Origin of the sequence: Streptomyces sp. NPDC056527 (genome assembly GCF_042794475.1) — a bacterium.
GTDB lineage: Bacteria > Actinomycetota > Actinomycetes > Streptomycetales > Streptomycetaceae > Streptomyces.
Genome location: NZ_JBHTTQ010000051.1, coordinates 1 through 49,100, shown reverse-complemented (window position 1 = coordinate 49,100; position 49,100 = coordinate 1). Strand labels below are relative to the sequence as shown.

The 49,100-nt window shown below is 72.2% G+C and carries 41 protein-coding genes; 22 read left to right on the top strand and 19 right to left on the bottom strand.

Features of this window, described 5'->3' with window-relative positions; all coding sequences use genetic code 11:
• Positions 1–23: 23 nt before the first annotated feature.
• From ACFQ7Q_RS23335 to ACFQ7Q_RS23315, 5 genes are read right to left on the bottom strand one after another with little or no spacing between them, the layout of a single operon-like run.
• On the bottom strand, positions 24–1,259 hold the full coding sequence (locus ACFQ7Q_RS23335; protein ID WP_383558413.1) for a styrene monooxygenase/indole monooxygenase family protein: 1,236 nt from the start codon (positions 1,257–1,259) through the stop codon (positions 24–26).
• An 18-nt stretch (positions 1,260–1,277) separates the two neighbouring features.
• On the bottom strand, positions 1,278–1,943 hold the full coding sequence (locus ACFQ7Q_RS23330; protein ID WP_383558411.1) for an ATP/GTP-binding protein: 666 nt from the start codon (positions 1,941–1,943) through the stop codon (positions 1,278–1,280).
• The gene (locus ACFQ7Q_RS23325; RefSeq protein ID WP_383558418.1) at positions 1,924–2,301 is read right to left on the bottom strand and encodes a DUF742 domain-containing protein; all 378 of its coding nucleotides are present in this window, start codon (positions 2,299–2,301) and stop codon (positions 1,924–1,926) included. The genes ACFQ7Q_RS23330 and ACFQ7Q_RS23325 overlap by 20 nt, the downstream gene beginning before the upstream one ends.
• A gap of 29 nt (positions 2,302–2,330) precedes the next feature.
• Positions 2,331–2,813, bottom strand: a complete 483-nt coding sequence (locus tag ACFQ7Q_RS23320; RefSeq protein WP_383558410.1) for a roadblock/LC7 domain-containing protein — start codon at positions 2,811–2,813, stop codon at positions 2,331–2,333.
• Positions 2,810–5,683: a nitrate- and nitrite sensing domain-containing protein gene (locus ACFQ7Q_RS23315; protein ID WP_383558416.1), complete on the bottom strand. Its 2,874-nt coding sequence runs from the start codon at positions 5,681–5,683 to the stop codon at positions 2,810–2,812. Before ACFQ7Q_RS23315 ends, ACFQ7Q_RS23320 begins: the two co-directional genes overlap by 4 nt.
• A 385-nt stretch (positions 5,684–6,068) precedes the next feature.
• Here ACFQ7Q_RS23315 and ACFQ7Q_RS23310 point away from each other — a divergent pair, with 385 nt between their 5' ends.
• A complete protein-coding gene (locus ACFQ7Q_RS23310; RefSeq protein WP_383558408.1) occupies positions 6,069–6,851 on the top strand; it encodes a hypothetical protein in 783 nt (260 codons plus the stop codon).
• Positions 6,852–6,867: 16 nt separating this feature from the next.
• Here ACFQ7Q_RS23310 and ACFQ7Q_RS23305 read toward each other — a convergent pair whose 3' ends face one another.
• Positions 6,868–7,359, bottom strand: coding sequence for a MarR family winged helix-turn-helix transcriptional regulator (locus ACFQ7Q_RS23305; protein ID WP_383558406.1), 492 nt, complete (start codon positions 7,357–7,359; stop codon positions 6,868–6,870).
• 215 nt (positions 7,360–7,574) lie between these two features.
• Here ACFQ7Q_RS23305 and ACFQ7Q_RS23300 point away from each other — a divergent pair, with 215 nt between their 5' ends.
• Together ACFQ7Q_RS23300 and ACFQ7Q_RS23295 are read left to right on the top strand one after the other, a co-directional pair.
• Complete coding sequence (locus ACFQ7Q_RS23300) at positions 7,575–8,396, top strand: lysozyme (RefSeq protein ID WP_383558405.1); 822 nt, start codon at positions 7,575–7,577, stop codon at positions 8,394–8,396.
• 281 nt (positions 8,397–8,677) lie between these two features.
• On the top strand, positions 8,678–9,529 hold the full coding sequence (locus tag ACFQ7Q_RS23295; protein WP_383558403.1) for a lytic polysaccharide monooxygenase: 852 nt from the start codon (positions 8,678–8,680) through the stop codon (positions 9,527–9,529).
• 86 nt (positions 9,530–9,615) lie between these two features.
• Here the strand turns inward: ACFQ7Q_RS23295 and lon are convergent, their stop codons facing one another.
• Positions 9,616–12,018 carry an endopeptidase La gene (gene lon / locus ACFQ7Q_RS23290; protein WP_383558402.1) on the bottom strand — a complete coding sequence of 801 codons (2,403 nt, stop codon included), beginning with the start codon at positions 12,016–12,018 and terminating at the stop codon, positions 9,616–9,618.
• A 160-nt stretch (positions 12,019–12,178) separates the two neighbouring features.
• Between lon and ACFQ7Q_RS23285 the strand changes: the two genes are divergently transcribed.
• The 7 genes from ACFQ7Q_RS23285 (at position 12,179) to ACFQ7Q_RS23255 (ending at position 17,823) form a co-directional block, all read left to right on the top strand.
• Positions 12,179–12,784 (top strand): GNAT family N-acetyltransferase, encoded by a 606-nt coding sequence (locus tag ACFQ7Q_RS23285; protein ID WP_383558400.1) that lies wholly within the window; start codon positions 12,179–12,181, stop codon positions 12,782–12,784.
• A gap of 79 nt (positions 12,785–12,863) precedes the next feature.
• Positions 12,864–13,457, top strand: coding sequence for a hypothetical protein (locus ACFQ7Q_RS23280; protein ID WP_383558398.1), 594 nt, complete (start codon positions 12,864–12,866; stop codon positions 13,455–13,457).
• Between the two features lie 65 nt (positions 13,458–13,522).
• A complete protein-coding gene (locus ACFQ7Q_RS23275) occupies positions 13,523–14,095 on the top strand; it encodes an RNA polymerase sigma factor (protein WP_383558397.1) in 573 nt (190 codons plus the stop codon).
• Positions 14,092–14,994 (top strand): zf-HC2 domain-containing protein, encoded by a 903-nt coding sequence (locus ACFQ7Q_RS23270; RefSeq protein ID WP_383558396.1) that lies wholly within the window; start codon positions 14,092–14,094, stop codon positions 14,992–14,994. Before ACFQ7Q_RS23275 ends, ACFQ7Q_RS23270 begins: the two co-directional genes overlap by 4 nt.
• A gap of 68 nt (positions 14,995–15,062) precedes the next feature.
• Positions 15,063–15,899 (top strand): ABC transporter ATP-binding protein, encoded by an 837-nt coding sequence (locus ACFQ7Q_RS23265; RefSeq protein WP_383558414.1) that lies wholly within the window; start codon positions 15,063–15,065, stop codon positions 15,897–15,899.
• Positions 15,896–17,212, top strand: a complete 1,317-nt coding sequence (locus tag ACFQ7Q_RS23260; RefSeq protein WP_383558395.1) for a hypothetical protein — start codon at positions 15,896–15,898, stop codon at positions 17,210–17,212. The genes ACFQ7Q_RS23265 and ACFQ7Q_RS23260 overlap by 4 nt, the downstream gene beginning before the upstream one ends.
• On the top strand, positions 17,209–17,823 hold the full coding sequence (locus tag ACFQ7Q_RS23255; RefSeq protein ID WP_383558393.1) for a hypothetical protein: 615 nt from the start codon (positions 17,209–17,211) through the stop codon (positions 17,821–17,823). The genes ACFQ7Q_RS23260 and ACFQ7Q_RS23255 overlap by 4 nt, the downstream gene beginning before the upstream one ends.
• A 57-nt stretch (positions 17,824–17,880) precedes the next feature.
• On the opposite strand, the gene ACFQ7Q_RS23250 is transcribed toward ACFQ7Q_RS23255, so the two are convergent.
• Entirely contained in the window at positions 17,881–18,543 is a 663-nt protein-coding gene (locus ACFQ7Q_RS23250; protein ID WP_383558392.1) for a TetR/AcrR family transcriptional regulator, read from the bottom strand.
• 204 nt (positions 18,544–18,747) lie between these two features.
• Here ACFQ7Q_RS23250 and ACFQ7Q_RS23245 point away from each other — a divergent pair, with 204 nt between their 5' ends.
• The 6 genes from ACFQ7Q_RS23245 (at position 18,748) to ACFQ7Q_RS23220 (ending at position 27,231) form a co-directional block, all read left to right on the top strand.
• Entirely contained in the window at positions 18,748–19,716 is a 969-nt protein-coding gene (locus tag ACFQ7Q_RS23245; protein ID WP_383558391.1) for a glycoside hydrolase family 3 protein, read from the top strand.
• Positions 19,704–20,486 (top strand): glycoside hydrolase family 3 C-terminal domain-containing protein, encoded by a 783-nt coding sequence (locus tag ACFQ7Q_RS23240; protein WP_383558389.1) that lies wholly within the window; start codon positions 19,704–19,706, stop codon positions 20,484–20,486. The genes ACFQ7Q_RS23245 and ACFQ7Q_RS23240 overlap by 13 nt, the downstream gene beginning before the upstream one ends.
• 107 nt (positions 20,487–20,593) lie before the next feature.
• Positions 20,594–21,259 (top strand): spermidine synthase, encoded by a 666-nt coding sequence (locus ACFQ7Q_RS23235; protein WP_383558387.1) that lies wholly within the window; start codon positions 20,594–20,596, stop codon positions 21,257–21,259.
• A gap of 59 nt (positions 21,260–21,318) precedes the next feature.
• Positions 21,319–22,056, top strand: coding sequence for a response regulator transcription factor (locus ACFQ7Q_RS23230; RefSeq protein WP_137993380.1), 738 nt, complete (start codon positions 21,319–21,321; stop codon positions 22,054–22,056).
• Entirely contained in the window at positions 22,053–23,150 is a 1,098-nt protein-coding gene (locus ACFQ7Q_RS23225) for an ATP-binding protein (protein WP_383558386.1), read from the top strand. The genes ACFQ7Q_RS23230 and ACFQ7Q_RS23225 overlap by 4 nt, the downstream gene beginning before the upstream one ends.
• A gap of 301 nt (positions 23,151–23,451) precedes the next feature.
• Entirely contained in the window at positions 23,452–27,231 is a 3,780-nt protein-coding gene (locus tag ACFQ7Q_RS23220; protein ID WP_383558384.1) for a multifunctional oxoglutarate decarboxylase/oxoglutarate dehydrogenase thiamine pyrophosphate-binding subunit/dihydrolipoyllysine-residue succinyltransferase subunit, read from the top strand.
• Positions 27,232–27,300: 69 nt separating this feature from the next.
• Here ACFQ7Q_RS23220 and fxsT read toward each other — a convergent pair whose 3' ends face one another.
• From fxsT to ACFQ7Q_RS23185, 7 genes are all read right to left on the bottom strand, one after another.
• Entirely contained in the window at positions 27,301–30,327 is a 3,027-nt protein-coding gene (fxsT, locus tag ACFQ7Q_RS23215) for an FxSxx-COOH system tetratricopeptide repeat protein (RefSeq protein ID WP_383558382.1), read from the bottom strand.
• Between the two features lie 58 nt (positions 30,328–30,385).
• The gene (locus tag ACFQ7Q_RS23210; protein ID WP_383558379.1) at positions 30,386–31,666 is read right to left on the bottom strand and encodes an HEXXH motif domain-containing protein; all 1,281 of its coding nucleotides are present in this window, start codon (positions 31,664–31,666) and stop codon (positions 30,386–30,388) included.
• Positions 31,667–31,741: 75 nt separating this feature from the next.
• Positions 31,742–31,963, bottom strand: a complete 222-nt coding sequence (locus ACFQ7Q_RS23205) for a hypothetical protein (protein ID WP_383558376.1) — start codon at positions 31,961–31,963, stop codon at positions 31,742–31,744.
• A gap of 150 nt (positions 31,964–32,113) precedes the next feature.
• A complete protein-coding gene (locus tag ACFQ7Q_RS23200) occupies positions 32,114–35,278 on the bottom strand; it encodes an SAV_2336 N-terminal domain-related protein (RefSeq protein ID WP_383558374.1) in 3,165 nt (1,054 codons plus the stop codon).
• Positions 35,279–35,285: 7 nt separating this feature from the next.
• Positions 35,286–36,293 carry an AAA family ATPase gene (locus tag ACFQ7Q_RS23195; protein ID WP_383558371.1) on the bottom strand — a complete coding sequence of 336 codons (1,008 nt, stop codon included), beginning with the start codon at positions 36,291–36,293 and terminating at the stop codon, positions 35,286–35,288.
• A 109-nt stretch (positions 36,294–36,402) separates the two neighbouring features.
• Entirely contained in the window at positions 36,403–38,643 is a 2,241-nt protein-coding gene (locus ACFQ7Q_RS23190) for a trypsin-like peptidase domain-containing protein (protein ID WP_383558368.1), read from the bottom strand.
• Positions 38,640–39,050 carry a CU044_2847 family protein gene (locus tag ACFQ7Q_RS23185; protein WP_383558365.1) on the bottom strand — a complete coding sequence of 137 codons (411 nt, stop codon included), beginning with the start codon at positions 39,048–39,050 and terminating at the stop codon, positions 38,640–38,642. The genes ACFQ7Q_RS23190 and ACFQ7Q_RS23185 overlap by 4 nt, the downstream gene beginning before the upstream one ends.
• Before the next feature lie 141 nt (positions 39,051–39,191).
• On the opposite strand from ACFQ7Q_RS23185, the gene ACFQ7Q_RS23180 reads away from it, so the two are divergent.
• Positions 39,192–39,374, top strand: coding sequence for a DUF6104 family protein (locus ACFQ7Q_RS23180; RefSeq protein ID WP_161252429.1), 183 nt, complete (start codon positions 39,192–39,194; stop codon positions 39,372–39,374).
• 53 nt (positions 39,375–39,427) lie between these two features.
• Here ACFQ7Q_RS23180 and ACFQ7Q_RS23175 read toward each other — a convergent pair whose 3' ends face one another.
• Complete coding sequence (locus ACFQ7Q_RS23175) at positions 39,428–40,243, bottom strand: hypothetical protein (protein WP_383558363.1); 816 nt, start codon at positions 40,241–40,243, stop codon at positions 39,428–39,430.
• Positions 40,244–40,390: 147 nt separating this feature from the next.
• On the opposite strand from ACFQ7Q_RS23175, the gene ACFQ7Q_RS23170 reads away from it, so the two are divergent.
• Together ACFQ7Q_RS23170 and ACFQ7Q_RS23165 are read left to right on the top strand one after the other, a co-directional pair.
• Positions 40,391–41,251 (top strand): DUF4097 domain-containing protein, encoded by an 861-nt coding sequence (locus ACFQ7Q_RS23170; RefSeq protein WP_383558360.1) that lies wholly within the window; start codon positions 40,391–40,393, stop codon positions 41,249–41,251.
• A gap of 1 nt (position 41,252) precedes the next feature.
• Positions 41,253–42,212: a helix-turn-helix transcriptional regulator gene (locus tag ACFQ7Q_RS23165; RefSeq protein ID WP_383558357.1), complete on the top strand. Its 960-nt coding sequence runs from the start codon at positions 41,253–41,255 to the stop codon at positions 42,210–42,212.
• A 94-nt stretch (positions 42,213–42,306) separates the two neighbouring features.
• Here the strand turns inward: ACFQ7Q_RS23165 and ACFQ7Q_RS23160 are convergent, their stop codons facing one another.
• The 3 genes from ACFQ7Q_RS23160 to ACFQ7Q_RS23150 form a co-directional block, all read right to left on the bottom strand.
• Positions 42,307–43,683: a cellulase family glycosylhydrolase gene (locus tag ACFQ7Q_RS23160; protein ID WP_383558354.1), complete on the bottom strand. Its 1,377-nt coding sequence runs from the start codon at positions 43,681–43,683 to the stop codon at positions 42,307–42,309.
• A 65-nt stretch (positions 43,684–43,748) separates the two neighbouring features.
• Entirely contained in the window at positions 43,749–44,714 is a 966-nt protein-coding gene (locus ACFQ7Q_RS23155; protein WP_383558351.1) for a zinc-binding dehydrogenase, read from the bottom strand.
• 213 nt (positions 44,715–44,927) lie between these two features.
• Complete coding sequence (locus tag ACFQ7Q_RS23150) at positions 44,928–46,136, bottom strand: NADP-dependent malic enzyme (protein WP_383558349.1); 1,209 nt, start codon at positions 46,134–46,136, stop codon at positions 44,928–44,930.
• Between the two features lie 536 nt (positions 46,137–46,672).
• On the opposite strand from ACFQ7Q_RS23150, the gene ACFQ7Q_RS23145 reads away from it, so the two are divergent.
• The 3 genes from ACFQ7Q_RS23145 to ACFQ7Q_RS23135 all read left to right on the top strand — a co-directional run.
• Positions 46,673–47,644, top strand: coding sequence for an ABC transporter substrate-binding protein (locus ACFQ7Q_RS23145; protein ID WP_383558347.1), 972 nt, complete (start codon positions 46,673–46,675; stop codon positions 47,642–47,644).
• A 30-nt stretch (positions 47,645–47,674) separates the two neighbouring features.
• On the top strand, positions 47,675–48,616 hold the full coding sequence (locus ACFQ7Q_RS23140) for an amino acid ABC transporter permease (RefSeq protein WP_383558345.1): 942 nt from the start codon (positions 47,675–47,677) through the stop codon (positions 48,614–48,616).
• A partial coding sequence (locus ACFQ7Q_RS23135; RefSeq protein WP_383558342.1) for an amino acid ABC transporter ATP-binding protein occupies positions 48,613–49,100 on the top strand: 488 nt, incomplete at its 3' end. The genes ACFQ7Q_RS23140 and ACFQ7Q_RS23135, both read left to right, overlap by 4 nt.

Here is a 49,100-nt window from a genome sequence, read left to right as displayed (position 1 = left end):
GCGCCCGCCCTCTCCCGTGACCGTCAGGTCCCGGTGACCGACGCCAGGTAGGCGGACGTCTTCTCCGGCTCGAAGAAGAAGTTCTCGAAGTCGGCCGGGTCGTCGAAGCCGTTCGCGAAGCGGTCGGCGACCGGCTGGAGCTGGCCGGCCGCGCCGATCAGGTTCAGGACGTGCTCCGGCGGGACGCCGAGCATCGCGTTCGTCCACTTCGTGACGTGCTGCGCGGTGTTCCAGTAGCGGTCGAAGGTGGCCTGCATCCACGCCTCGTCGAAGGGCTTGTCGCCGTTCTCGACGATCGAGGCCAGGTAGGCGGCCGCGCACTTGGAGGCCGAGTTCGAACCCTGGCCGGTGATCGGGTCGTTGGCGACGACGACGTCCGCGACGCCGAGGACCAGACCGCCGCCGGGGAGGCGGCCGATCGGGTTGCGCACGGTCGGGGCGTAGCGGCCCGCCAGGGTGGCGTTGGCGTCGGTCAGCTCGACCTTGGTGGCCCGCGCGTACTCCCAGGGCGTGAACTTCTCCATCAGCTCCAGCGTGAGGGAGAGGTGCTCGGAGGGGTCCTTGACGCCCTGGAAGACGTCGAGCGGACCGCCGGGGATCCCCTCCCAGAAGAGGATGTCGGCGCGGCCGGAGGTCGTCAGGGTCGGCATGACGAAGAGCTCGCCGACGCCCGGCACCAGGTTGCAGCGCACGGCGTCGAAGTCCGGGTGCTCGGGGCGCGGGCCCAGACCGTGGACGTAGGCGACGGCCAGCGCGCGCTGCGGCTCGCTGTACGGGGAGCGGGAGGCGTCCCGGCCGAACATGGAGACCAGTTCGCCCTTGCCCGCGGAGACCAGCACCAGGTCGTACGTACGGGAGAAGAAGTCCAGGTCGGAGACTGCCGCGCCGTGGATGACGAGCTGGCCGCCGCGCTGGGCGAAGGTCTCCATCCAGCCGGCCATCTTCACGCGCTGGTCGACCGACTGCGCGTAGCCGTCGAGCCTGCCCACCCAGTCGATCACACGGCTGGAGTCGGGGGCGGCGACGGAGACGCCGAGGCCCTCGATCCGCGGGGCCTGGGACTCCCAGAAGTTCAGGGCGAGGTCGCGCTCGTGCTGGAGCGCGGTGTCGAACATGCACTGGGTGGACATGACCCGGCCGGACCGGATCTCGTCCGCCGTGCGATTGGACATGAGGGTGACTTCGTACCCCTGCGTCTGCAGTCCGAGGGCGAGCTGGAGACCGGACTGGCCGGCTCCGACGATGAGTATCTTCCGCATGGCAGGGTTCCTAACGCGTTATTCAGGGGTGGCTTCGAGCGCGTGCGCGACCATCGCGAGCAGGGACTCGATCACGCTGTACCGCTTGCGCGCGTCCATGATCACGACCGGTACGTGCGGGGGCACCGTGAGGGCCTCCCGGACGTCCTCGGCCTCGAACGCCTCGGTGCCCTCGAAGTGGTTGACCGCGACGATGTACGGCAGCCCGCAGCTCTCGAAGTAGTCCAGCGCGGGGAAGCAGTCGGTCAGCCGGCGGGTGTCGGCGAGCACGATCGCGCCGATCGCGCCGCGCACCAGGTCGTCCCACATGAACCAGAACCGCTGCTGTCCCGGCGTACCGAAGACGTACAGCACGAGGTCCTCGGCGAGGGTGATCCTGCCGAAGTCCATCGCCACGGTCGTGGTGAGCTTGTCGGGCGTGTCGGAGAGATCGTCGGTCTCCTCGCTCGCCCGGGTCATCAGGGCCTCGGTCTGCAGCGGAGTGATCTCCGAGACCGCCCGGACGAAGGTCGTCTTGCCGACCCCGAAGCCGCCCGCGACGACGACCTTGGTCGCGATCGGGGCCCGGGTGTGGTCGAGCTGCCAGTCCCGGGCACCCTCTTCGGTGTTCGTGCCGGGGGCTTCGGGCTGTGTCGGTATCCCGGTGAGCGGCGGGGCAGCGGCTTCAGAGACGGCGGAGTCCACTCAGCACCCTTTCGAGCAGCGCGCGGTCGGGCTGGCCGGTGCCGTGACCGGTCCCGTACACACGGATCTTTCCCTGGTCGGCCAAGTCGCTCAGCAGCACTCGGACGACACCCAACGGCATCTTCAGGAGCGCCGAGATCTCCGCGACGGTACGCATCCGACGGCAGATCTCGACGATGGCCCGCATCTCGGGCATCAGCCCGCGGGGCCGCCCGCCGTTCGTCAGCACCTTCCGCTCGGGCGACGCCTCGAGCGCCGCGACGAAGGTCTCGACGAGCAGGACGTGGCCGAAGCGGGTACGACCGCCGGTGAGCGAGTACGGGCGCACGCGCGCGGGGCGCCGGCCGTCCCCGCGCATCGGCAGTTTGTGGGCGTGGGATGCGGACGTCACTGGGTGCTCTCCAACGATTTGCGCAGCTCGCTGCGGAGTTCGGGGGTGAGTACATGTCCGGCGCGGCCGACGAAGAGCGCCATGTGGTACGCCACGACGCTCATGTCGCAGTCGGGGTCGGCGTGTACGCCGAGCAGCGAGCCGTCGCTGATCGACATGACGAAGACGCTGCCCTCCTCCATCGCCACCATGGTCTGCTTGACCCCGCCGCCGTCCATCAGCCGGGCCGCGCCGATGGTGAGGCTGCCGATGCCCGAGACGATGGTGGCCAGGTCGGCGCTGGACCCTCGCGGGCCCTTGGGGCGACCCTCGGCGGGGGTGGCGGCCTGTGCTGCCGGGTCGGACGAGAGCAGCAGCAGCCCGTCGGACGAGACGACGGCGACCGAGCGGAGCCCTGGCACCTCCTCGACGAGGTTGCCCAGCAGCCACTGCAGGTTGCGGGCCTCCCTGCTCAGTCCGAATGTTCCGGTCGCAGTCAACTGCGTGCCTCCTCGACTGTGTCCCCCGACTTCTCCTCGGTACCTGCGGTCTGCGTCTGTACGGCTTCGATCTCCGCCTCTACGTCTCGACGACCTTCCGCGGCGCCCCGGTGGAAGCCGCCGAGCCTGCGCCGCAGCTCCTCGGCGTCGACCCCGCCCGCGCGCGGGGCGGCGGGCGTGTCGGCCTGACGGACGACCTGGGGCGTGCGCTTGGGCAGGCCCTTGTCCGTGAGGCGCTGGGCGGCCGGCTCGGGCTCCTCCAGGGCGCGCTCGTGGGTGTCCGGCTCGGGCGGCGGGTCGGGGAGACGGACCTGGAGGGTCGTCTCGGCCACCGAGAGCTCGGGCTCCGCTTCGGGCTCGGGCGCGGGTGCTGCGGGAGCGGGCTCGACTGCTGCGGTTTCGGCAGCTGCGGATTCGGCCGCTGCGGCGGGCCGGGGCTCGGATGCTGCGGCTTCGGGCTCGGGCACGGCAGCTGCGGCGGGCTCGGGCGCGGCAGCCGTGGGCCCGGGCGGCTCCGCCTCGGGCGTCTCGGTCCCGGCCGCCTCCGGGGTCGTCGCCGAGGCCGCTTCCGAGGCCGCCTCCGCCTCGGCGACGGCCTGTTCCGCGGCCTCCACGAGGGGGTCCCTGGTGCGGGACGGCAGGGCGTTGGAGTTCGCCTCGGCCACCGAGCCCGGGAGGTTCAGCGTGGGCGCCGAGCCGGCCACCGACACGACCGGCGGGACCGCGGTGGGCGGGGCCGTGGGAAGCAGCGGCAGCGGCAGCACGATCACGGCCGCGATGCCGCCCTGCTTCTGTTCCCTCAGCTGCACCCGTACGCCGTGGCGGGCGGCGAGCAGGGCGGTGACCCGGATGCCGAGACCCTCCCCCGCGATGTCGGCCGGGTCGGCCTCCGACAGCCGCGCGTTGAGCTCGGCGAGCCGGGACTCGGTCATGCCGATGCCCTCGTCCTGGACGGAGAGCATCACCTCACCGCTCTCCAGCAGCCAGCCGGAGAGCTGGACCTGCGCGTCGGGCGGCGAGAAGGACGTGGCGTTCTCGAGGAGTTCGGCGACCAGGTGGCTGAGGTCGTCCGCGGCGAATCCGGCGACCTGGGCGTGCGGCGGCAGGGACTGGATCGTGACCCGCTCGTACCGCTCGATCTCGCTGACGGCGGCGCGCAGCACGTCGACGAGCGGGACCGCTCCGGGGTGGCCGTGGACGTGCTCGTGGCCGGCGAGGACCAGGAGGTTCTCGCTGTGGCGGCGCATGACGGTCGCCATGTGGTCGAGTTTGAAGAGGGTGGCCAGCCGGTCCGGGTCCTGCTCGCGCTCCTCCAGCTTCTCGATGACCCCGAGCTGACGCTCCACGAGACCGAGGCTGCGCAGCGAGAGGTTGACGAAGGTGTGGTGGACGGTGTGCCGGAGGCGTTCGAGCTCGGCGGTGAGCAGGGCGGTGTGGCCCTGGAGCTCGGCGCGCTGGGCGGCCAGTTCGGCGGCGAGGGCCTCGCCGGCGCCGGACAGGTCGGCTCGCTCGCTGTCGAGCCGCTCGGTGCGCCGGGCGAGGTCGGCCAGCTTGCCCTGGAGGGTGTTGAGGGACCGCACGACCTGGGCGAACTCGTCGTTGCGGCCGGTGAAGCGGACCGGCTCCTCGGCCTCAGGGGCGGCGGCGAGCCGTGCGGCGCCGATGCGCACCACGGCGAGCGGGCGGGTGAGGGTGCGGGCGACGAAGGTGGAGATGCCGATCGCGACCAGCAGACAGCCGCCGAGGAAGGCGATGCGCAATTCGAGGTCGGTGACGTCGTCGTCGCGCAGCTGGACGAGGCGGGCCACCTGCTCGGTGGAGAGCGTCGACTCGACGCCGCGCATCTGCTCGATCCGGGCGGAGAGCGCGGCCTCCAGCTTCTCGGGGTCGGTGCCGCGCTCGGACGTGCTGAGCGTCGGCTGGTCGGTGAGCCCGGTCAGGTAGCGCTCGGCGCTCTTGACGTCAGGGCCCGTCACGGTGCCGGCGAGGGAGTCCCGCCCGGCGGCCGTGGCGGCCTGGTCGAAGTCGGCGAGGGAGCCCAGTTCGCGGACCCGGGCCTGCTGGGCGGCGGCCGTCAGCGCGTTGCGGGCCCGGACGGCCTCGTCCGCGCCCTCGGCCTCGTCGAGCACGTAGCTGCCGGTGTCCGGGTCGTAGTGCGAGGTGCCGGGGGCCTCGGGCTGAGGGACGGCGAGGGCCGCGAGCAGCAGTCCGCGGGTCGCCGACGCCTGCTCGACGGCGCGGCCCAGGGCGGCGGGGGCGCGGGTGGCCTCGGCGGCGCGGGCGGGGGTCTGCTCGGCGAGTTCGTCGGCGAGGTCCTGGAGCTTGGCGATGACGTCCGAGTACGCCTTGTACGCCTCCAGGGCGGTGCCCTTGCCGGTGAGCGCGGTGCGGCGGACGGCGGGCAGGTCCGCGAGGTCCCTGCGCAGTTCGGCGGAGGCGGCGGGCTTGATCTCGTCGATCTGCCGGTCGACCCGGGTGGAACGCGCGCTGGTGACCTGCCGCTTCTTCTTGCTGTCGCCCTGCTGCTCGTCCCGGCCCGCGGCGATGTACGCGACGACCTCGTCGCGCTCGTCGGCGAGCGAGTGGGCGAGGGTGACGGCCTGGCGGTCGAGCTCGGCGAGGGTGACCAGGTTCTGGGAGTCGGTCAGTTCGCCGGAGGCGGTGAGGATCACGGGAGCGCCGGCGGCGAGGACCGTGACTCCGACGAGGGCGACGCCGGCGACCAGCCGGTTGCGGACGCGCTTGGGCCGGCCCACGGGGACGCCGGTGGTGCCGCCGCCTTCGGGGCCCGTGGCTCCGCCCGTGGTCAGCGGGTCACCGGGGCTCTGGCTCCGCGTGCCGTTGTTGCTCCGAGGCCGCTTCTTCTGCACCGGTGCTCGCATTCTCGACTCGTCCACCCATGAAGCAGAGGTGACGACCGGTCACATCTCAGAGCGCCCCCACCCCTGGTACGGCTTCCGACCATTCCAGCGCTTTTGGGAAGGGGACGCGCATCGGCCGCTCCGCCACCCGAACGAGTGAACAACACTCACGAGTTGGCGAACAACTTCGCGCGAAGTCCTTCACAGGCTTGTTCGGTGTGCCGGTTGGATCTTCCGTGCGGGCTTTGGCAGGATGCCCGCCCGCAGCTTCCCGGAGGGCCCCCTTCCGCCTCGCGCGTACGCCTTGAAGGGCTGGTGCAGGCCGGATCCGGCCATTTGGAGGCGGTGTGAAGGAGTCATGCAGGCTTTCCGGCGCGGGGGCAGACTGGGGATCATGCGCACCGAAGCGGCCACCCTCCCCGGCAACCCCGAACGCCCTAATGAGGACTGGGTGGCGACGGCTCTGCCCGCGTACGGCGGGGGCGGGACGGTCGTGGTGCTCGACGGGGTCACCCCGCCGACGGGCGACGACGGCTGCGTACACGATGTGCCCTGGTTCACCGCGCGTCTCGGTGGGGCTTTGACCGAACTATCCGCTTCGCGCCCCGACATGACCCTGCCCGGGATCCTGGCTCTGGCAATCCGGCGCACCGCGGACGCCCACCGGGAGACCTGTGACCTTTCTCACGTACGGACTCCTCAGGCGACGGTCGCGATGGCCCGCTGGAACGCGGCCTCGGTCGAGCATCTCGTCCTCTCCGACGCCGCGCTGCTCATCGAGGCGCCGGACGGCTCGGTGCGGGCGGTGCTCGACGACCGTCTCGACCAAATCCCGGACGAGATCCGTCGCTCCCTGGCGGCGACGGACCGTCTGCGCAACCAGGAGGGCGGCTTCTTCACGGCGGCGGCGGACCCGGAGGTGGCGCGGCGGGCGGTGACGGGGACGACGCCCCGGGCGGCCGTACGGGCCCTGGCGGCGCTCACCGACGGGGCGACGCGATGGGTGGACCTGTTCGCGGAGGGCGACTGGGCGGACTGCTGCGGGGTGCTCCGCGAGGAGGGCCCGCACGGGCTGCTCGCGCGGGTCCGGGCGCGGGAGGCGGCCGACGCGGCGGCGGGCGGCGCGTTCCGCTGGAAGCGCCACGACGACGCGACGGCGGCCTACGCGGTGCTCTGAGGCACGCGCGGGCGCTTCAGCTCTCCGCGCGGGCGTTCAGCTGGTGGAGGAGGCGGGCCAGTTCGGCGACCTCGCCCCGGTCCCAGTCCGCGAGCTTGCGGACGTAGCGTCCGCGTCGTGCGTCCCGTACGCGACGGAAGCGATGGCGGCCCTCCTCCGTCAGCCGGACCAGCGAGGCGCGGCCGTCGGCCGGGTCGGGGTCGCGGGCGACGAGGCCGAGCTCCTCCAGGGCGCGCAGTTGGCGGCTCATGGTCGCCTTGCCGACGCCGAAGTAGCCGGCGAGGTCGGTGGCGCGCTGCGGGCCGGCGTCGTCGAGCCGTACGAACAGGCCGTAGGCGGCGGGCTCCAGTTCGGGGTGGACCTCGCGGGCCATCTCGCCGGACTGGGCGCGGGCGCGGCGCAGAAAGACCGCCAGTTCGCGTTCCAGGGCGAGGAATTCCTGGTCCACACCACTCCGCGTCGACGACCCGGTGGGCTCGCCTTCACTCCCCGTACCGCTTCCGTGCACGTCAGCACCCCTCGCGCGCTTTCCGGTCGCTGAAAGTTTCTTTCGTCCGCGGCCATCGCCGCAGCTCCCCCAGTATTTCGCAGGCGTAGACCAACGGCAGCACCCAGGCCCCCTTCCGCCCGGCCGGTCTACGTGCGTAGCGTCTTCCCCAGCGGCTTCGCTGACATGTCCACACCAGGTCATGTCTCACCCCCACCGCCTTTCGGAGGCACGCAATGCCCGTGCACAGATCCGGAAAGACCCTCGCCGGCGTCGCCCTCGCGGCCCTGGCCCTCCTTCTGCCCCTCTCCCTCCCCGGCGCGGCGAACGCGGCCGACACCGAGGCCGTGCCCCCACGCGGCTCCGCCCACATGGGAATGGGCGTCATCGAGCACGACGGCCGGAGCGGCACGCCCGGCACACCCCGGGCCGTCCAGACCGAGGGTGTGGACGTCTCCAGCCACCAGGGGAACGTGGCCTGGTCGACCCTGTGGAACAGCGGGGTGAAGTGGGCCTACGTCAAGGCGACGGAGGGCACCTACTACGAGAACCCCTACTTCGCGCAGCAGTACAACGGCTCGTACAACGTCGGCATGATCCGCGGCGCGTACCACTTCGCCACCCCGGACACCACGACGGGAGCGGCGCAGGCCGACTTCTTCGTCAGCAACGGCGGCGGCTGGTCCAAGGACGGCAGGACGCTGCCGGGCGCGCTGGACATCGAGTGGAACCCCTACGGGGCGACCTGTTACGGCAAGTCGCAGTCCGCGATGGTCACGTGGATCCGCGACTTCCTCAACCGCTACAAGGCCCGGACCGGCCGTGACGCCGCGATCTACACGGCGACGAGCTGGTGGACGCAGTGCACCGGCAACTACGCGGGCTTCGGCGCGAGCAACCCGCTGTGGATCGCGCGGTACGCGTCGACGGTGGGCACGCTCCCGGCCGGGTGGCCGTACTACACGATGTGGCAGTACACCTCGACCGGCCCGACGGTCGGCGACCACAACCACTTCAACGGCGACCTCTCGCGGGTCCAGGCGCTGGCGAACGGCTGAGCCGAGCCGCTCCTCCCGCACGGACCGCCGCGACGACTCCGGCCCCGCATCCCCTGCCCCACGGGCAAGGTGCGGGGCCGGAGTCGTGCTCGGGTCCGTACGGAGCCGACGAGGCCGCAGCCCGGCGACCGGTCGGCCGCCTTCGTCTTTCTGCGCCCACCCTCTTGCCCATTGGTATGGACCAATGCGAGGCTCAAAGGGCGCGGCCGGGATTCAACTTCCTTACGCCGCCCGCTCGTTGCTCGTCCCGTACTCCCCCACGCACGAGAGAGAGCCCCGTCATGCCCTCGTACCGTCGCACCGCAGCAGCCGTCACCCTGTCCGCCGCCGCGCTGATCCCGCTGACCCCCTCCACCGCGGGAGCGCACGGCGCCGTCTTCAACCCGGTGAGCCGGGTGGCCGCCTGTTACGCGGAAGGCCCCGAGACGCCGAAGTCGCAGGTGTGCAAGGACCTGGTCGCCGACTCCGGCACCCAGCCGCTCTACGACTGGAACGAGGTGAACATCGCCAACGCGGACGGTCGGCACCAGCTGCTCATCCCGGACGGCAAGCTCTGCTCGGCCAACCGGGAGAAGTACCGGGCGCTCGACTGGGCGCGCACGGACTGGCCGGCCACGGCGGTCGGGGCCGGCGCCTTCGACTTCAAGGTACGGGTGACGGCGCCGCACTCCGGCACGATGACGGTCTACATCACCAAGCAGGGCTTCGACCCCACCCAGCCCCTGAAGTGGTCGGACCTGGACGCGACCCCCGTGGCCACCTACGCCACGGCCCGCACGGCGACGGACGGCTTCTACAACTTCACCGGCACCCTGCCGGCCCGCACCGGCCGCCACATCGTCTACAAGGTCTGGCAGCGAAACGACAGCCCGGAGGCGTTCTACAGCTGCTCGGACGTCACCTTCGGCGGTACGGCGGCGGCCTCGGCCCCGAGCGAGTCGAAGATCGCCGCGGGCGCCGACCGCTCCACGGTGAGCCACGCGGGCCACGGCGGCGACGAGCAGGCCCCCGCCCTCTCCGCCGAATCCGCCCGGACGCCCTCCTCGCCGCTCCCCCTGGCCCTCGCGGGCGCGGGCGCCCTGGCGGCCTTCGGAGCGGGCAGCCTGCTGCTGGCGCGCCGCCGGAACGGCTGACGTACCGGAACGGCCGACGCACGGCGGGCCCGCGGCATGACGAAGCGGGGTGCCCCGTGAAGGGCACCCCGCTTCTCCCGAAGGGCTCAGGCCGCCGCGCTCACCGCGACCTTCGCCGGGGCCAGGGCGATCTCCAGGACCTGGCGGACGTCCGTGACCGGGTGGACCTCCAGCTTCTCCAGGATCTCCGCCGGGACGTCGTCCAGGTCGGCCTCGTTGCGCTTCGGGATCACGACCGTCGTGATCCCCGCGCGGTGGGCCGCCAGGAGCTTCTGCTTCAGGCCGCCGATCGGGAGCACCCGGCCGGTCAGGGAGACCTCACCGGTCATCGCCACGTCCGTACGGACCAGGCGGCCGGAGAGCAGCGAGGCCAGCGCGGTCGTCATCGTGATGCCGGCGCTCGGGCCGTCCTTCGGGACCGCGCCCGCGGGGAAGTGGATGTGCGCGCCCCGGTCCTTGAGACCGGTCACGGGCAGCTCCAGCTCCGCGCCGTGCGAGCGGAGGAAGGAGAGCGCGATCTGCGCGGACTCCTTCATCACGTCGCCCAGCTGGCCGGTGAGGGTGAGACCGGCAGCGCCCGTCTCCGGGTCGGCGAGCGACGCCTCCACGAAGAGGACGTCACCGCCCGCGCCCGTGACGGCCAGTCCGGTCGCCACACCCGGTACCGCGGTGCGCCGCTCGGCCGGGTCCTGCGCCGACTCGGGCACGTGGTGCGGGCGGCCGATCAGCCCGCGCAGATCGTCCACGCCGACCGCGAACGGCAGCTCACGGTCGCCCAGTTCGTGCTGCGCCGCGACCTTGCGCAGCAGCCGCGCGATGGACCGCTCCAGGTTCCGTACGCCCGCCTCACGGGTGTACTCCCCCGCCAGCTTCCGCAGCGACGCGTCCTCCAGGACCACCTCGCCCGGCTCCAGGCCCGCCCGCTCCAGCTGCCGGGGCAGCAGGTGGTCACGGGCGATGACGACCTTCTCGTCCTCCGTGTACCCGTCGAGCCTGACCAGCTCCATGCGGTCGAGCAGCGCCTCCGGGATGGCCTCCAGGACGTTCGCCGTCGCCAGGAAGACGACGTCGGAGAGGTCCAGTTCGACCTCCAGGTAGTGGTCCCGGAAGGTGTGGTTCTGCGCCGGGTCCAGGACCTCGAGGAGTGCGGCCGCCGGGTCGCCCCGGTAGTCGGAGCCGACCTTGTCGATCTCGTCGAGCAGGACCACCGGGTTCATCGACCCGGCCTCCTTGATCGCCCGGACGATCCGGCCCGGCAGCGCGCCGACGTACGTACGCCGGTGGCCGCGGATCTCCGCCTCGTCCCGGACGCCGCCGAGCGCGACCCGGACGAACTTCCGTCCCATCGCGTGCGCGACGGACTCGCCGAGCGAGGTCTTGCCGACGCCGGGCGGGCCGACCAGGGCCAGGACGGCGCCGCCGCGTCGTCCGCCGACCACACCGAGACCCCGCTCGGCGCGCCGCTTGCGCACCGCCAGGTACTCGGTGATCCGCTCCTTCACGTCCTCCAGGCCCGCGTGCTCGGCGTCGAGGATCGCCTTGGCGCCCTGGATGTCGTACTGGTCCTCGGTCCGCTCGTTCCACGGCAGTTCGAGGACGGTGTCGAGCCAGGTGCGGATCCAGGAGCCCTCCGGGGACTGGTCGCTGGACCGCTCCAGCTTCTCGACCTCCTTGAGGGCCGCCTCGCGCACGTTCTCGGGCAGGTCGGCGGCCTCGACGCGCGCCCGGTAGTCGTCGGACTCGTCACCCTCCGTCTCGCCGTTGAGGTCGCGCAGCTCCTTGCGTACGGCATCCAGCTGGCGCCGCAGCAGGAACTCGCGCTGCTGCTTGTCGACGCCCTCCTGGACGTCCTTCGCGATGGACTCGGCCACGTCCTGCTCGGCCAGGTGCTCGCGCAGCTGGGCCGTGGCGAGCTTGAGACGGGCGATCGGGTCGGCGGTCTCGAGGAGTTCGACCTTCTGCTCGACAGTGAGGAAGGGCGAGTAGCCGGAGTTGTCGGCGAGCGCGGAGACGCCGTCGATCTGCTGGACCCGGTCCACGACCTGCCAGGCGCCGCGCTTCTTCAGCCAGGTGGTGGCCAGCGCCTTGTACTCCTTGACCAGGTCCGTCACGGATCCGGGCAGCGGCTCGGGCACGGTCTCGTCGACGACGCTTCCCTCGACCCACAGCGCGGCGCCGGGGCCGGTCGTGCCGGCGCCGATCCTGACGCGGCCGCGGCCGCGGATGAGCGCGCCCGGGTCGCCGTCGGACAGCCGGCCGACCTGCTCGACGGTGCCGAGGACGCCGGTCCCGGCGTACGTCCCGTCGATGCGGGGCACGAGGAGCACCCTGGGCTTGCCCGTATCGGATCGCGCGGCGGCCTGGGCGGCCTCCACCGCGGCGCGTACGTCGTTGTCGGACAGGTCCAGCGGCACCACCATTCCGGGCAGCACGACCTCGTCGTCGAGCGGCAGCACAGGCAGAGTGAGCGGTGAGGACGTCGAAGCCATGATCTCCCCTTCGGCAGTCAAGTTGAGCTATGTGGACTCAATGCACGTGAGCCGTCGAATGTTCCCCCGGCCGCGTTCGCTCTGAGCGATCGCTCGCCCGCGCAGGTGAAAGATGCCGTGTAATACCTCCATGGATATGGCGTCTATTACATCCGCATGGGTGGCCGGCTGGACCGTCTCGCGCGGCACCCCGCCCGCCGTCGTCGAGCCCTGGGGCTACCGGATCGATGTGGGCCTGCCGACGCATGTCTTCCGGCATGTGCTGCCGGCGCCGGACGCGGTGTCCGTGGGCAAGCTCTGCACGGAGATCACCGAGCCCAATGCGTGGCTGAAGGTGATGGCGGGGCCGGAGGAGGTCGCGGAGTGGATCACCCCGGGGTGGACCGTCCCGGACGATCCCGGCTTCATGATGACCAAGGCGCTGGACGCGGGCGCGCGGCCGTCGGCGCCGGAGGGGTACGCGCGGACGACGGAGACCCGGGACGGGGTGATACGGGTCCGGATCGTGGCGCCGGACGGCACGCTGGCCGCCTCCGGCCGGCTGGCGCCGACGGGCGTGACGGCGGTCGCCGACCAGATCGAGACCCACCCGGACCACCGGCGCCGCGGCCTGGGCGCCAACGTCATGCGCACCCTCGAAGCGGCGGGCGCGCAGGCGGGAGCGGTGACGGGCGTCCTGTCGGCGACGAGGGACGGCCTGGCGCTCTACGACTCCCTGGGCTGGCACCACGAGGGCCCGCTGACGGGCATCGTCCGCGGCGCGTAACGCACCGCCGCGCGGCCGCTGCGGGACGCCCTGCACACGGCTCTGGTCAACCGGCTCGGCTGAGGGGATGCTCGGACCCATGGTGCTCAGGGACATGACGCGCACGGACGTGACGCGCGGGAAGCGGTACGCGGGGCGGATCGGGGCCGCGTCGATGGTGCTGCTCCCGGTTCTGGCGCTGGCCGGCTGCGGCGGCGAGGACACGCCGAAGCCCCCGGTCGCGACCCAGGACGGTACGACGAAGCCGGTGCCGACCGGCACCGGCGGCACCGCGCCGCCGGTCCCGACGAGTTCGGACGGGACCGTCGAGAAGGACAAGGAGCACGGTCCGCGCGAGGTCCTGGTGACGGTGAACGTCAGTGGCGGTCTGGCGGGCGTCGACAACCAGCTGACCGTCCACTACGACGGCAGCTACACGACCCGCTCCGGCGGCGACTCCCCGCGCAGCGGCCGCATGACCCCCGCCGAAGTCGCGAAGCTGCGTAAGGCGTTGGAGGACCCGGCCTACGCGAAGGTGCCCGCGCGACCGTCCGGAAAGCCGGTGTACGACGGCTTCACCTACGCGGTCACGTACGACTACCGGGTCGTCGTCAGCGCGGACGGCGACCGCTCGGCGGCGCTGCAGCGGGTCTTCTCGGCCCTCCCCGACGGCGGCCCCCCGACCGGCCCCTGAGCCCTCCCGAGCCTCGGCTCGGCCACGGCGTGAACCGCCGGCCGCCCTCCGAGCGATAGTGGGGCGTGAGACTGTTGCGCCCCGAACGGGGAGAAGAGCGGGACGACTCCGCGCTGTTGCGCGCCGTCGCCCGGGGAGACGCCGAGGCGCTCGCCGTGCTGTACGACCGGCACGCGGGATGGCTGCACGCCCGGCTGGCGCGGCGTTGCACGGACGAGGAGACCGTACGGGAGGTCCTCCAGGACACCTTCGTCACCGTCTGGCGCTCCGCCGGTTCGCACCGCGGCCGGGGTGAGGCCGGCGGCTGGCTGTGGGTCGTCGCCGCGCGCCGCCTGGTGGACGCCCAGCGCGCCAGGGCCCGCGCGGAGCGCGCCGCGCCCGAGCCGATCGCCCCCGCCCCCTCCGCGGAGGACCGGGTCCTCGCGGGGCTGGAGTTCGGGGATGTCGGCGCCGCGCTCGACCGGATCTCGCCCGAACTGCGCGAGGTCCTGCGGGCCACCGTCGTCGACGGCCTGACCACACGAGAGACGGCCCGGCTGCTGGGGATACCGGAGGGCACGGTGAAGACCCGCGCCCTGCGGGCCCGTCGCGAACTGCGGGCCGCCCTCGGCCCGCACGCCCTGGGAGGCACCGCATGACCGCGCCGTGGCACGTGACCGATTCGCTGGCCGCCCGGTACGCGGCGGGTTCCGCGGCCGAGCCCGACGCCTGGTCCCTGGAGAAGCATGTCGAGGTGTGCGGAGGCTGCGCGGTCCGCGTCTCGGCGGCCGTCCGCGCGGGGGGCTCGGGTCCGGTCCTCGCGGACGTACGCGCGCAGCTCCTGGAGACGGTACGCGCGGAGGCGACCGCCCGCCGAGGCCGTGCGCTGCGGCGCCTGGGCGTCAGCCTGGGCCTCGGTACGGCCGGGCGGGGCCTCTCCCCCGCCTCGCGTTGGGCGCGGGTGCTCTGGGCCGTCGGCCCCGCGCTGCGCGGGGCGTGGCTGGTGGCGGTGCTCGTCGTGGTCGTGGCCGCCGTCGGGCTCGCGTACGGCGGAGGGTTCCGGGAGGCGCGGCCGGTGCTGCTCGCCGTCGCCCCGGTGCTGCCGCTCGCCGGGGTGGCCGTCTCGTACGGACGTCACGCCGACCCGATGTACGAGATCGGCGTGGCGACGCCCTCCGGCGGGCTGCGTCTGCTGCTCACCAGGGCGGCGGCCGTGCTCGGTGTGTGCGTGCCGGTACTGACCGCGGCCGGGGCGGTGCTGCCGCCGGTCACCGGCGTGCCGGGCGCCGCGGCCTGGCTGCTGCCGGCGCTCGCGCTGACGCTGGCGGCCCTGACCCTCGGTTCCTTCGTGGGATGCCGGGCGGCCTCGGCCACGCTGGCCGGCGGCTGGCTGCTCGCGGTGACCGGGCCGGTGCTCGGACAGCCGGGGGCCACCGCCGAGCTGGCCCGGTACCTCTCGGGCCCGGCCGTTCAGGGCGGTTGGGCCGCGGCCGCCGTCGTCTGCGCGGGCCTGCTGGCCCTTCGGCGTCGTTCCTTCGACCACCTGGAGACCCGGTGACCACACCTCGCACACGGACCGAACGGACCACGTGGTCCACGTCTCTCACGACGGTCGCGGCGACCGGGCTGACGGTCCGGCACCGCCGCACCGTCGCGCTCGACCGCCTCGATCTGACCCTCGGCCCCGGCATCCACGGCCTGCTCGGCCCGAACGGCGCGGGCAAGACCTCCCTCATCCGGGTCCTCGCGACCGTGGCCGCCCCGTCGGACGGCCGGGTGGAGCTCCTGGGCCGGGACGCCGGGGCCCATCGCGAGCGGTCGGAGATCCGCCGTCGACTGGGCTATCTGCCCCAGGAGTTCGGGTACTACCCCGGCTTCACGGTCCGCGAGTTCGTCGCGTACGTCGCCTGGCTCAAGGAGATGCCGGCGGACCGCGCCCCGGCCGCCGTGGAGCGCGCCGTGGAGCGGGTGGGACTGGCCGACCGGATCGACGCCCGGCTCAAGACGCTGTCCGGGGGCATGGTCCGGCGGGCCGGGATCGCCCAGGCCATCGTGAACGAACCGGAGTTGCTCCTCCTCGACGAGCCGACGGCGGGGCTCGACCCCGAGCAGCGGGTCGAGTTCAGGACCCTTCTGCGGGAGATCGGCGCGTCCTCCACGGTGATCGTCTCCACGCATCTGGTGGAGGACGTGGCCGCGGCCTGCTCGGAGGTCACGCTGATCGAGTCGGGCCGTGTCGCCTTCCGGGGCACGACCGCGGAACTGACCACTCTCGGCGAGGAGTCGGACGTCGCGGGGTCCGGGGAGACGGCCAACGCGATCGAACGGGGATACACGGCGGCCCTGCGCGCCCACCGCGCGCCGTCGGGCGCCCCGGCTCCGGGCGGCGCGCACCGGCCGTCCGCGCCCGCCGCGAACGCCACACCGCCCGCCCCTCCCGTCTCCTCGGAGGACCCGCGATGACCGCGACCGCCACACCGCCCCGCGAGGCCGCGAGGCCGCCCCGCACCTCCGTCGTCCGCACCGAACTGCGGCGGGGCGTCGGCCCCTGGGCCGGTGCGGCCGTGGCGGTCACGCTCCTCGTGACGATGTACGGCAAGGCCCCTGCCTGGCAGGGGCGCTGGACCGACGCCACCGACATGCTGCACGTCACCGCCGGGCTTCTCACGGGTCCTCTCGCGCTCGCCGCCGGCTGCTGGCAGGGCGGCCGGGAGCGGCGCCGCGGGACGCTGGAGCTGCTCCGTTCCGTCCCGCGCGGCCGGCTGCGCCGTACGTTGCTCGCCGTCGCTCCCTCCGCGCTCTGGCCGGCCGCCGGGCAGCTCGTCGCCGCGACGGTGTGCCTGCTCGCGACCTGGCCGTACGTCGGCGGCGGCCGACCGTACCTCGAACTCGTCGCCGCCGACACGGTCGCGATCGCCGCCCTGGGCACCCTCGGCCATCTCGTCGGTCTGCTGGTGCCGTGGCGGCTGACCGCACCGCTGCTCGCGGTCGCCGGCTACGTCGGGCTCGCGTTCGGCACCTACACGGGGAGCCCCGCCCAATGGCTCAGCCCGGCCGCCGAGCACTCCTCGCCCTGGGACGCGCCCGTGTGGTGGTACGCCCCGGCCTCGGCCGTCTGGACCGGCGGCCTGGCCCTGGCGGCCCTCCTGGCGTACGCCGCCCGCCCCGCGCGGCTGCGGCTGCTGGCCCTGCTCCCGCTCGCCGCGGCGATCGCCGCCGCCGTGCCGGTGCTCCGGCTGCCCGCCGACGGCCCGTGGCGCCAGGACCCGGAGGCGACCCGTCTCGTCTGTGACGACGGAACGCCCCAGGTCTGCGTGAACGCCCTCGACCGCGCACTGCTTCAGGACATCTCCCGCTCGCTCGCGCCGCTCAACGAACGGCTGCGCGGGCTGCCGGGATCCCCGGTCCGCTGGGTCGGCGGGCCGATCAGCCCCGGCGCGGAGGAGATCGGGCTGCCCGACCACACGATGGACGCGGTACGGGGCCGGCTCAGGAACCCCGACCTGTACCTCAACTCGGCCGTCCAGTGGCTGTTCTCGGAGACCTGTCCCTCCGAAGGTCTCTCGGGACCGAGCGCGGAGCGGGTCGCCGAGATCCATCTCGCCGTGTCGGAGTGGCTGGCGCCGACACCGGAGGACTACGGGGTCCCCGTCGGCCCGGCCGCTCAGCGGCACCTCGACGCCCTGCGGGCCAAGTCTCCGGCCGGCCAACGGGACTATCTCGCACGCTACCTGGCGGCGGACCGCTGTCGCCCCGAGGAGGTGCCGGTCCCGTGAGCCTCCTCGGCCCCGGCCTCACCCTCTACGTCCGCTCACGCACGCTGCCCGCGACCCTCGCCACCCTGCTCGGCACGGCCGCGGTGGCCGCCTGGTCCGCGTCCTGGCTCCAGTCCCAGCCGGCCTTCGATCACACCGCCCGGGTGCCGGTCGTCGTCCTCGGCCCGCTGCTGGCCGCGTCGGCGATCGGGACGAGCCTGTACGCGGCGAGCGACGAGCTGGACCGTGCCGCGCCCCGGCCGTGGCCCCCGCGCCGGGTCGCGCACGTCCTCGCCCTGACCGCCGTGGCGGTCGTCCTGCTGGCGCTCGCCGTGCCGGGTCACGCGGAGGAGTTCGGCGGGCCCGCGATGGTCCGCAACACCCTGGGCGCGGTCGGTGTCACGGTCGCGTCGGCGGCGCTGATCGGCGCCAGGCCGAGCTGGCTGCCGATGACGGTGTACGTCGGCTCGGTCTATGTGGCGGCGCCGTCCACCCCCGGGGGTACGGCGGCGGTGTGGGCCTGGGTCATGCAGCCGGGTCCGCAGGCCGCCGCCTGGGCGGTGGCGCTGGGCGCGTTCGCCGGAGGCACGGCGCTCTACGCCTTCCGTGGAGCCCGTCCCGTACGGACCTGAGGGCGCGCCCCGCACACCGGTCGGACGGCGGGCGATCCGCTCGCGAGGGCGGCGGCCTCAGCCCGTCGCCCCCGGCAGCCCCTCGCCCGTCGTCGAGAGCTCCCTCAACTGCCGGTCGAGGAAGACCCGTACACGCGCGGGCATGTCCATCGAGGCCGGATCCAGGGCCCATTGCACCTGCAGGCCGTCCATCACGGCGAGTTGCTCCTGCCCCACGGCCCGGCAGTCGATGCCCGCCTTCAGCTCCCCCCGCCGCACCGCGGCCTCCAGGAGGTCGACGGTGTGCCCGAGCACGCGCTCGTAGCGTTCCTTGAAGTACCGGTGCGCGGGGTGGCCGACGTTGCCGGACTCGCCGACCAGGACGTTGAACATCCGCACGATGCCGGGGCGGCGGGTGTTGTCCTCGACGAGACCGACGACGGTCTCCAGGTAGGCGGCGTACGACTCCGGCTCGTCGGCGAAGAGCCGCTCGACGTCGTGCTGCTCGCTCTGGGCGAGGACGGAGAGCAGGAGGTCCTCCTTGCTGCGGAAGTGGTGCAGCAGGCCGCCCTGGGTGATCCCGCAGTCGTTCGCGATCCGCGCGAGCGAGGAGGCGTGGAAGCCCCACTGCCCGAAGTGCTCGACGGCGGTGTCCAGGATCTTCAGGCGGCGCGCGTCCCCTACCGCGTAGCTGCCCCTGCCTGCGGTTCTGCGGGGCGTTCGACCCTTGTTCTCCGGCATGGGAACCACCTTAAGGCGTGCCCGAATCACCCCCTTTCGCCTGTGATCCAGGACACATCGAAGAAACCTAGTGGTCACTCGGTTTTCACCTCTAGCCTGAGGGCGCCCAGGCCGACTCCGCTGCCGCCCGTGATCGACGGAGCCCTGTCGGCGCGGTCGCCGTCCCGTCCGTCCGCTCGGTCGAGCACCCCAAGGAGCCCCGACATGCACCCGTACCAGGACGCCACCCGCCCCGTCGCCGAGCGCGTCGAGGACCTGCTCTCCCGGATGACCCTGGAGGAGAAGGCCGGCCAGCTCTTCCACTCCATGCTGATGATGAACGCGGACGGCACCCCGGTGACCGAGACGGACGGCTCGATGCTGCCGTTCACCACCCCGGAGCTCGTCGAGGACCGTCACCTCAGCCACTTCAACCTCCTCGGCACCTACGGCGCCCGCGAGATGGCCCTCTGGCACAACGCGGTCCAGGAGATGGCGGCGAACACCCGGCTCGGCATCCCGGTCTCGCTCTCCACCGACCCCCGTCACGCCTTCACGGACAACGTCGGCGCCTCCTTCAACGCCGGCGCGTTCTCCGCCTGGCCCGAAGCGCTGGGGCTCGCCGCGATCGGCGACCCGGAGCTGGTGTTCCACTTCGCCGACACCGTCCGCCGCGAGTACCTCGCGGTCGGCTTCCGTACGGCTCTCCACCCGCAGATCGACCTCGCCACCGAGCCGCGCTGGGCCCGCCAGACCGGCACCTTCGGCTCCGACGCCAAGCTGACCGGCGAACTCGTCCAGGCGTACGTCCGGGGTCTCCAGGGCGAGGAGCTGGGTCCGGACTCGGTGGCCGCCATGGTCAAGCACTTCCCGGGCGGCGGGCCGCAGAAGGACGGCGAGGACCCCCACTTCCCGCACGGCAAGGAGCAGATCTACCCGGGCGGGATGCGCGACCACCACCTGGAGCCCTTCAAGGCCGCGATAGCCGCCGGCTGTTCGCAGATGATGCCGTACTACGGCCAGCCGATCGGCACCGACTGGGAAGAGGTCGGCTTCGGCTTCAACAAGGGCGTGGTCACCGGGCTGCTGCGGGAGGAGCTGGGCTTCACCGGGATCGTCTGCACCGACTGGGGCCTGCTGACGGACTCGGTGATCTTCGGCGAGCCGCACGAGGCGCGGGCGTGGAGCACCTGAGCGTCGCCGAGCGGACGGCGAAGTCGCTGGAGGCGGGCGCGGACCAGTTCGGCGGCGAGCAGAGTCCCGAGGTGATCGTGGAGCTGGTGGACTCGGGCCGGATCCCCGAGGAGCGGATCGACGAGTCCGTACGACGGCTGCTGCGCGAGAAGTTCGTGCTCGGGCTCTTCGACGAGCGCCGGTACGTCGACCCGGACGAGGCGGCCGAGACGGTCGGCCGCGCCGACTTCAAGGCGGCGGGCGCGGCGGCCCAGCGCCGCTCGCTCACGGTCCTGACCGACGGACCGCTGCCGCTCCCGGGACGCCCGAAGCTGTACGTGGAGAACGTCGACGCGACCGTCGCCGCGGAGTACGGCGACGTCGTGACCGCCCCGGCCGAGGCGGACCTCGCCGTGCTGCGGCTGCGCACCCCGTACGAGGAGCGCCCGAACCGCTTCGAGTCCTTCTTCCACTCCGGCTCGCTCGCCTTCGAGGAGCCGGAACTGGCCCGGATCCTCTCGCTGCTCGCGACGGTTCCGACGGTGGTCTGCGTCAACCTGGAGCGGCCCGCCGTCCTCCCCGAGATCGCCGAGCACGCGGCGGCGCTGATCGCCGACTACGGCGCGAGCGACGAGGCGCTGCTCGACGTGGCGTTCGGCCGGGCGAAGGCGGAGGGCAGACTCCCCTTCGAACTCCCGCGCTCGATGGCCGCGGTGGCCGCGGCCCGCCCCGACGTCCCGAACGACACGGTGGATCCCGTCTTCCCGCACGGGCACGGCCTGTCGCTGTAGCCCGAGGACCGCGGCAACGCCCTGCTCCCGTTATCGGTTTGTCCGGGCCGTCCCGGCCCGCGAGGATGGCCGGGACAACCGTCCGACGAGACCGGGAGTGAGCGAACATGTCCAACCCCGTCACCCTCGACCGGCGCGAGGGACCGTACGGCGAGGTCGTGCTCCGCCGACGCGAGGAGCACTACGAGATCATCGCCAACGGCACCTTCCTGATGGACACCTCCGACGGACGTTCGGAGCGGCTGCTCGTCGACGCGGCGATGGACGCCCTCGGCGGACGCGCCGCCGCATCCGTGCTGATCGGCGGCCTCGGCGTCGGCTTCTCGCTCGCCCATGCCTCCGCCGACCCCCGCTGGGGCCGGATCGCGGTCGTCGAGCGCGAACAGGCGATCATCGACTGGCACCGCGAAGGGCCGCTGGCCTCGATCTCCGGCCGGGCGCTGGCCGATCCGCGGAACGTGATCCTGCACACGGACCTGATCGAGTACGTCCACACCTCCACGGACACCTTCGACGCCCTCTGTCTGGACATCGACAACGGACCCGACTGGACCGTCACCGAGGGCAACCAAAGCCTGTACTCCGCCGAGGGGTTGGCGGCCTGCGCGGACCGGCTCAACCCGGGTGGCATCCTCGCCGTGTGGTCCGCCCAGCCCTCCGCCGATTTCGAAGCCTCCTTGCGGAATGCCGGATTCAGCGGGGTACGGACGGAAGAGATCCCCGTTGCCCGGGGCGTCCCTGACGTGGTGCACCTCGCCGTCCGGCCTGGATAGCCTGGACACTCCCGGTGCCTCTAGGCTGCTGGCCGACACCAGCGATGCGAGGCGGGGCAATGGAGCAGACACACACCACTCATCACGGTGCGGCGCCCACTCCGGGCGCGCAGCGGCGAGTGCTGGTCGTCGAGGACGACACGACCATCGTGGATGCGATCTCCGCGCGGCTGCGGGCAGAGGGTTTCCTCGTCCAGACGGCGACGGACGGCCCGGCCGCGGTCGACGCGGCCGAGGCGTGGCAGCCGGACCTGATGGTGCTCGACGTGATGCTGCCGGGCTTCGACGGCCTGGAGGTGTGCCGCCGGGTCCAGGCCCAGCGACCGGTCCCGGTCCTGATGCTCACGGCACGGGACGACGAGACGGACATGCTGGTCGGCCTCGGCGTCGGCGCCGACGACTACATGACCAAGCCGTTCTCGATGCGTGAGCTGGCCGCCCGGGTGCACGTACTGCTGCGCCGGGTGGAACGGGCCGCGCTGGCCGCCGTGACCCCGCGCAGCGGGATCCTGCGGCTCGGCGAGCTCGAGATCGACCACGCGCAGCGACGGGTCCGTGTCAGGGCCGAGGACGTGCACCTGACGCCGACCGAGTTCGACCTGCTGGTCTGCCTGGCGAACACACCGCGCGCGGTCCTCTCCCGCGAGCAGCTGCTCGCGGAGGTCTGGGACTGGGCGGACGCCTCGGGCACCCGGACGGTGGACAGCCACATCAAGGCGCTGCGCCGGAAGATCGGGGCGGAGCGGATCCGTACCGTCCATGGCGTCGGATACGCGCTGGAGACCCCGGCGCCATGAGCCGACGGGGGCCGCGCCCCGAGCGCCGCGGCAGGCGCCGGATCCTGATCTCGATCAAGACCAAGCTGGGAACACTGGTCGTCGGGGCGGTCCTGCTCACCTCGGGCCTGGCCCTGGTGGCGATACGCACCTCCACGGAGTTCCGCTACATCACGATCTTCGCGATGATCGCGACCCTCCTGATCACCCAGTTCGTGGCGCAGTCCCTGACGGCGCCGCTGGACGAGATGACCACGGTGGCCGGGTCGATCTCACGCGGCGACTTCAGCCGGCGCGTGCGCGGCGCGGACCGCCGTGACGAGCTGGGCGACCTCGCCTCGACGATCAACCGCATGGCGGACGACCTGGAGGCCGTCGACCGGCACCGCAAGGAGCTGGTCGCCAATGTCTCGCACGAGTTGCGCACCCCCATCGCCGCGCTCCGCGCGGTCCTGGAGAACGTGGTGGACGGGGTCTCCGAAGCCGATCCGGAGACGATGCGGACAGCGCTGAAACAATCCGAACGGCTCGGCCGACTGGTCGAGACCCTGCTCGACCTGTCACGTCTTGACAACGGTGTCGTCACGCTCAAGGCACGACGATTCGAGGTCTGGCCGTACCTCTCGGGAGTGCTCAGGGAGGCCAATCTGGCCGCGTCCCAGCGCGGCCTCTCCTCCACGTCCGGGCTGCACAACCGCACGGACGTCCATCTGCACCTCGACGTCTCGCCGCCCGAGCTGACCGCGCACGCGGACGCCGAGCGGCTGCACCAGGTGATGGCGAACCTCATCGACAACGCGGTGAAGCACTCGCCGCCGCACGGCCGCGTGACCGTACGGGCCAGGCGCGGCCCATGGCCGGACTCGCTGGCGCTGGAGGTCGAGGACGAGGGCCCCGGCATCCCCGAGGCGCTGCGGCACACGGTCTTCGAGCGGTTCAACCGTGGCCAGGTGCCGGCTCAGACCGGTCCGAGCAGCGACGGCGGCACCGGACTCGGGCTCGCGATCGCCCGCTGGGCGGTGGATCTGCACGGCGGGGAGATCGGAGTGGCCGAATCGTCACGCGGCTGCCGGATCCAGGTCACTCTTCCGGGAAGCCTTCCGGCGCGGGATTGACGTAGGGTCGAACTGGAAGCGCACGTTCTGCGTGTAGATGGGTAGGACCGGACAGGACCTGGCCGACACACGATCAGGACGTGATCAGGGTTGTCCCCCGGAGCGGATGGCAGCCCGACTCTCGCCTACCCGCGAGAGGGCAGAACTACGCTTGTTTCCCGCCATTCCCAGCTCTGAAACACTGCGTCAAGTGTGACTTGCGCGACGTTGGAGCGCCCGGCCTGCACCTCTCGGCCAGGGAGGCGTAGCCTTTATTTCCGCTGTCCATCACCTTGTGAAGCGGAAGAGGGCGGTTACCGCCGTGTCGTCTCAGTCCCCCAGTAACTCGAGTACCTCCACCGACCAAGACGGGCAGGGTCAGAACCCTGCGACCGCCTTTGGTGCCAATGAGTGGCTCGTCGACGAGATCTACCAGCAGTACCTCCAGGACCCGAATTCGGTCGATCGTGCCTGGTGGGACTTCTTCGCCGACTACAAGCCCGGCACGACGGAGACTCCCGCCGTCGCGCCGCAGGTGAGCCCCGCACAGGCTGCACCTGCCGCGCCCGCCGCCCCGGCGCCCGTGAAGGCCGCTCCGGCCCCGGCCGCCGCTCCGGCGCCCGTGAAGGCCGCCCCGGCCCCGGCACCGGCGAAGCCCGCCGCCGCCGCTCCGGCGCCCGCCAAGGCCGCGCCCGCCGCCAAGGCCCCCGCGGCCCCGGCCACCGAGGCGCCCGTCGGTCCCGAGCTGATCACGCTGCGCGGCCCCGCCGCCGCCGTCGCGAAGAACATGAACGCCTCGCTGGAGGTGCCGACGGCCACGTCCGTCCGCGCCGTCCCGGTGAAGCTGCTCTTCGACAACCGGATCGTGATCAACAACCACCTGAAGCGCGCCCGGGGCGGGAAGATCTCCTTCACGCACCTCATCGGCTACGCGATGGTGCAGGCGATCAAGGCCATGCCGTCGATGAACTACTCCTTCGCGGAGAAGGACGGCAAGCCGACGCTGGTCAAGCCGGACCACGTGAACTTCGGTCTCGCGATCGACCTGGTGAAGCCGAACGGCGACCGCCAGCTCGTCGTCGCCGGCATCAAGAAGGCCGAGACGCTGAACTTCTTCGAGTTCTGGCAGGCCTACGAGGACATCGTCAAGCGCGCCCGCGTCGGCAAGCTGACGATGGAGGACTTCACCGGCGTCACGGTCTCGCTGACCAACCCCGGCGGCCTCGGCACCGTCCACTCCGTGCCGCGTCTGATGCCCGGACAGTCCGTGATCATGGGCGTCGGCTCGATGGACTACCCGGCCGAGTTCCAGGGCACCTCCCAGGACACCCTGAACAAGCTGGGCATCTCCAAGGTCATGACCCTGACCTCGACGTACGACCACCGGGTCATCCAGGGTGCCGCCTCCGGCGAGTTCCTGCGGGTCGTCGCCAACTACCTCCTCGGCGAGGAGGGCTTCTACGACGACATCTTCAAGGCGCTGCGGATCCCCTACGAGCCGGTCCGCTGGCTCAAGGACATCGACGCCTCGCACGACGACGACGTCACCAAGGCCGCCCGTGTCTTCGAGCTGATCCACTCCTACCGGGTCCGCGGCCACGTCATGGCCGACACCGACCCGCTGGAGTACCGCCAGCGCAAGCACCCCGACCTGGACATCACCGAGCACGGCCTCACCCTGTGGGACCTGGAGCGCGAGTTCGCGGTCGGCGGCTTCGCCGGCAAGTCGATGATGAAGCTCCGCGACATCCTCGGCGTGCTGCGCGACTCGTACTGCCGCACCACCGGCGTCGAGTTCATGCACATCCAGGACCCGAAGCAGCGCAAGTGGATCCAGGACCGTGTGGAGCGCTCGCACTCCAAGCCGGAGCGCGAGGAGCAGCTGCGGATCCTGCGCCGGCTGAACGCGGCCGAGGCGTTCGAGACCTTCCTGCAGACCAAGTACGTCGGTCAGAAGCGGTTCTCCCTGGAGGGCGGCGAGTCCGTCATCCCGCTGCTCGACGCGGTCATCGACTCCGCCGCCGAGTCCCGCCTGGACGAGGTCGTCATCGGCATGGCCCACCGCGGCCGTCTGAACGTCCTCGCCAACATCGTGGGCAAGTCGTACGCGCAGATCTTCCGGGAGTTCGAGGGCAACCTCGACCCGAAGTCGATGCACGGCTCCGGCGACGTGAAGTACCACCTGGGCGCCGAGGGCACCTTCACCGGCCTGGACGGCGAGCAGATCAAGGTCTCGCTCGCCGCCAACCCCTCGCACCTGGAGGCGGTCGACCCGGTCCTGGAGGGTGTCGTCCGCGCCAAGCAGGACGTCATCAACAAGGGCGGCACGGACTTCACCGTCCTCCCCGTCGCCCTGCACGGTGACGCGGCCTTCGCCGGCCAGGGTGTCGTCGCCGAGACGCTGAACATGTCGCAGCTGCGCGGCTACCGCACCGGCGGCACGGTCCACATCGTCATCAACAACCAGGTCGGCTTCACCGCCGCCCCGGAGTCCTCGCGTTCCTCGATGTACGCGACCGACGTGGCCCGCATGATCGAGGCGCCGATCTTCCACGTGAACGGCGACGACCCGGAGGCCGTGGTCCGCGTCGCGCGGCTCGCCTTCGAGTTCCGCCAGACGTTCAACAAGGACGTCGTGATCGACCTCATCTGCTACCGCCGCCGCGGTCACAACGAGGGCGACAACCCGCAGTTCACCAACCCGCAGATGTACAACCTGATCGACAAGAAGCGTTCGGTGCGCAAGCTGTACACCGAGTCGCTGATCGGTCGCGGCGACATCACGCTGGAAGAGGCGGAGCAGGCGCTCCAGGACTTCCAGGGCCAGCTGGAGAAGGTCTTCGCGGAGGTCCGCGAGGCCACCTCGGCGCCGGCCCCGGCGCACGTCCCGGACGCCCAGCCGGAGTTCCCGGTCGCCGTCACCACCGCGGTCTCCCAGGAGGTCGTGAAGCGGATCGCCGAGTCGCAGGTCAACATCCCGGAGCGGATCACGGTCCACCCGCGTCTGATGCCGCAGATGCAGCGCCGCGCGGCCTCCATCGACGACGGCACCATCGACTGGGGCTTCGGCGAGACCCTCGCCATCGGCTCGCTGCTGATGGAGGGCACCCCGGTCCGGCTGTCCGGCCAGGACTCCCGCCGCGGCACCTTCGGCCAGCGCCACGCGGTCCTGGTGGACCAGGAGACCGGCGAGGACTACACCCCGCTGCTCTACCTGGCCGAGGACCAGGCCCACTACAACGTCTACGACTCGCTGCTCAGCGAGTACGCGGCGATGGGCTTCGAGTACGGCTACTCGCTGGCCCGCCCGGACTCCCTGGTCGTCTGGGAGGCCCAGTTCGGTGACTTCGTCAACGGCGCGCAGACCGTCGTCGACGAGTTCATCTCCTCGGCCGAGCAGAAGTGGGGCCAGACCTCCGGCGTCACGCTGCTCCTGCCGCACGGCTACGAGGGCCAGGGCCCGGACCACTCGTCCGCGCGCCCGGAGCGCTTCCTCCAGATGTGCGCGCAGGACAACATGACGATCGCCATGCCGACCCTGCCGTCGAACTACTTCCACCTGCTGCGCTGGCAGGTCCACAACCCGCACCACAAGCCGCTGATCGTCTTCACCCCGAAGTCGATGCTGCGTCTGAAGGCCGCGGCGTCCAAGGTGGAGGAGTTCACCACCGGCGGCTTCCGCCCGGTGATCGGCGACGGCTCGGTCAACCCGGCCGACGTCCGCAAGGTCGTCTTCTGCGCCGGCAAGGTCTACTACGACCTGGAGGCCGAGCGGCAGAAGCGCGGTGTCACGGACACGGCGATCATCCGTCTGGAGCGCCTGTACCCGCTGCCGGGTGCCGAGCTCCAGGCCGAGATCGCCAAGTACCCGAACGCCGAGAAGTACCTGTGGGCGCAGGAGGAGCCGGCGAACCAGGGTGCGTGGCCGTTCATCGCGCTGAACCTGATCGACCACCTGGACCTGGCGGTCGGCGCCGACATCCCGCACGGCGAGCGCCTGCGCCGGATCTCGCGTCCGCACTCCTCGTCCCCGGCGGTCGGCTCGGCCAAGCGCCACCAGGCCGAGCAGCAGCAGCTGGTCAACGAGGTCTTCGACGCCTGACCCGCTGTACCGGTACGCACGGAGGCCCGGCACCCTGCGAGGGGTGCCGGGCCTCCGGCGTGTCCGGGGTCAGCCGAGGTTGGCCTCGAAGTCCCAGTAGGGGCGGTTGCGCTGGCGCGCCGACAGGGTGTGCGGATGCTGCGCACCCAGGGTCCTGGTGAGGGTGAGCAGCGCGTCCTCCTCCAGCTTCCCCGCCTCCTCGACCTCGCGGAGCCCCCGCAGGTCGGTGGCGAGCGCCACCTGGCAGGAGAGGGTGAGCGGGTGTTCGTTGCCGAGCGTGTGCCGGGCGCGGCGCAGGGTCTCCCGGCTCAGTTCGGCGGCGTCGGCGACCCGTCCGTTGAAGTTGCGGGCGGCCGTCGCGTTGAGGGCGCAGCCGAGGGCCCAGGGGTGGTCGGGGCCGAGGGAGGCGGTCAGACCGGCGAGCGCGCCCTCCAGCATGGCCAGGGCGTCGGCGCGTTCGCCGGAGGCCTGCATGACGAGCGCGGTGTTGGCGAGGACGCCGGTGGCGACGGGGTGGGCGGGGCCGAGGAGCGTGCGGTAGCCGGCCTCCGCCTCGTTGCTGAGCTCCCTGGCGTGGTCGAGGTCGCCGTGCTCGCGCAGGTAGTTGGCGTAGTTGTTGATGGAGGAGAGGGTGGAGTAGTGGGTGCGGCCGTGCACCTGCTCCTGCTGTTCGAGCAGGCTGGCCATGGTGGCTCCGAGATCCTGCTGGAAGCCGCCTTCGCGCCGGCGGCACAGCGCGAGCTGTGCGCGGGCGTAGAGGGTCTGCAGGTGCTGGGGCCCGAGGACCTGGACGTGCACCCGGACGTTGGCCTCCTGGCGGGCCAGTGCCTCCCGGTAGTTGCCGAGCAGGCGCAGGTCCTGGGCGACGGCGTTGCTGGAGTTGAGGGTGTGGGCGTGCCGGGTGCGGAGCACGTTCTCGCTGCGGGCCAGCGATGCGACGTCCTGGTCGTACGCCTCCCGGTAGCGGCCGAGCATCCGCAGGACGACGCCGAGGTTGTGCCCGGCGACGAGGGTGAGGAACTCGGTCTCGCCGAGGAGCCGCTGTGCCTCGGTGTACGCCTCGCGCTGGATCCGTTCGGACTCCTGGTACTGCCCGAGGAAGCGCAGGTCGCTGGCGATGGAGACGGCGGACCGCAGCGAGCCCAGCTCGTCCCTGGTCTCGGCGGCGCTGAGGCGGTCGCGGACGGCGATGTCGAGTTCGTACGCGTCCCGGAACCGGCCGAAGGCCCGCAGGATGTAGCTCTCCTGGATGGTGAGCTCCAGCATCTCGGGGCTGACCGGGTCCATGAACGTCGACCAGTTGTCCCGGATCTTCTCCGCCAGGCGGATTCCGGCCCGGAACTCGGCGCTGCGGAAGCAGTAGCGCAGGCAGTTGAGCACGGCGGTCTGGACGCGTGGGTTCCGGCTGGCGAGGGCGCCGGACGGCTCCAGGTGAGGCAGGAGTTCGGCGTACCGGGGCCAGTGCCGGCTGTCCATCGGGTTGCCGGGGTCGGCCTCGGCGAGGAGGGTGCGGACGGCCTTGCGGTGGGCCTCGCGGTGTTCGCCGTCGGTGAGCCGGGCGACGATGTCGTGGACGAGCCGGTGCATGTGCACGGACTCCTGGTGCGGCCCCACCTCGACGCTGGTGACCGGGCCGCGTGACTCGCGGCTGAGCACCGAGTAGTTGACCAGGGTGTCCAGGGCGCGGGTCCAGGCGGGCAGGTCGGTGACCATCCAGCGGAGGTCCTCGGGAAGGTCCGCCTGGGGGTAGGCGCGGACGATGCCGAGGGGGATGCGGCCGGGGGCGAAGGAGGCGCACAGGCTGAGCACGTCGATGGCCTGCGGCTGGGCGCGTCGGAGCCGGTTGATCAGTATCGACCAGGAGGTGAGCGAGGCGTTGGGGAAGCCGTCGCTCGACGGCTCGTCCACGGTGGAGAGCCGCCCGTCGCGGACCATGCGCAGATACTCGGGCACTTCCATGCCGGACTCGCCGAGCCAGGCCGCGGCCTGGACGAGCGGCAGGGGCACGTCGCCGAACTCGGCGGCGACCTCGTCGGCCTCGGGTGCCGAGATGTGCGGGGCGCGGCGCATGAGATAGCCGGTGGACTCGGCGCGGTCGAAGCTCGGCACTTCGAGGATGTCGGTGTGGTCGCCCCAGCCGCGGTTGCGGGAGGTGATGAGCACATGGCCGGGGCCCTGCGGGAGCAGCACGTTGGCGCCGTCCGTGTCGTCCCAGCCGTCGAAGATGATCAGCCAGCGGCCGTGCGGGTCGCCTCGGCGCAGGGCCTCGCGGACGGCGCGGATGCGTTCACCGGGTTCGTTGCCACTGGACAGGCGCAGCTCGACGGCGAGCTCGCCGAAGCGGTCGCGTTGGATGTTGCGGTCGTCGGAGTTGACCCACCAGATGACGTCGTAGTCGGGGCTGAACCGGTGGGCGTACTCGGCGGCGATCTGGGTCTTGCCGATGCCGGACATGCCGAGCAGGGTGCACGCGGCGCTGCCGCGCTCGGCGTCCATCAGCCGTTCCTGGAGCTCGGTGAGCAGGTCGTCGCGGCCGGTGAAGCGGGGGTTGCGGCGCGGGACCTCGCCCCAGATGTCGGGCGGCGTCTCGGGGTAGCGCACCAGCGACCCGGGCGGGACGCGGCGGCCCGCCGAGCGGCGCGGTTCGATGCCGAGCCTGCTGAGCAGCCGCGCTTCGGCCTCCTCCTCGCCGACGCCCCAGAGGCTGACCGGTTCGAGGACGGCGGTGGCCGGGAGGAGCGTGCGGTTGGTCAGGTTGACGGCGGCGAACCGTTCGGCGTTGGCGGCGACGAAGCCGCGCAGCACGTCGTTCCATTCGCCGGCGGCGCGGGGGCCGAGCTGGAAGAACCAGTCGTCGAGGACGAGCAGGACCTGCCCTCGGGCGAGCAGCAGGTCGCCGAGGGAGTCCTCCAGCGCCGACTCGCGCGGGGGGTCCCAGCGCAGGGCCGTGGTGCGCACCCCGTGGGCTTCGAGGCGTTGGCCGATCCAGGCCGACCACGGGCGGTGGTATCCGGGGAAGACCACGAGGACATGCTGAGGCGCGGCCCTTCCTCCGTACTCCGCCGCTGCGCCGCCACCCGACCGCTGTTCCGCCATCTGTACGTCTCCCGTCCCGCTGCCGCGCAACGCAGTGTCATGCGCCCTTGGCACAGTGTTACCCAGCCGCCCTCGGGGCCGCGCCCAGGCTCGCGTGGTGCAGCCTCATTTGATGGACGAACTCCCGCCCCTCACTGGTCAGTTCATCTGATTCAAGCAGGATCGCCAGAGCCTCATCCACCTGATCGTGGAAACGGTCGAACTGCTGCCCCGCGCTGGTCCGCCAGGGTGTGGGCACCCCCTCGGCCGTGGCCGCGCGCCGCCACAGATCGGTCAGCGCCAGATGGGCGTACGCGCCGTGGAGCACGCCCGCGATGGGCCTCGGATCGGAGCGCCAGCCGACCCGGTGCACGGCGGCCCGTCCCGGCAGGTACAGCGGTACGAGCTCGTGCAGCGTGGCCAGTTTGCTGTGGTGGACCTCGTGGACCAGGGTCTCGGCCATGTCCTGCGCCCCGGAGGGCAGGGAGGTCAACACGGCGCCGGGAGCGACGCTCAGCGTGGCCCCCGAGGAGCCCGGGCCATGGGGGACGAGCGGCACGAGCGCGCGGACCGAGCGGCGCACCTCCGTCGCCCTGGCGGGGTCGGTGCGCTCCAGGAGGTCCTGCGCGGATCGCCAACAGGCGGACCAGGCGGCCCGGTCGGTCACGGCGTGGTCCGATCCCGCACGGGCCGGGCTGCCGATACCGCCGGGCGGCACTCGGTAGGGGTCGAGGTCGTCGAGGCGGGCGGCCGAGCCGCTCAGGACCCGCAGCCCGGTCCAGCCGGGCCCCCAGCCGGTCAGCGCGCCGGTCCGCCGGTCGGCGAGCACCAGGACGACGGGCGCTCGATGCGTCCGGCCCTCGGAGTGGACCCGTACGGCGCGGGACCGGGCCCGGATGCGTACGCGCCCGGCACCTCTCGCCCGCAGCCTTCCGACTCCCGGCAGCGAGAGGGATCCGCCCGGGGCGTCGACGGTGACGTCGAGGGGCGAGCCGGACCGCAGGGCGGCCGTGACGGCGAGGATGTCGAGCCGGGCGAGATGCCGGTCGAGGCCCGGTCCGAGCGGCTCCATGAGCGCGGTGGCCAGCCAGGTGCCGGTCGTCGGGTAGTCGATCAGGTCGCGGACCACACCGGGGTGACGGCCTTCGACGCGCTCCAGCAGCCGCCAGGACTCGGTGAAGCGCTGGAACGCGGCCGGGTCCACGGCCTCGCGGTGCCGGTGGACCCGCACGGACAGGGCCTTGAGCAGCAGCAGCCTCCGGGTGTGCAGGGTCGAGCGCAGCAGGGAGGTGCTACGGGTCGCGGAGCGGGTGCGGGCCAGCTCCGCGATCGCCGCGGCATGCGGCGGGGCGAGGGTCATCCTCGCCTCCCCGGCCGGACAGCGGACGCTCGTCCGCTTCTGACCGGAAACAGGTGGTGGAGACGGCCTGGACGGTCAATGACCGCCGCCCGATGTGCAGTTGTCGACGAGGGCGCCCTCGTTCCAGGACTCGGCGAGATCCCGGGGCTGCCACAGGACCCGCTCGACGGCCACCGCCAGTTCCGGATCGTCCATGAAGCGCAGTGTCCGCAGGTCGACGGCGGTGAGATCGGGCAGGTGCGGCGGGCGGCCCTCACCCTGGTCGACCCCGGCAACCCACTCCATGTGCTCCAACACGCTCGGCTCCTCCCCACCGACGCCAGTCCCCCACGGTCGTAGCGGCGGAGCGGTTCTTCCCGACGCCAGGAAGTCAGAAACCCGTTCGACTCAACTGCGCCCATTCACGCCCCCGTTATCCAGCCGTTCTCGTAGCGCCTCTCCGTCGGCCTAGTCGGCGGTGTCGCTCCACGCCCACCACGGCGGCGCGATCCGGCGGCGGTCCTCGCCGGAGAGCCGGGCCTGCGGCGGTCCCTGGTCCCTGCTCACCTCCGCGAGGAGCGCCCTGGTCCGTTCGACATCGCTCCAGTCCACCTCCACCAGCGCGGCGGTGAGCCGCTGCCACTGCTCGGCCGACGCCCGAAGCGCACTCCTCGCCCCGCCCGTGCGGCCCATGAGCCACAGGACCGCCGCCTGCGCATGCAACGCCCGCGCGCCGGTGATCGTGCCGGGCGTGTCTCCATGGGCGGCCCGGGCGTCCTCCCAGGCCCGTTCGTAGGCCGTGAGCGCGTCGCCGAGGACACCGTCCCTGGCCGACTCGCTCAACTCCAGTCTCACCCGTCCCAGTTGCAGCCATACCTCGGAGCGCAGGGCGATGTCCCGGGTGGTGCGGGCGGCCTGCTCCAGGAGGTGACGGCTCTCGTACAGGTCGGGCAGGAACCCCGCCCGGTGGAAGCGCAGGGCCAGCACGCTGCCGATCAGGATCCGGGCGCGGGCACGGTCCGGCGCCCCGGCCGGGAGACGGGTGAGGGCCTCGCGCAGCACGCTCTCGGCCCGGTCGACGGGGGCCTGACCGGGGGTGGCCGCGGCACGGCGCATCAGGGACTCGCCCCAGGTCATCAGGATCCGTCCGCGCTGCTCGCTGTCGGCGGGGGCGAGCAGGGTGGCCTCCTCGTAGGCGGCGTCCGCGGCCGCTCCGTCGTCGGCCGTGTCGTGGAGCCGGGCGCGCGCCCTGGTCCAGCGCAGCCGCAGCGCCGCGCCGTCGCCGAGGAGCTCCCCCGCCCGGTCGAGTACGGGGGTGATCTCGGCCGGGTCGGCGCCGGCGAGGTGCAGGGCGTCGGCCAGGTCGAGGAGGGCGGGGCCGCTCTCCCGGAGGGAGAGCGCGGTGGTGAGTTCGGCGGCCGCCGCCGGTCCGTCGCCGCGCGCCAGGAGCAGCCGTCCGCGGCGCAGATGGAGGGTGTGGTGGTGGGCCTCGGGCCAGTCCGGTACGTCTCCCGTCAGCGCGGCGAGGGCCTCGTCCAGGTGCCGGGTGTCGGCGGTGTGGCGCCACAACCCGTGGTGTGCCACGGCCTGTTCGAGCCGCGCCTCGGCCCACTCCGCACCGCCCTGCTCGGCGAGGTCCGCGGCCCGCTCCAGCTCGGTCAGCGCGCGGGTGATCAGTTCGTGGCGGCGTTCGGTGCCCTGGACGGCGGCGGTGCCGGACTCCGCGTACAGCACGCGTCCGAGCAGGATCCCGGCCTCGACGGGGTGCTCCGACAGCGCGGCCTCCGCCTGTTGGCGGGCCCGGGTCAGCAGCGCGGGGTCGGACTGGCTGCGCCACTGGTCGAGCAGCCGTCGCGCCGCGGCGAGCGGGTCGGGGGTGATCAGGTCGGGGTGGTAGAAGCGGAGCACGCGCGCGGGGATACGGGCGAACAACTCGGGCTCGGTGCCCACCGGGCCGCTGGGTTCGTCGGTCGCCTCCACCGCGCCGGGAAGGGCCGCCGGGTCGTCGGTGGGCCGGCCGGCAAGACCGGCCGCCGCGAGCGCCGGGAAGTTGCGCATCCCCTGGCCGAAATTGCGCTCCACGTACTCCGAGCAGTGCTTGAGCACGAGCGCGGCGGCGCTGCGGTCCAGGGAGCCGAGGAGGTGCTGCTGGACGCCGGGCGGATAGCTGAAGCACGGATACGGGGACGGGCCGGGCAGTTGCCGCAGCAGACCGCTGAGCAGGACCTCGGCGAGCTCCATGGGGCCGGTGTCGGGCAGCATCGCGCGCTGCACGAGCTGCATGACGGGAAGGGCGAGCGGGGCGGCGGCGAGATGGACGGCGAGCCGCACGGCGCCGGACGAGGCACCGGCCGTGAAGGCGCGCAGCAGTTCCTCGTCGCTGCGCGGGACACGGGTCCGGCCGGGGCCGGCGTCGGGCGCGGCCCCCCGCAGCGTCTCGGGGGCGATCATGGCCGCCCAGCCCCGGATCGCGCCGGAGCCGTGGCCGGCGTGGAGCCGCGCCCAGGAGGCGAACGCCTCGGGTGTGGGCGTGAGCACGGGCACCGCGCGGGTGTCGGGGGCGACCGGCTCCCAGGGCTCCTCGTCCGGCTGGAAGCCGGTGTGTCCGCCGGGGGCCGAGGGACGGAGCAGCAGGCCCGGCTCGACGGACAGGGCCGTCCGTGGCCAGAGCCTCGGGGGCAGCGGCTGGACGAGGGCGAGCGGGGACTGCCGGGGCCACTGGTGGATGAGCCGCTGCGCGGCGCCGCGCTGCCAGAGAGAGCCGACGCAGTCGCTGACGATCAGGGTGAGACGGCGGCCGGTGGGGTCGTGGAGCTGGTCGCCCGAGCGCAGCCGGGGCCGCCCGTCGGCCCCCGAGGTGGTGGTGACCCGCGGCGGGCCCTCGCCCGTGTCGTAGAGCCGGTGGACACGGACGTCGCGGAAGGCGCCGGACTGCTGGCATGCCTGGCGCAGCTCCTCCACCATCCGGGTCCAGACGACCATGGCGGGGCCGGTGTCCATGAGGAGCTGGATGTCGGGCCGGCGCCCGGCGGCGGGGCGCAGGACGGGGGTCAGGACGCCCGCGGCGGCGCTGCGTTCGGCCGTGGCCTCCTCGTCGAGCAGCCCCTCGCCCGGCCGGAGCGGGAAGTGGGCGTAGTGCCGCAGCGGGCGGAGCGCCTTCTGGAGTCCGAGGAGACCGGGCAGGGCGTTGGCGCCGGGCGCGCGGACGGGCAGGTTCCTGCTCCGGTCCGCACGCCGACGGAACGCCTCGCCCTCGCCGGGTTCCCGGGGGCGGGTGTACAGCGAGAGGCCGACGGTGTCGGAGGCGCGGACGGGCCGCGTTCCGTCGTCGGCGCCGGTCTGCGTGCCCGCCTCCCGGCCCCGTTCGTCGCCGATGCCCGCACCCGGAGGGTTACGGGCACCTGTCGCATCGTCGCCGACCATGGCCGGATCTCGCCCCTCCGTCCGCTCCTCGGGGCGTAACGGGTCCTCCGACGCGTCCACGGGCCGGTCCGCCGCGGGATCCTCCGGATCCGGGGAGGCGGTCGGCAGCCACTGGGCGAGCCAGACGGCGTCCGCGACCTCCTCGGCGGTCGGCGTATGGCCGCCGGCGCGCAGTCGGCGGGTGAGCTCTTCCAGATGCATCCGGTGCATCCGGCCATCACCTCGGCTGATCGAGCGGCTGCATGAGCATGTCCGCGATGCGTTCCCGGGTCACCCGCTCGGTGCGCGGGGCGTGCTGGGTCAGGTAGATCGCGTTCAGGAGCTGGTCGGTGGCGATGACCTCGCCGGGGTCACGGTTCAGGAAGCGGCTGACGAGGCCCTCCTCGCCCGTGGCGGCCTCCGGCCCGAGGTGGGCCTCGATCATGGCTCCCAGCTGCTCCTCGCCCGGCGGTTCCAGCTCCAGGCGGATGCAGCGGCGCAACAGGGCGGCGGGGAAGTCCCGTTCGCCGTTGGAGGTGAGGACGATGAAGGGGAAGGTCGAGCAGCGGATGCGGCCTCCCTGGACGGGCACCTTGCGGCCGTCGTCGTCGAGCACCTCGACCACCGGCTCCCGATCGGCCAGCCGCTCCAGCTCGGGGATGGCGAACTCGCCCTCCTCCAGGGCGTTCAGCAGGTCGTTCGGCAGGTCCAGGTCGCTCTTGTCGAGCTCGTCGATGAGCAGCACCCGGGGCTGCGCGGAGGGAAGCAGCGCGGTGCCGAGCGGCCCGAGCCGGATGTACGAGCCGATGCCGGCCGGAGTCGCGGCCGGGATCGTCGATCCGGCCTGGGCGCGCTCCAGTTGGACGTCCTGCAGCCGGCCGATGGCGTCGTAGCGGTAGAGCCCGTCCTGGAGGGTGGACCTGCTGACGATGGGCCAGCGCAGCACACGGCCGAGGCCCAGCTCATGGGCGACGGCGTGGGCCAGGGTGGATTTGCCCGTGCCCGGGTTCCCGGTGACCAGGAGCGGCCGGCGCAGATAGAGGGCCGCGTTGACGGCGTCGGTCTCGGCGGGCCTGGGGTGGTGGTTCTGGACCAGGCGGCGGCGCACGCCGAGCCGCCGGTCACGGCCGGCGAGGGTGTCGTCGGCTCCTCCGGTGGAGAAGTCCCGCCAGGGCGGCGGGGCGGGCAACCGCCGTATCTCGTCATGCGGGTGGCCGGCACCACGGTAGATCCGCCAATCGTTCACGATGAACTCCTCCTGGCTGTGGTGTCGTGGCCCGGCGCGTCGAACGTACCGCCCGCCCATGGGCGCGGCCGACTCGAATTCCGGACGATTTGTCCCGGTGTTCGCGGGGTCACCAGCCCTCCTCGCCGAGCATCGGGGGGCCCTGGAGCGGATCCTCGTGCGGTGGACGGTCGGGCGGGTCGAACAGGACGGCGAGGGTCGAGGCCCAGGCGTGCTCGGAACGGACGGCCGACGGATCATCGCCGCTGCCGGCGTCCGCGGCGGTGCCGGCACCCGTCCCGTCGCCCGTCCGCGCGTCGTTGCCCGCGCCGGTGGCCGCGTTCGTGCCGTTGCCCGTCCCCGTGTCGTTGCCCGCGCCGGTGGCCGCGTTCGTCGCCGCGTTCACGTCCGGGGCCTGATCGAAGTCGTCGTACTCGTCGGGGTCGACGTCCGCGTCCGCGGCCACGCGCTTCCGCAGCGAGAGAACCGGCGCGTGCAGCGCTTCGGCCCTGCCCGCCCCGGCGAGCAGCCGGCCCGCTCGCTCGTGGAACTCGACGCAGTCCGCATGATCATGGGCACCGCTCCGCCACACCGCGATCGGGTGACCGGCGGCCAGTGCGGCGGCCATCGCCTTGAGCCCCTCGCCGCTGCCCACCTGGCCGCAGAACACGGGCACGGAGCCGTCCTCGGCCTCGGAGAGCCGCACCCACGCCTGCCGTGGGGTCTCCCGGCGGATGCGCGTCGTGTGCGCGTCCCGCCCCGCGCCGAGCGTCTCGGCGCGCAGCGGAACCGCCTTGAGCGGCCCCAGACCTGCCGTGCGCCACCGCTTGTGCCACTCGGGCGCCGGCGGCCGCTCGTTTCGGGCCCGGTCCCGGATCACGACGATCCGGCGCTGGCCGAGGGGCAGCGAGCGTTCGTCGAAGAGCTCGTCGTCGGGCGAGAGCCGCCAGGTGTCGAGGGGTTCGTCGAAGAGTTCGCGCGGCAACAGGGCCTCGACGGCGGCCAGATGCTCACCGCAGTCGCCGAGGGCCAGCGCCTTGGCGAGCGGCTGCCGCAGGGTCTCGTAGAGCCGTTCCCGCTCGACTCCCACGTCGTTCCCGTCCACCGGCCTGATCGTGTGCCCGTCGAAGAGCAGCTTCACCCGCCAGGGGAACCGATTCACATAGCGAGGGGAATCGATCTCGATCAGGACGTCGGCCCGCGAGCCGGCGTCCGGGACAGCACGTGACCCGCCGCGCCGCCCGTGGCCGAGCAGCCCCGCGATCGTCTGCCGGATGACGAGCGGCGTCCCGGCCGCGGCGTCGGTGACCCACGCGCCCAGGCCCCGGACCGCCGCGCTGTCGCCGTGCCGCTCCCTGACGTGCCGGGCGACCCTGGCCGCGTAGACGAGTACGGCGTTCGGGCTGAGGGCGGAGGCCGATTCCTGGTTCGGATCGTGGAGCTCCTGGAGCAGTCCGACGCCCTCGCGCCAGGTGTGCGGGGCGTCTTCCAGCAGGGGCCGGACGTTCAGACCCACCGTCAGCTCCCTGACCTCGTCGACGAGGTGCAGCACATCGCCCGGTCCGCCGGGCGGGGGCAGCTCGGCGAGCCGGCCGTACAGATGGATACGGCGCCCGGGGTCGAGGCCCTGGGTGGTGGGGGGCCGGTGTCTGATCTGCGCCCTGGTCCAGTCGGAGTCCTCGGAGAGCGAGCGGTAGCGGGCGAGGTGGTGGCGGTCGTGCTCCCGGATGACGTCGGAGAGCAGCCGGCCGCCGCGCGCCCGGTAGAGCTGCCGCAGCGAGGTGATGGGGACGGCGGCGCCCTCGTCCGCACCACGTCCCTTGTTGAGCCCGATGACGGCCGCGCGGTTCAGGTCGACCACCGGCCCGCCGGAGAGCCCCTTCACGGGCTGTGTCCCCCGCAGCAGGAGCGCCTCGCCGTCGACGCCGTGGATCTCGCCGACGGCGTCACGGATCCCCAGCCGGCCGGTCTCCCGGGACCAGCCGTGCAGGCTGACCTGGATCGGCTCGGCGATCACGGGCATCCGCTCGCTGAGCCGTACGCAGCTCACGTCCTGGACGTCGGGGACGCGGACGAGCGCGAGGTCGGGGAAGTCCCAGTCGTCGAGTTCCTGTTCGGGCACTGCGGGACGCGGGCTGGCCAGGGCGACCTCGCCGGTCGTCACGCCGCCGTCCCAGACGATGCCGACGGCCCGCTCGCCTCTCCACACCGCGCTTCCTCCCTTTGCCACGACATGGGCGCAGGTCAGCACCCAGCCGGGGGCGATGAAGAAGCCGGTGCCCCAGTACCGGTCGCCGTGCGGGTCATACCCGTCCCCGGGAGCCGCGATGCGTACCAGTGCGGGGCGCACGAGGGATTCGAAGGCGCTCATACGGCGCCATCGGCCGCCGGGCGGTGGTGCGGCCCGGTGTCGGGCGCCGGCGCGGGTCCGGGAACGGATGCCGGGCCGGGCGTGCGGGCCGGGTCCGAGGCGTCCGGTTCCGGGGCAGGCACCGGGCCCGGTTCGGTCCAGGTCAGGGAGACCGAGATCGAGGCCGTGCCGCCGCCCTCGGCGAGGACGCTGATCACCTTGCCCGCCTGCGCGGACAGTTCGATGCCGAAGGTGACCGCGACCTCGACCGGTGCCTGCGGGGAGAGTCCGGCCCGCAGCGAGCCGACCACCCCGCGCACCACGTCGGTGAGTCCGCCGGCCATGGAGACGACCCGGTCGCCGATGCCGGTGTCCTGGAAACCGCCGCCCCGTTCCAGCTCGGCCGGCTCGCTGATCCTGGCCCACACCGGTGTTCCGTCGTCCAGTCGAATTCGAGCGATCCCATGCGTCACAGCGGCCCCCCGCTCCCCGAAACGATGATGAAGAAGGCTAGTCCCTGCCACCGACAAGCGCGAGGGGCCGTCCGGGCCACGACCTATCCTGATCGCATGTACTTCACTGACCGTGGCATCGAGGAACTGGCGAAGCGGCGCGGCGAGGAGGAGGTCACCTTCGAGTGGCTCGCCGAGCAGCTGCGGACGTTCGTCGATCTCAACCCCGACTTCGAGGTGCCGGTCGAGCGCCTCGCGACCTGGCTTGCGCGTCTGGACGACGAGGACGAGGACGAGTGACCCGGGGTGGCGGGCGCCGGTCGGCGCCGGGTGAGTAGGGACCCTCTCCCGGGTCACCGACCGCGCAGGCGGTCGTAGGCCAGGCCCAACGCCCCGTGCACGACGAGCAGCGCCCCGGCCGCCGCCCAGCCGCCGCTACGGCGGCCGATGCCCCACGCGAGCAGCGGCACCCCCGCGCCGAGCTGCACCGCTCCGAGCAGCCGGGCCCTGGGGCCGCGCACGTACGGGCCGAGCCGGCCGCTCTCCACGGCGTCGAGTTCGGCGCGCACGGCATCGCGCCAGCCGTGCCATTCGAGCTGTTCGGCGCCCTGGGCCAGGGCGACCGAGCGGAGCCGGTCGGCGCTTTCGCCGGGGGTGAGCCCGGCGGGCAGGGCGAGACCGGTACGGGTGAGGACCGCGGTCAGGGCGATGAGCCGGGCGTGGGCGTCGGCCTCCCTGTCGGGTCCGGTGAGCGGCTCCAGGGCCTGGACGTCCAGGACGGGGTCGAGGGCGAGTCGGGCCGCGAAGGTGCGCATGGCCTCGTCCTCGCCGACGGGGGTGCCGTCGGCGAGCCAGGTGTAGCCGACCGTGCGGCGGAATCCGGCGGCGAGGGTGTACCCGGCCCGGTCCGCGTCCCACCAGAGCGCGAGCACGGGCCAGGTGGCGGCGGAGACGGCCAGCGCGGTGGCCCAGCCGGTGACGACCCGTTCGACGGGTTCGCCGCCGTGGAGCCAGGGCTTTCCCTCCGGGACGATGACGCTCCACTCCGTTCCCGCCGGGGCCAGGAGCAGCTGCTCCCGCAGCAGCTGCGCCGGCGGACGGACGGCCGCGGGCTCGGCACGGCAGAGCAGCAGCGCCCCGACGGGGCGCGGTCCGGATGTCGCGTTCATGGCCCTACGCTAGGTCAATTTGTCCAGGTTCGAGGGTGAATGCCCTGACGAACCACCGGAGAACGGGGTTGACTTCCCGGCACCGCGATATATCGTGTTCGTCAAGAGACGCGATATGTTGCGTCCCCGATGCGGGAGGTCAGCACGATGACAGAGTGGTCCGTGGCCGAGCCGACGAAACTCACGCTGACCGACTCGGTGACGCGACTCCGGGTGCGCATCGTCGGCGGCACGGTGAATGTCGTGGGCACCGACGAGCCGACCGCCCGCCTGGAGGTCTCCTCCGTCGAAGGCCCGCCGCTGATCGTGACCCAGGAGGGTTCCACCCTGACGGTCACCTATGAGGACCTGCACTGGAAGGGCGTCCTCAAGTGGCTCGACCGCGTGGGACACCGCCGCCACGCCGTGGTCTCCGTGGCCGTCCCGGCGGGCGCGGACGTCGAGGTGGGCGTGATCGGCGCCGGCGCGGTGATCTCCGGCATCAGGGGGCGTACGGACGTTCGGGGCGTCACGGGCGACACCACGCTCGTCGGGCTCTCCGGTCCGGTCCACGCCGAGAGCATCTCCGGCAGCCTGGAGGCCCAGTCCGTCACCGGCGCGCTGCGCGTCAACTCCGTGACCGGCGACGTGACGGTCATCGAGGCCGCGGGCTCCGTGAAGGCCGACACCCTCAGCGGGGACATGGTGATCGACCTCGACGCCACCGATCTGGACGGCCCGCCCGCCGACATCCGGCTGAACAGCGTCTCCGGCGAGGTCGCCATCCGGCTCCCGCACCCGGCGGACGCCCGCGTCGAGGCGAACACGACGAGCGGCTCCGTCTCCAACGCCTTCGACGACCTGCGGGTCGCCGGACAGTGGGGCACCAAGAGCATCACCGGCACCCTCGGGGCCGGCCGCGGCACGCTCAAGGCGACGACGGTCTCCGGCTCGATCGCCCTGCTCCGCCGCCCGGACGCGGCCGCGTCCGACGACTTCGAAGCCGCCTCCACCGGAAAGGTGCTGTGACATGCCGCCCGTCTTCGCCCACGGCCGACTGCGCCTCTATCTCCTCAAGCTCCTCGACGAGGCCCCCCGCCACGGCTACGAGGTGATCAGGCTTCTGGAGGAGCGCTTCCAGGGGCTGTACGCACCCTCCGCCGGCACGGTCTATCCGCGGCTCGCCAAGCTGGAGGCCGAGGGCCTGGTCACGCACGCCACCGAGGGCGGCCGCAAGGTGTACTCGATCACCGACGCGGGCCGCGCGGAGCTCGCCGGCCGCGGCGGCGAACTGGCCGATCTGGAGCTGGAGATCCGCGAGTCGGTCTCCGAGCTGGCCTCCGAGATCCGTGACGACGTACGCGGGGCGGCGGGCAAGCTGCGCAGCGAGATGCGCGCGGCGGCGAGCGAGACCCGGCGCAAGGACTCCTCGTTCGCCGACGCCAAGGAAGAGCTGCGCCGCGCCAAGCAGGAATGGCGGGAGCAGACCCGGCAGGCCCGCGCGGAGGCTCAGTCGGCGCGCCGCCAGGCGACGGAGTTCCAGCGGATCGCCAAGCAGGTCCAGGACGAGGTCCAGGACCGCTTCGCACGCGGTGACTGGCCGAAGGGTGTCTGGGAGGGCATCTCCGACATCACGGCCCAGCTCGGCGGCCTGGTCTCGGGCACGACGCACCCCAAGGCGTCGGCTCCCGAGCCGAAGGCACCCGATGCGCCCACCGCACCGACGGCGCCCACCGCGACGGACGGGACCGGCTCCGACCGTTCGGCCGCCGCCGCGGCCGCGGCGGAGTGGGCCGCCGACGCGGAGTCGACCGGCGACCCGGCCCGTGATCTGGACCGGCTCCTGAACCGCTTCCGCGACGACATCCGCGACGCGGCCCGCGACCACGGGGTGACGGCGACACAGCTGGCGGACACCCGCCGCCATCTGTCCACGGCGGCGGCGCACATCACCGCCCTGCTGCACCGGAGCGGCGAGCAGGCCCGCTGATCCGGCGCGGGGCAGCGGGAGACAAGCCCGCCACCCCGGCGAAGGACCCGCCCGCGGCGGGGCTGCCACCCCGCCGCGCGACGGCCCGGCACGGTCAGCCCCGGGTGACGGTCACCGTCACGCGGGCTCCCGGCGCGGCCACCACCCACGCCCGGCCCGCGTCCTTGCGGAGCACGACCGCCTTCCCTCGCGCCGCCACCCGCCAGGCGCCCGGGGGAAGGGACAGCTCCGTCACCCGGGAGCCGCGCCGCCCGGAGTCGTACTCCAGCCGGTAGATCCCGGTCCCGGAGTCGTACGCGGAGGAGCGGACCGCGCCCGCGACCGCCTCCGCGTACGGCTGCGCCGTCTCCTCCTTGTTCGTACGGAAGGTCCCGGCGCCGTCCACGGCGCAGTACCCGCCGCCGTAGCACCACACGTAACCGGCCCACCCGCTGCCGTACCGGCCGAGCGAGGCCATCGCGTCCCGGTAGAAGCGGTTCATGTTCGGCAGGGAGTTGTTGAGCGGCCCCCACTCCCCCACGACCACCGGGACCTTGTACTCCTTGGGGTACTGCGTCACGGCCTGCTCGTACGTCTCGATCCAGCCGGCCGCCGGGTCGTAGTCGGCGCCCGCCTCCATGGCGGTGTTGTAGAAGTGCGGGGCGTAGACGATCTTCGGGTCGTCGATCCTCCCGAGGCCCGTCGGCACGCCCTCGCCGACGATCGGCGTGGGCTCGACAAAGATCCAGGCGTCCCGGTCCACCGATCGCACCGCGTCCGCGAGCCGGTTGTACATGGGGGTCAGCTGTTCGCGCTCGATCCGCCGGGCGGCCGTCGGCAGGTCCTCGCCCTCGCGCAGCTCCCCCATCGGCTCGTTGATCAGGTCGTAGCCGAGGACGGCCGGATGGTCCTCGAAGCGGTCGGCGAGGACACGCCACATCCGGGCCTGGGCGCGCCGCAGGTCCTCGTCCCCGTAGAGATGCGTGAAGGCGCGCTGCACGGCCGGCTCGAAGTACTCGGCGAACCAGTCGTCGGGGTGCGGGGTGAAGGGCAGCCCGTCCGTCCTGGTCGCCCAGGCGGGCACGCCCCGGTGGCCGAAGGCAGGTCCGAAGACGTCCTGGTGGGCGTCGACGAGGACATGGACGTCGTACTTCTCCGCCCAGTCCAGGATGCGCTCGATCTTCCGCAGATAGCTCTGGCTGTACTGGCCCGGCCGCGGTTCCAGGTCGTCCCAGAAGACCAGGAGCCGGGCGAAGTCGAAGCCCTTGGCGCGCATGTCGCGGAAGTGCCGCTCGGTGATGGCGCTGAGCGCCTGCTCACCGCGGTTCGCCTTGTCCTCGACGTTCCAGCCGCGCAGCGTGAGGGCCCGGCCGCGTTCGTCGGTGAGGACGGGAATGCCGGTGCCGGTGCCGATGCCGGTGTCGGCATGGGCGGCCGCGGGGGCGAGCAGCGCGGCGACAACGGCGCCTGCGGCAAGGGTCGTTCGCAACATGAGAACCTCCGGCACGACGGTGTGAGCGCAGTGCCGGAGATCCCATCAGCAGATCTGACGATGCATCAAGAGTTTGTCAGGACGATCTTCCCGAAGAGCTCGCCCGAGGCCATCTTCTCGAAGCCCTCACGGGCCCGGTCCAGCGGCAGCACCTCGTCGATCACCGGCCGTACGCCCGTGGCCGCGCAGAACGACAGCAGGTCCTCCAGCTCGTCCTTCGAGCCCATGGTCGAGCCGACGACCTTGAGCTCCAGGAAGAAGATCCGGGTCAGCTCGGCGTGCGAGGGGCGGTCGCCGCTGGTCGCGCCCGAGATGACGAGCGTGCCGCCGGGGCGCAGCGACTTGACCGAGTGCGACCAGGTGGCGGCGCCGACGGTCTCGATGACGGCGTCCACGCGCTTCGGCAGCCGCGCGCCCGGCTCGTACGCCTCGACGGCGCCCAGCTCGACGGCGCGCTTGCGCTTGGCCTCGTCGCGGCTGGTGGCGAAGACGCGCAGACCGGCGGCCTTGCCGAGCACGATCGCGGCGGTGGCGACACCACCGCCCGCGCCCTGCACGAGGATCGAGTCACCGGGGCGCACTCCGGCGTTGGTGAACAGCATCCGGTACGCGGTGAGCCAGGCGGTCGGGAGGCAGGCCGCCTCCTCGAAGGAGAGCTCCTTGGGCTTGGGGAGCACGTTCCAGGTGGGCACGGTGACGCGCTCGGCGAAGGTGCCCTGGTACCGCTCGGTCAGGATGGAGCGCGGCTCGTCGGGTCCCACGCCGTGGCCGGTCTGGCCGATGACGGAGTGCAGGACGACCTCGTTGCCGTGCTCGTCGATGCCCGCGGCGTCGCAGCCGAGGATCATCGGCAGCCTCTCCTCGGGCAGCCCCACACCGCGCAGCGACCACAGGTCGTGGTGGTTGAGGGAGGCGGCCTTGACGGTGACGGTGGTCCACCCGGCCCGTACCTCGGGCTCGGGCCGTTCCCCCAGCTCAAGGCCGTTCAACGGCTGGTCGCGGTCGATTCGGGCGGCGTAGGCAGCGAACATGACCATGAGCGTAGGGTCACCGGGCCCCCGGCGGAACCGCACATCGCTGTGACGCACGTCCCTGCCGAGCAGGCCACGAGGGCGTACGCCGGGACCTCGCGCCCCCGGCCGTGAGCGGCACGCGGGAGGGCCCCTCCGCGCCGCCCTGCCGGCGCATGCGGAAGGGCCCCGCCCTGAGACCAGGACGGGGCCCTTCACGGGGTGCGCGACGCGTCAGCGGCGTGCCACGCCCTCGGCGCGGGCCGCGGCGGCGACAGCGGCCGCGACGGCCGGGGCCACCCGCTCGTCGAACGGCGACGGGATCACGCAGTCGGCGGAGAGCTCGTCGGCGACCACGTCCGCGATCGCGTTGGCCGCGGCGATCTTCATGCCCTCGGTGATCCGGGAGGCCCGGACCTGGAGGGCACCCGCGAAGATGCCGGGGAACGCGAGCACGTTGTTGATCTGGTTCGGGTAGTCCGAACGGCCGGTCGCCACGACGGCCGCGTACTTGTGCGCGACGTCGGGGTGGACCTCGGGGTTCGGGTTGGCCATGGCGAACACGAACGCGTTCGGAGCCATGGACGCGACCGCGGCCTCCGGGACCGTACCGCCGGAGACGCCGATGAAGACGTCCGCGCCGGCCAGCGCGGTCTCCAGGGAGCCGGAGAGACCCGCCTTGTTGGTGATCTCCGCGAGCTCGCGCTTGACCGGGGTGAGGTCGCCCCGGTCCAGGCTGACGATGCCCTTGCGGTCCGCCACGGCCACGTCGCCGAGCCCCGCCTCAAGGAGGAACTTGGCGATGGCGACCCCGGCCGCGCCGGCGCCGGAGATGACTCCGCGCAGGTCACCGAGGGTGCGGCCGGTCAGCTTCGCCGCGTTGCGGAGCGCGGCGAGGGTGACCACGGCCGTGCCGTGCTGGTCGTCGTGGAAGACGGGGATGTCGAGGCGCTCCTGGAGCTTGCGCTCGATCTCGAAGCACCGCGGCGCCGAGATGTCCTCCAGGTTCACTCCCCCGAAGGAGGGGGCGAGCCGGACGACGGTCTCCACGATCTCGTCGGTGTCGGTGGTGGCGAGCGCGATCGGCACCGCGTCCACGCCGCCGAACTGCTTGAAGAGGATGGCCTTCCCCTCCATGACCGGAAGCGAAGCCTCCGGGCCGATGTCGCCGAGTCCGAGCACCGCCGTACCGTCGGTCACGACCGCGACGACCTGGGACTTCCAGGTGTAGTCGTGGACCAGTTCCGGCTGCTCGGCAATCGCGGTGCACACCTTGGCGACGCCGGGCGTGTACGCGAGGGACAGGTCGTCCTTGTCGCGCAGCGGCACCGTGGCCGAGATGGCCATCTTGCCGCCGCGGTGCAGCGCGAAGGCCGGATCGAAGGGCTCCTGAGCCCCTTCCGTGCCACTGTCGCTGCGAGGATTGACGATCTCCGCTGCCATTGGGTTGACCCCTTAAGTCTTCTTCATTTGAGGGTGGCCACTCCTGGTTGAGGAGGGGTGGGCGGGTCCCGCGGTCGCCGTGTCTGGCAACCGCGCGGGCGCGCCGCACAACGCGCCCTGAGCCCCGGATGAGGGGTGTAAGGATCCTTCTTACCGGACGTACGACACCGTAGACGAGTCCAATTCGGAGCGGTGATGCGACTCATACGGCCGCATTGGCACCTTGCGCGGAGCAGGCGCATCATCGAATGTCCGGACACGCTATGCCGTACACCGGATCGTGGCCTTCGTATCGTCCGAATGGCGAGATAGACCGGAGATTTTCCGGCGGTAGCACGGTATCTCCGAAGAAGGTCCGGCCTTGATGTACCGGCCTGTCGTGATTCGGGGGTCACCCGTTATCCGATTTTGACATGCGGAGCCGCACGATTCAGGTAGTCCGAATGGCAAGATGCCCGTAATCACACGAGGTCGCGACACCCGAAGGTGCGTGCGCGGCCTATGGCAACTCCCTCATACGCCGGAGGAACCCGACCATGACCGCACGCTCCACGCGCTGTACGACCGCCAAGACCCGTACCTCCCGTCTTGCCGCGGTCGCCGCCATCGCGGTCGCCGGCTCCATGCTGCTGACCGCGTGCGGTGACCAGACCGAGGGCGGCTCGACCCCCGAGGGCGGCAAGACCGGCGCCGTCTCCAGCGCTCCGCTCTTCTCCAAGCTGCCCGCCGACATCCAGAAGGCCGGCGTCATCAAGGTGGGTACGGACGCCACGTACGCCCCGATGGAGTTCAAGGAGGGCGAGAAGATCGTCGGTGTCGACCCGGACATCGCCGCGGCACTCTCCAAGCAGCTCGGCGTGAACTTCGAGTTCACCAGCGGCACGTTCGACACGCTGCTCACCGCGCTGCCGACCGGCCGTACGGACATCGTGATGTCCTCGATGACCGACACCAAGGCCCGCCAGGAGGGCCTGGACGACAAGGGCCAGAAGACCGGCACCGGTGTCGACTTTGTCGACTACTTCACCGCCTCCACCGGCATCCTGGTGAAGAAGGGCAACCCGGAGAACATCCGGTCCCTGGACGACCTGTGCGGCAAGAAGCTTGCCGTCCAGCGGGGCACCACCTACGAGCAGGCCGCCAAGGACCAGGCCGAGAAGTGCAAGGCGGACGGCAAGCCCGCCCTCACGTTCGAGTCCTTCCCGACCGACGCCGAGGCCCAGACCCGCGTCAAGGCGGGCGGCGCCGTCGCCGACCTGAACGACTCGCCGGTCGCCGCGTACATCGCGAAGACCGCGGGCGGCGGCAACGACTTCGAGGCCATCGCCAACAAGACGGACGCCGGTCTCTTCGGCATGGCCGTCGACAAGAAGAACACCCAGCTGCGTGACGCGCTCAAGGAAGCCGTGGACGCGATCATCAAGGACGGCACCTACAAGGCCGCCCTGGACAAGTGGGGGGCCGCCGACGGCGCCATTCCCGCGGCCAAGATCAACGGCGGTTCCTGACCTCTCGCGTACCACTGAAGGGCAGTCGTCGTGACTGACAAGTTCGACAAGGTTCCCGCCGGGGCGGCACCCGCCCCGGCGGGGGTCCCGCCGGAGGCCATCAAGGCCATTCCGGTCCGCCACTACGGACGCTGGATCGCCGGCATCGTCGTGGTGGCCCTGCTGGTCCTCCTCGGTTTCGCCTTCTCCCAGGGCAACGTCCGCTGGGCCACCGTCCCCGAGAAGCTGTTCGACCCCAGCATCCTGTCCGGCCTGGGCAACACCATCCTCATCAGCGTCGCCTCCATGGCGCTGGGCCTGGTCCTGGGCGTGCTCTTCGCCGTCATGCGGCTCTCCAAGAACCCGGTGACCAGCTCCGTCGCCTGGCTCTACATCTGGATCTTCCGCGGCACCCCGGTCTACGTGCAGCTGCTGATCTGGTTCAACCTCGCCCTGATCTTCCCGGTCTTCAACATCGGGTTCTACAAGGACGAGATGACCGACGTCATGACCCCGTTCCTGGCCGCCCTGCTCGGGCTCGGCCTGAACGAGGGCGCATACATGGCGGAGATCGTCCGCGCCGGCATCCAGTCGGTCGACGAGGGCCAGACCGAGGCCTCCCACGCGCTCGGCATGTCCCAGGCCAAGACGATGCGGCGCGTGGTGCTCCCGCAGTCGATGCGGGTGATCATCCCGCCCACCGGCAACGAGTTCATCAACATGCTCAAGACCTCCTCCCTGGTCGTCGCCGTCCAATACCCGGACCTGCTGCGCGCCGCGCAGGACATCGCCTCGACCTCGTTCGCGGTCATGGAGATGTTCTTCCTCGCCTCGATCTGGTACCTGATCCTGACCTCGGTGTTCAGCGTCGGCCAGTTCTACCTGGAGCGGCACTACGCCCGCGGCTCGCTGCGCTCCCTGCCGCCCACACCGTGGCAGAAGGTCAAGGCGAACCTCGCCCGATTCTCCAACCGTGAGGCGGTGGCCAAGTGACTCTCATGGTGAAGGCCGAAGGCGTCCACAAGTCCTACGGCGCCGCCCACATCCTCAAGGGCATCGACCTCGAGGTGAACAACGGCGAGGTGTTCTGCCTGATCGGCCCGTCCGGCTCCGGCAAGTCCACCTTCCTGCGCTGCATCAACCACCTGGAGAAGATCAACGCCGGCCGGCTCTACGTCGACGGCGAGCTGGTGGGCTACCGCCAGAAGGGCGACAAGCTCTACGAGCTGAAGGACAGCGAGGTCGCAGCCCAGCGCCGCGACATCGGCATGGTCTTCCAGCGCTTCAACCTCTTCCCGCACATGACGGCCCTGGCCAACGTCATGGAAGCGCCGATCCAGGTCAAGGGCGAGTCCAAGGCCGTCGCCCGCGAGCGCGCCGAGCGGCTGCTGGACCGGGTCGGCCTGGCCGACAAGGCCGGCAACTACCCGACCCAGCTCTCCGGCGGCCAGCAGCAGCGCGTCGCCATCGCCCGCGC

What these genes read in the sequence shown, in the direction of transcription:
- ACFQ7Q_RS23210 (WP_383558379.1), bottom strand. Translation starts at nt 31,666, where the DNA reads ATGACCCTCGCCCCGCCGCATGCCGCGGCGATCGCGGAGCTGGCCCGC.
- ACFQ7Q_RS23145 (WP_383558347.1), top strand. Translation starts at nt 46,673, where the DNA reads ATGACCGCACGCTCCACGCGCTGTACGACCGCCAAGACCCGTACCTCC.
- ACFQ7Q_RS23295 (WP_383558403.1), top strand. Translation starts at nt 8,678, where the DNA reads ATGCCCTCGTACCGTCGCACCGCAGCAGCCGTCACCCTGTCCGCCGCC.
- ACFQ7Q_RS23250 (WP_383558392.1), bottom strand. Translation starts at nt 18,543, where the DNA reads ATGCCGGAGAACAAGGGTCGAACGCCCCGCAGAACCGCAGGCAGGGGC.
- ACFQ7Q_RS23310 (WP_383558408.1), top strand. Translation starts at nt 6,069, where the DNA reads ATGCGCACCGAAGCGGCCACCCTCCCCGGCAACCCCGAACGCCCTAAT.
- ACFQ7Q_RS23280 (WP_383558398.1), top strand. Translation starts at nt 12,864, where the DNA reads ATGGTGCTCAGGGACATGACGCGCACGGACGTGACGCGCGGGAAGCGG.
- ACFQ7Q_RS23190 (WP_383558368.1), bottom strand. Translation starts at nt 38,643, where the DNA reads ATGAGCGCCTTCGAATCCCTCGTGCGCCCCGCACTGGTACGCATCGCG.
- ACFQ7Q_RS23335 (WP_383558413.1), bottom strand. Translation starts at nt 1,259, where the DNA reads ATGCGGAAGATACTCATCGTCGGAGCCGGCCAGTCCGGTCTCCAGCTC.
- ACFQ7Q_RS23235 (WP_383558387.1), top strand. Translation starts at nt 20,594, where the DNA reads ATGTCCAACCCCGTCACCCTCGACCGGCGCGAGGGACCGTACGGCGAG.
- ACFQ7Q_RS23260 (WP_383558395.1), top strand. Translation starts at nt 15,896, where the DNA reads ATGACCGCGACCGCCACACCGCCCCGCGAGGCCGCGAGGCCGCCCCGC.
- lon (WP_383558402.1), bottom strand. Translation starts at nt 12,018, where the DNA reads ATGGCTTCGACGTCCTCACCGCTCACTCTGCCTGTGCTGCCGCTCGAC.
- ACFQ7Q_RS23270 (WP_383558396.1), top strand. Translation starts at nt 14,092, where the DNA reads ATGACCGCGCCGTGGCACGTGACCGATTCGCTGGCCGCCCGGTACGCG.
- ACFQ7Q_RS23180 (WP_161252429.1), top strand. Translation starts at nt 39,192, where the DNA reads ATGTACTTCACTGACCGTGGCATCGAGGAACTGGCGAAGCGGCGCGGC.
- ACFQ7Q_RS23300 (WP_383558405.1), top strand. Translation starts at nt 7,575, where the DNA reads ATGCCCGTGCACAGATCCGGAAAGACCCTCGCCGGCGTCGCCCTCGCG.
- ACFQ7Q_RS23150 (WP_383558349.1), bottom strand. Translation starts at nt 46,136, where the DNA reads ATGGCAGCGGAGATCGTCAATCCTCGCAGCGACAGTGGCACGGAAGGG.
- ACFQ7Q_RS23155 (WP_383558351.1), bottom strand. Translation starts at nt 44,714, where the DNA reads ATGTTCGCTGCCTACGCCGCCCGAATCGACCGCGACCAGCCGTTGAAC.
- ACFQ7Q_RS23200 (WP_383558374.1), bottom strand. Translation starts at nt 35,278, where the DNA reads ATGCACCGGATGCATCTGGAAGAGCTCACCCGCCGACTGCGCGCCGGC.
- ACFQ7Q_RS23170 (WP_383558360.1), top strand. Translation starts at nt 40,391, where the DNA reads ATGACAGAGTGGTCCGTGGCCGAGCCGACGAAACTCACGCTGACCGAC.
- ACFQ7Q_RS23165 (WP_383558357.1), top strand. Translation starts at nt 41,253, where the DNA reads ATGCCGCCCGTCTTCGCCCACGGCCGACTGCGCCTCTATCTCCTCAAG.
- ACFQ7Q_RS23175 (WP_383558363.1), bottom strand. Translation starts at nt 40,243, where the DNA reads ATGAACGCGACATCCGGACCGCGCCCCGTCGGGGCGCTGCTGCTCTGC.
- ACFQ7Q_RS23225 (WP_383558386.1), top strand. Translation starts at nt 22,053, where the DNA reads ATGAGCCGACGGGGGCCGCGCCCCGAGCGCCGCGGCAGGCGCCGGATC.
- ACFQ7Q_RS23160 (WP_383558354.1), bottom strand. Translation starts at nt 43,683, where the DNA reads ATGTTGCGAACGACCCTTGCCGCAGGCGCCGTTGTCGCCGCGCTGCTC.
- ACFQ7Q_RS23230 (WP_137993380.1), top strand. Translation starts at nt 21,319, where the DNA reads ATGGAGCAGACACACACCACTCATCACGGTGCGGCGCCCACTCCGGGC.
- ACFQ7Q_RS23325 (WP_383558418.1), bottom strand. Translation starts at nt 2,301, where the DNA reads ATGCGCGGGGACGGCCGGCGCCCCGCGCGCGTGCGCCCGTACTCGCTC.
- ACFQ7Q_RS23245 (WP_383558391.1), top strand. Translation starts at nt 18,748, where the DNA reads ATGCACCCGTACCAGGACGCCACCCGCCCCGTCGCCGAGCGCGTCGAG.
- fxsT (WP_383558382.1), bottom strand. Translation starts at nt 30,327, where the DNA reads ATGGCGGAACAGCGGTCGGGTGGCGGCGCAGCGGCGGAGTACGGAGGA.